Origin of the sequence: Amycolatopsis sp. M39, assembly GCF_001651785.1 — a bacterium.
Lineage (GTDB): Bacteria > Actinomycetota > Actinomycetes > Mycobacteriales > Pseudonocardiaceae > Amycolatopsis > Amycolatopsis rubida.
The window spans coordinates 387,675-445,345 of the sequence record NZ_LWSF01000001.1 but is presented as its reverse complement, the minus strand read 5'-3'; the positions used below and the strand labels follow the sequence as shown (position 1 = coordinate 445,345).

Sequence of the window (57,671 nt, the reverse complement as noted above, 5' to 3'; positions counted from 1 at the left end):
TCGAGACGCCGTCGCCGGGCGACGGCTACTCATACGACAAAGGGGCACTCCAGGAACTCGCCACGTGGTACGAGGGTCTCGGCAAGAAATACCGCATCGATCAGCAGCACGCACTCATCATCACGCGAACACCGCAATTCGCCAGCGATTTTTCCAGCGCCGGCAACGCGACCGCGTTCCAACGTTCCGGGGAATCCCTCCAGGGATCTCTGCGGCAGTGCGAGCAGTACTGCCGGGAACAGGCCGCCAAATACCGTGCCGCGCTCGAAAAATACGCGGCCGCTGAAGACGCGCACTCGGCCGATATCGACAAAGCCGGGAGAAGCCTGTGAGACCCGCCCTCGCGCTCATCGCGTGCGTCCTGTGCACCCTGGCCGGCTGTTCGAGCACTACCACTGGCCAAGCCTCTCCGGCCGGGCGCACCAGCCAGCCGGTGCCGGACGATACCCCGGCCGATCAGGTTCCCGGCCCTGGCGTGCCGAAGGTGGCAAACCCCCTCGACGTCTCCCNGACCGAACCACGAAAAGGCGACCCCGATGCACCTGCCCCCGCCCGGCACCGAGCGCGCTGCGGCCGCATCCCGCTTCCCCTCGACGGCCGCCGTCCTCGTGCTCGCCTGCGTCGTCGTCGCCGGCTGCTCCGGCGCCGACCAGGCCGCGTCCCGGCCGGACCACGCGGCGCGCAGCACACCGGCCGAGGACGTCCCCGGCCCTGGCGTGCCGAAGGTGGCAAACCCCCTCGACGTCTCCCGGTTCAGGCAGAATCCGTGCGACGCCTTGGCTTCAGGGCAGGTATCCGACCTCCTCGGCGGCAATGTCCGGGCCGAGCCGGACCCGCACGGCCCTGGCGGGCCGGCTTGCGGATGGTTCTCCCAGGCACAGGTCGTGATCGTATTCCCTACCGTGGACAAGCTGGGCCTCACGTCGATCTACCGCGCCAAGGGCGGCGTCTACCCTTTCTTCCTGCCCCTCGACCCGGTCGCCGGATACCCCGTCGTCGCCTACGGCACGGACGATCCCCGGGCACGTTTCGGCGAATGCACTGTCGCGCTGGGAACCAGCGACCGGGAAACCGTTGACGTCTCGATCACTCAATCACCAGCGCACAAGGGAGAGAGGGATCCGTGCGAAGCGGCACGGAGCGTGGCGGAGACAGTACTCGGGAACCTGCGGGGAGGGCGATGATGACCGGTGAGTCATTGAGTGCCGCGGAGATCTACCACGAGTTCTCTGGCGGACAGGGACTCGAATCACTGGGCAAAACCCACCAAGCCGCGGCGGAACTCACTCAGCGGCTGCTGGATCGCACCAACGAAGTCGCCAGCCTCGCGGAGAGAGTGCGGGCCTGTTGGCAAGGCGTTTCCGCCGAGGCAGCCGCGAGTTCGGCGAGTAGACTGTTGGCCGTCTCCGCTGAAATCAGCACGAATCTGGCATTCACCCAAAGCGCCGCGGAAAGTCAGATAGCGGCCTTGCAGACCATCAAGAACGCGGTGAAGCCGGTCGGCAACCGACCGGAAATCACCGCACAGGACGTTTACGACGCACTCAGCGGGAAACCAGGGTACTTCGGCAAACTCGACCAATGGCAGGCCGATGTCCAGCACAACGTGGACGCCTACACCAGCTATCAGTCGGCCACGAGCATGAACACCGATCGGATTCCGGCGCGCTACACCGAGCAGAGCTACCTCGGCGCGTCTGTCCGCCTCGCCGGCGGACCGCGACCGCACCCGGCCACGAATACCAGGGAGCCGGGCGGCAAAGCGGCCGCCAGCCACGGCCCGGGCGTACGCGAGCCGAGGCCCGGCACAGAAAGCTCCGTCCCGGCACCGAGCGTCCCGGTGCCGGGACCGCGTGAGCCGATCAGCTACGAACCAGCCCCGCGGACTCAAGGCCGCGAACACAGCGCGACTGGCGGTGGTTCTTCATCCACGCCTCCCGACGCAACCGCGCCGCAACCGGATTCGACTCGGGCCAGTTCATCCGAATCCGGCTTGCCGCCCGGTTATCAATTCGGGCCGTCGGGCCAGCCGATCAATCCCACCGGTTCCCCTGGTTCCAGCGATCCCAGAACAGGCATCGATTACCACGGCACCGGATTCCCCGGCAAGGTCGGCAGCGAGCCAGGCGCACGCGGCAATATCGGCGCGGGAAACCGGGGCGGCGCCGTCCTCCCCGGCGAACCGCTGCCCGCTCGCGGGACCCCAGGCACCACAGGGAAACCCGGCGGCATGCTCGGCAGCGGAACGCCTGGCAAAAGCAAGGAAAAGGACAAGGAGAAAACCGCCCCGCCCTATCTCCGGGAGACCGATCCGGAAGTGTTCGGCGGGAGCGACGGCGAACCGACGCCGCCAGTGATCGGGGACCGGCCGGCCCGCTAGGCCGTCGGGGAGGAATCAGCGGTGCGCGCGACCGAGCTGTCCCTCAACACCCTCCTCGGCGCGCTCCGGGAAGCCGGGTTCGCCGAGCCGCATCCGGTGTTCTCGGGACGGCTCCGGTTCACGCCCGGCGACCAGCGGCTCGACGAAGCAGTCCGGGAGGAACTGGCCTGGCTGGGCCTGCTCGACCACGGACGGTTCGTCGACGAGTTCGAGGACATCCTCTATGCGCTGGGCCGCGCCGACACCGAGTACGTCGCCCACGTCGAGAATCAGGACATCCGCTACAGCGTGCTGGTCGCCGTCCGGGGGAGGACCGGCGTCAAGGCGTTGTGTTCCGGCGACCGGGTGCGGCTGAAGGTGCTCGACGGGACCCGTACCCCGGCCGGTGCGCTGGTCGCGAGCTTGCCGCGGTACCGGCCGGCCCAGCTGAGCGCGTTCTCCCTGTCCCAGGAGGACTTCCAGGCGGACCACTCCGACGACCGCGGCCCGGCCGCCCGCGCGGTCGACGCCCTGTTGCAGCAGAGCTGGTTCGGCGTCGGCGAGGTGACCGTCCTCGNCGAACCGGCTCGGCCGGGACGCACGGAAGCCGGACCGCTGAGCTACCTCGACCTCACCGACGGCCGCGTAGCGTTCGAGGTTTCCGGAGGCGAGGGGAACCGGTACATCACCGTGCTGCCCGGCGAGGACCGCCTGCTCACGGACAAGATCGCGGCCCTCCGCGACGGGCTGGACGGCTAGCTCCGGCCCGTCGCCGGAGGTCAGTCGCTCTTCTTGGCCGCCGCCGCGTCCGGTTCCTTCTCCGCGGCCGGCGCCGGTTCCGGCTCGGCCTCGGCGGCGGGCTCAGCCTCAGCCGCTTCCTTGTCGAAGCTCTGCGGCACCTTCTTCAGGTGCTTGCTCATCGACCGGACCAGGAAGACGACCGCGATCAGGAACAGGATCAGCACCAGCAGGCCGACCGGCGAGGACTTGCCGAAGTCCTCGCCCTGGCCGCCGTTGTCGCCGCTGTCCGGCTGCTGGGCCAGCACCAGCGCCGACGCGGTGAGCGGGACGACCGCGACGGCCGGCACACCGAAACTCATGGGCTCACCTTCTCCTTGATGCCTGCGAACAGATCGTCCTCCGGCAGCGTGCTGTCCACCAGGGAGCGGTTCAGCTCGTACTCCTCAGTGGGCCACACCTCGCGCTGGATCTCCAGCGGAACGGCGAACCAGCGGCTGGTCGGGTCGATCTGCGTGGCGTGCGCCTTCAGCGCCTCGTCGCGCACCTCGAAGTATTCCCCGCACTCGATCCGGGTCGTCACCCGCTCCATGATGTCGGCGCGGTTCGGGTCCCAGGACTTGAGCCACTCCTCGTACGGAGACTCCAGCCCGGCCTCCTTGAGCGCGGCGTCGAACGCCACCATCCTGGCCTTGGAGAACCCGTGCGTGTAGTACAGCTTGAGCGGCTGCCACGGCTCGCCCGCCCGCGGGAACCGCTCCGGGTCGCCCGCCGCGTCGAAGGCCGCCATCGACACCTCGTGCGTGCGGATGTGGTCCGGGTGCGGGTACCCGCCGTTCTCGTCGTAGGTCGTGATGACGTGCGGACGGAACTCGCGGATCACGCGCACCAGCGCCTCGGTGGACTCCTCCAGCGGGATCACCGCGAACGAGCCCTCCGGCACCGGCGGAAGCGGGTCGCCCTCGGGCAGCCCGGAGTCGATGAATCCCAGCCAGCGGTGGCTCACGCCGAGGATCTTCGCCGCGCGCGCCATCTCCTCGCGGCGGACCTCGGTCATGTTCGCCAGCACGTCCGGCCGGTCCATGGCCGGGTTGAGAATGCTGCCCGCCTCACCTCCGGTGCAGGTCACGACCATGACCTCGTGCCCGTCGGCGACGTATTTGGCCATCGTGGCGGCGCCCTTGCTCGACTCGTCGTCGGGATGGGCGTGCACCGCCATCAGGCGCAGTCGCTGCTTGCGGTCTTCTGTTGTCAGCTCGTCGGCTCCCACCATGGTCCGAACGGCCCTTTCCTGTCCTGTTATTCCGTGACATCTGGTTGCGCCGCGGTAAACCGCCCCGGCTCCGCGCCGCGGGAACGGGTCGCGGATACTCGACCAGGGTGGTGCCCCGGACCGGCCGCACTGCCTATTGTCCCCAGGGGTACGACAAGTGTGACCGGAGGCCCGGATTTGCAGAGCGGGGAGACCGTGACCGCCGAGGGTGGCGCCGTGCCGGCGCGGCCCGCGGACCGGTACGGCACCGCGGGCAAGGGCAAACCGTCGAAGCGCTGGCGGAGGTGGCTTTTCGTGGCCGTCGCGCTGGTCGTGAGCGGTGCGGTCGGCTTCGTCTACTACCTCAACCTCGGCCAGACCCCGATCGAGGCGGAGCGCATCGGCTTCGAGCAACGGCCGGGCGACGCGATGCAGGTCACGCTCAACGTCACTCGGGACGATGACAGCAAGCCCGGCGTGTGCGTCGTCCGGGTGCGCGACAAGTCCGGCGCGGAAAGCGGCCGCCGGGAGGTGCTGGTTCCCGCCGGGGCCGGCCACAGCAGGGTGAACACAGTGGTGAAGAGCATCGGGACCCCGGTGACCGCCGACGTGTTCGGCTGCTCGTATTCCATACCACGCTATCTGTCAAGCCCGTAGCGGCCAACGGAGTGAAATGCGCGGCGAGCGTCCGCGCGGCGTGAAATGGACCGGCGTCGACCTGTCCTGCCGTGATACGCTCGTACACCAGCACGGCCCCCGACGGGCCGTGTTTTTCCTTTATCTCAACCGCGTGCGTACGCGGTGGCCGGCTTGTACACCCAAGCCTGGCAGGCCCTACGAGGAGATGGTGACCGTGAGCGACACCAAGGTGACCTGGCTGACTCAGGATGCCTACGACAGGCTCAAGCACGAGCTCGACGAAATGATCGAGAATCGTCCGGTCATCGCCGCCCGCATCAACGACAGCCGTGAAGAGGGCGACCTCAAGGAGAACGGCGGCTACCACGCGGCCCGCGAAGAGCAGGGCCAGGCCGAAGCCCGGATCCGGCATCTGCAGGAGCTGCTGCGCAACGCGAAGGTCGGCGAGGCTCCGGACGACGACGGCACGGCAGGCCCCGGCAAGGTGCTCACCGTCAAGTACGACGGGGACGACGAGGAGGAGAAGTTCCTGCTCGCCACCCGTGAAGAGGGCGCGGAGGGCGCGCTCGACGTGTACTCCCCCGAGTCGCCGCTCGGCAAGGCGCTGCTCGGTGCCAAGGAAGGCGAGTCCCGCGAGTACGAGCTGCCCAACGGCAAGACCATGAAGGTCACCCTGGTCAAGGCGGTGCCCTACAGCGAGTCCTGACTCGTTTCCGCCGAACGCGCGCCCGCCCGGTTTTCCGTGGCCCGGCGCGCGTTCGGCGGTCTAGCGTGTCTTTCAGCAAAACCACTGGAGGACACCGATGAGCACCCAGCCGCTCTGCCTGACCTGCGGCATGCAGTACGCCGCCCCGCGCGCGGACTGCCCGATCTGCGAGGACGAGCGCCAATACGTGCCGCCGGGCGGGCAGAAGTGGACCGACCTGGCCACGCTCCGCTCAGCGGGCAACCTCAAGCCACGGGTCGAGGAGCAGGGTCCGGGCCTCGTCGGCGTCGGCTCGGACCCGAGGTTCGCGATCGGCCAGCGCGCGCTGCTGGTCCGCGCGGCGAGCGGCAACTTCCTCTGGGACTGCTCCGCCTACCTTGACGACGTGCTGATCGGCAAGATCACCGAACTCGGCGGCATCACCGGCATCGCGATCAGCCATCCGCACTACTACACGACGATGGCCGAGTGGGCGCACGCCTTCGACGTCCCGGTCTACCTGCACGAGAACGACCAGCAGTGGATCGGCCGTCCGGACCCGTCGATCCAGCTCTGGACCGGCACGACGCTCGACGTCTCGCCGGATCTCCAGCTGATCAACCTCGGCGTGCACTTCGCCGGTGGCACTGTCCTGCACTGGCCGGACGGCGAGGAAGGTCGCGGCGCACTGCTGACCGGCGACATCGTGCAGGTGGTCCCGGACCGCACGCACGTCGGTTTCATGTACAGCTACCCGAACCTCATCCCGGAGCGGCCGAGCGTCGTACGGCACGCCGCGGAACTGTTGGAGCCGTACGCGTTTGACGCCATCTACGGCGCTTGGTGGGACGCCATCGTGCGTACAGACGGCCATAACGTCGTACAGCGCTCCGCGAAGCGCTATCTCACGTACGTGTCCTAGCCGTTCGTTCGAGCAACGGCCGCACTCGCGGCGGCACTGGTGTCGACAACGCGATCGAAGTCGACGTACGCAAGACATCCGGCACGCCAACCACTTCGTCGATGACGCGTTGCAGATCATCGTTGTCGCGCGCGACAAGGCGTACGAAGAGGTCGCCTTGCCCGGTGGTGGCGTGCACTTCGCACACTTCGTCGATCGCAGCCAGTGCCTCCGCGACACCGGCGCGTTTGCCCTGCGCGATTTCCAGCACGGCGAAGGCGGTGAGGCTGTACCCCATCGCGGCCAGATCGAGTTCGGGCGGGAAGCCGCCGAGGATGCCGCGTTCGGTGAGCCGGTCGAGCCGGGCCTGCACGGTGCCGCGCGCGACGCCGAGCCGGCGCGCACATTCGAGCACGCCGAGGCGGGGCGAGTCGGTGAGCAACAGCAGCAGTCGCGCGTCGAGCGAGTCAAGCACCGGTTTTCTCCCTGCGCAGGTTGTCCAAGATGACCGAGCTTCTCCAGGATAAGCTGAACATATTGTCCATCCGAAACGGAAACCGTTGCGCAGCTTGCCGGGCGCAACTCATGCTCAGTGCATGACCTCCACGATGGATCCGCACGGCGCACTCGACGACGTCAGCTACGACCAGCTCCGCCAGCTCGTCGGACTGGTGGACCACGACGCCTCGACCGACCCGTTCCCGGTCAAGGCCCTCGACGCGGTGGTGTTCATCGCGGGCAACGCGACCCAGACCGCGTGGTTCTACCAGGTCGCGTTCGGCATGCAGCTGGTCGCGTACTCCGGCCCCGAAACCGGACAGCTCGACCACAAGGCCTTCGTGCTCAAGTCCGGTTCCGGGCGCTTCGTGATCACCGGCGGCGTGAAGCCGGACTCCCCGCTGCTCGACCACCACCGCCGCCACGGCGACGGCGTGATCGACCTCGCGCTGGAGACCACCGACGTCGACAAGTGCATCGAGCACGCCCGCAAGGAGGGCGCGACGATCCTCGAGGAGCCGCACGACGTCTCCGACGAGCACGGCACGATCCGCCGCGCGGCCATCGCGACCTACGGCGAGACCCGGCACACGCTCATCGACCGGTCCCGCTACAACGGCGTCTACCTGCCCGGCTACGAGCCGCGCGAGGGCACCGTCAAGCGGCCCGAGGGCGCGCCGAAGCGGCTGTTCCAGGCGGTCGACCACTGCGTCGGCAACGTCGAACTCGGCAAGATGGACTACTGGGTCGACTGGTACCACCGCGTCATGGGCTTCGTGAACATGGCGGAGTTCGTCGGCGACGACATCGCCACCGACTACTCGGCGCTGATGAGCAAGGTGGTGTCGAACGGCAACCACCGGGTCAAGTTCCCGCTCAACGAGCCCGCGATCGCGAAGAAGAAGTCGCAGATCGACGAGTACCTCGAGTTCTACGAGGGCGCGGGCTGCCAGCACATCGCGCTGGCCACCAACGACATCATCGCCACCATCACCGCGATGCGCGAGGCGGGCGTCGAGTTCCTCGACACCCCGGACTCGTACTACGACGACCCCGAGCTGCGCGCCCGGATCGGCAAGGTGCGCGTGCCGATCGAAACGCTGAAGGAGCACCGGATCCTGGTCGACCGCGACGAGGACGGCTACCTGCTGCAGGTCTTCACCAAGCCGATCGGCGACCGGCCCACCGTGTTCTACGAGCTCATCGAGCGGCACGGTTCGCTCGGCTTCGGCAAGGGCAACTTCAAGGCCCTGTTCGAGGCCATCGAGCGGGAGCAGGAGCGCCGCGGCAACCTCTGACCCGATCCCTCCCCTTTCCCCGGCCCGTCCGCGAACCTCGCGGGCGGGCCGGTTTATTTTACGGCGTGCAACCAGAAGTTCGCGTACAGTAGTCGACATCGAGTAGGAAACCGCGCCGCGCGGACAATTCGGAACCGCGCGGAACCGACGGGGTCGCGCGTCCGTCATTCTGGAGAAGCCACCGCGGAGAAAGGGGCCCGATGCCGGACAGTGTCGACGCCAGCGAGCAGATGATCGAGGGCTGGACCAAGCAGCTCCAGCAGACCGCTGCCCGCTACCAGGCGATGGCCGAGCGCATGCAGGGCCAAACGGTCACCGAGCGGTCGAAGGACGGTTCGGTCGAGGTCACCGTGGACGCCAAGGGACTGCTGAAGAACCTGGTGCTCGCGGACTCCGCGGCAGGCAAGAAGATGGCCGACGTCTCCGCCGAGGTGATGCGGCTCGTGCAGCGCGCACAGGCCCGGATTCCCGAGCTGTTGCAGCAGGCCGCGGCCGAGACCGTCGGCGGCGACGAGACCACGGAAACGCTGGTGGCCGACGCGCAGCGGACGTTTCCCGCGCCTCCTGCCGAGGAACCGGCCGAGTCCGCGTCCGACCGGGTGCGCCGGTTCCTGCCGGAGGACGCCGAAGAAACCGGAGCCCCCACAGCGCCGCCGGCGCGTCCGGCAGGCCCGCCCGCCCCGCCACCGCCTCAGCAGCAACGCCGCCGCCGGAGCTCGTCGGACGATGACGACGACTTCGGCGGATCGATCCTGCACTGATTCCAAGCCGTTCCAGGGGGAAGAAAAACCATGGCACCCAGGGGTTATGAGATCGGCGGCGATCTCGAGGCGCACGCCCGTCAGCTCGACGGGATCGCCGATGGGCTCAAGCAGGCTGTCGACGCCGCGAACCAGGTCAGCATGCCGACCGACGCGTACGGCATTCTCTGCCAGCCGTTCCGGATGATGCTCGACCCGGTCGAGAACTACGGGATCAACGCGCTGGAGAACACCGTCACCGCGATGGACGCGCAGGCGCAGAAGGTGCGCGACGCGGCGAAGGCGTACGACAGCTACGAAGGCGAAGCCGCCGATTCGATGAAGGCGAGCGACTGATGCCCGAAGGAAATCCGCTGGTCGCGGAGTCCAAAAAGGACGGCGACGGGCCGGGGCCGTTCACCGAGGGCAACGGCGATTACGGGTACGCCACCGGCATCAACATCGCCGAGTCGGCGACCGACGCGTTCAAGGGGATCGCGGACGGCGACTGGGTTTCCGGCGGCCTCGGCGTCGCGAGCCTCGCCGGCGAGATCGCGGGCGCGGCGATCGACCCGTTCGGCTACCTGATGTCGTCGGTGGCGTCGTTCCTGATGGAGCACGTGCAGCCGCTGAAGGACATGCTGGACTCGGTCGCGGGCAACCCGCCGGTGATCCAGTCCTATGCCGACACCTGGGGCAATGTCGCGAAAGCGTTGCAGGAACGGCAGAAAGACCTGGAAACCGCGGTCAAGACCGGCACCGCGGAGTGGAAGGGCGACGGCGCCGACGCCTACCGGAAGTCCGCGGCGGAGGCGGCCGAGGCGATCGGCGGCGCGGCGACGGTCGCGAGCGCGATCGGCACCGTCACGATGATCATGGGCCAGGTCGTCGCGTTCGTGCGCGGTCTGGTGCGGCAGCTCATCGCGGACCTGGTGGGCAAGCTGATCTCCTGGGTCATGGAGGAGGTGTTCTCGCTCGGATTCGGGACGCCGCTGGTGGTCGCGCAGGCCGTCACGGCGATCTCCAAGTGGGGCGAGAAGATCAGCGAGCTGCTGACGAAGCTGTGCGAGACGATGCGCCGGGTCTCGCCGCTGCTCGGCAAGCTCGCCGAGGTTTTCACGAAGATCATCAAGGTGCTGGGCAAGCTGGCCGGCAAGGTCACCGGCCTCGACGTGATCAGCACGAAGAACATCAAGGCGGGCGGCTTCTTCCACCACGGCGGCTCCGGCGGCGGCGCGGGCGGAGCCGGCGGCGGTCACCACGGCGGATCCGGCGACGGAGACGCGGATCCCGGCTCGCCGTCCGGTTCGCGTCGCTCCAACGGGTCGGACAGTGCTGACGGAGACGGGCCGAACGGCAGTCACAACAGTTCGGACGGTTCCGACACACCCGGCGACCACTCGGGCGATTCCAGCAGCCACAACGGATCCGACAGTCCGAGCAGCGACAGCCCGTCGTCCGGCGGCTCGCATTCCTCGTCGCCGGACGGCACCGGACCGTCCACAATCGACACTTCGACGTCGTCGTCTCGGCGCGGTTCCGAAAGCCCCGGCGGGAGCCACACCGACTCCAGCCCGTCGACGTTCGCCGGTGATCCGAGCCCGACGTCCCGTGGCGGAAGCAGTTCCTCGGACAGTTCTTACTCCCCGCAAAGCTCTTCGCACAGCGATGGCCCGTCCTCGGTCAGCGCGCCGCCCAGTTCTCCGCACTCCAGCGGGGCCCCGCACTCGTCGTCGGGCGGCGGGACGCATTCCGGTGGCAACGAGCCGAGCCCGCATCATTCGAGCAGCAACGATTCGACGTCCGCGAGCGGGTACGCCCCGCCTCGTGCGGACGCTCCCTCGCCGCAATCCGCTCCCCCGCAGCACATCCGCTCGAACGACGGCGGTTCGGCACCGAACCAGGGTCCGGCGGGCGGCGGAATGCCTCATCAGGGTGGCGGCAGTCCGAGCGGCACCCCGGCTGGCGGCGGCGGCCCGGCACCTCGGCCCAGCGGCAGCGGCTGGACCGGGACGCCGGGATCGCGGGCTCCCGACGTGGCACCAAACCGGGTTCCGGACAGCGGTCCTTCCGGTCGGCGACCAAGCGGCGGCCCGAGCCCGGCGGACAGTGGCGGGCCGAGTCGCGCTCCAGATCGTCCCGGGCCTGGGCCGCAGCGGCCCAGCGACGGCGGTCCCTCGGCCCCACCGCAGCGCACTGGCGACGGCGGTTCCTCGGCCCCGCCGCCGCGCACTGGCGACGGTGGGCCCGGTTCGCAGCGGCCCTCGGACGGCGGCTCGACCCCGCCGCGCACTGGCGACAGCGGGCCCGGTTCGCAGCGGCCCTCAGACGGCGGCTCGACCCCGCCGCGCACTGGCGACGGCGGGCCCGGTCGGCCTTCGGACGGCGGTTCGACGCAGCCGCGCACTGGCGATTCCACCGGTGGCGGCGGGTCTTCGCCGCAGCGTCCGGCGGATTCATCGAGCAGCGGTCCGCAGCGTCCCGGCGACGGCGGCGACGTCGGACAGCCCAAACGGCCTGGTACGGAACCGGGTCTCGGCCGTTCGGAGCCCGCGCCGGCGTCCGGTGGCGGATCGCCTGCCTCGGCGAACCGCGGGTCCGGCGACGGTTCCGCACCCCCGGCCGCGGCAGCTGTCGCGAGCGGTCCCGGTGGCGCCCAGCGCGGTCCGGAGGCAGGCGGCGTGCGGCGTCCCGACGGCTCCCCCGAACCCGTCGCACGCGGCGGCGCTCGTACTGACGCGCCGCCCGCCAAACCCGGCGAAGCCAGCAGTCCACAACGGACCGGGAAAGAATCCCCGGCGCAGAACGGCAAACCGAACGCCGACGAGCCGGGGAAGCCGAAGGACGGCGGCAAGCCCGAGCACACCGCCCCGGACCAGAAGCCCGGGCAGCACGACGACGCGAACGGCAAGCCGGGCAACGACAAGCCCGGCCACAAACCGGATCGCGACTTGCCCGAGCGCAAGCCGGACCACGCCGGCCCGGAGCCCAAACCGGAACACCAGGACCCGAAGCATCACGATCCGGACGGGCCGAACCACCACGACAACCCCGACCACGACGGCACTCCGCCGCACCACGACCAGCCGCTGTCGCCGGACCAGGTCAACCACCGGCACGCCGAGGACACCCCGGCGGGCAGCTCGTACCACCGCGGCGACCCGGAGCTCGGCGACCTGCCGCACCGCGTCCAGCCGGACCCGGACGGGCGCTACACGGTGGACGTGCACGTCACGGCGGACGGTCACGCCCGCATCGGCGACCGGCTCTACACGCCGGAAGAGTTCGCGGACATCCTGCGGCGCAACGGAAACTACGACGGCAGGCCGATCCGGCTGATCGGCTGCGACGCGGGGTCGAACGATTTCGCGCACCGGCTGTCACGCGACCTCGACACCGAGGTGATGGCCCCGAGCAAGCCGGCGTGGACCGATTCCCACGGCCGCGTCTTCTCCTCCGACTACGAAATCGGCCCGGACGGACGGATGCGGCCGCGGATCCCGCCGGACGGCGAATGGTCGGTGCACCGCCCGGACGGCACGTCACACCACGTCGGCGACGACGGTTTCGCCCCGGACGGCAAGCACCACGACCCGGACGACATCGACGCCGACAGCGCAGTCGATCGCGGACAGCCGCCGTTCAACCAGGAACAGCGGGACCAGGACGTACGTGATCTCCGGCAGGAGAACCGCGACCGCCGTGCTGAGGGTCTCGACCACGTGCGAGACCTGAACGGCAACCGCAACCCGCTCACCGACGACGTGCGCCGCCCGCACGAACGAGCCCTCACCACGGCGAGGTACCGCGACGCGAACGGCGACGCTGTCGATCTCTACAGCTTCAGCGGGAAGTCCCACGACTGGGCGCCGGCGAAGGACGGTCCCGAGTGGCCCAAGTCCGAGCGGCTGTTCGGCACCAAGGACGCCGGTCCGTACCGGCCCGAACTCGGCATGCCGGATCCCGACGGCAAGTTCGGCCGCACCCACGACTCGGAACCGAAGCTGCTCGAAGAAATGGTGCGGCACAATTTCGCCGCCCGTTCCGGACTCGACCGCAGCGAGATCGACGACATCGTCAAGAAGCAAATCGAGAAATCCCGGCGCGAGGAAGCGGCATACCTCAAGAGCAACCACGAAAACATGTACCGCGAAGGACTTCGCGGCGACACGGCGCGGGCCCGGGACCGAATGGACGGTGCCCTCGAAGAAATCAACCGGCGCGGTGCGGAACGCGCGCACCAGAACGGGCAGACCTATACGCCGGTCACGCGCGAAGACATGAGCGGCGACCTGCGGATGGTCGTGGACCTGCCCTCGACCAAGCGGGACATGATTCCGAACGAGTACCAGATCTGCGACTCCTGTACCGATGTTATCCTTCAGTACAAGCAGCTTTTCCCGAATGTCCGGGTCGAGGTCGTCAACCTCGCCGGTGAAAGGTTGATGTGATGACGGCGTCTCCGGGCGACGGCGCGGAACTGGTTCGCGCGATCTTCGCCGGTGCGGTCGAAGCCGGTTTGCGCGCGGAATCGGTGCGCGGAGCATCCGATGCCGAGATCGACGCGATGGCGGAAGACCAGCGCGCCCGGGCGGTGCCCGCCGCGGCCAGGGAAGTGCTGCGCCTCATCGGCACGACGCACGGACTGTGGCTGCCGGGCAGTTCGCTCGGCGTGGACGCGGTGCGCGGCGAGGCCAAGAACCACGCCGCCGCCACCGCGAACGCGCAGAACGCCGAACTGTCCGATGTGGACGGCGCACTGGTACTGGCCGCGCACGGCGGGTACACCTACCACGTGGTCGACGGAGCCGACGCCGATCAGGACGACCCGCAGGTCTGGCTGCTCACCGAAGACGAGCCCGCGCGCGTCGCCTGGCCTTCGGTCAGCGCGTGGTTCAAGGCCATCACGCCGGACGTCGAGCGTTACCGGGAGCGGCTGGAGATCATGCGCGAGACCGGGTCCGATTTCCTGCCGCCGTGGGCGCAGGACCTCGTCGTCGGCGGATGACCGTGCCGCTCGCAGACCAGCAGGACGGGATTGCCGTTGCCCGGCATTCCGTCAGCATCGACGTCGCGTGGAAGCAGATCGAGAAGTTGTCGCCGCAGGCGGCCTTCTACTTCGACTACCTCACGCAGGACACCAGCGCGCTGGCGAACGTCCTGCGCCGGGAGCTGATGCTCGCGCAGTACCGCAGCGTCGTCGACCCGGACGCCGAGGACCCGGACACCTGGGGCGACCTCGGTCTCGCCGCGCAGGCCGCGGCGGCCGCCTTCACCGCGGCGTGCGCGCCGGAGGGGCAGGAGGTCGACGCGGTGGTCGGCCGCCCGCGGCGTTTCGCGGCCACCGGCCCCACGCCGCGGACCGACCCGGCGGCCTGGCTCACCGCCGTCTGGCTCGCCGTGATCCAGCGCGACGATGTGCTGATCCAGCAGCTGGCCGCGGTGCCGCTCGACGTGCTGCGCGCGTCGGGCATCGAGCACGACGCCTACCTGTACCCGTGGGTCGAGACGCTGCGAACGTTCCTCGCGCACCGCGAGGTCACCCCGGAAATGTTCCTGCCCGCGATGGACGGCACCGATCCCGGCACCGCGCAGTTCACTCCTCCGGCGGCGATGCTGCAGCTCGTGTACCCGCCGATCCGGATGTTCTTCTACGTGCTGCGCCGGGACTCGGAGAAGTTCGCCGAGGCGTTCGTCTCCGCGGTGGAGCGGCACCGCGAGTACTGGACCGCCGAGGATCGCGCCACCGACCCGGACGGGTTCCTCGCGCTGGCCCCGCTGGCGGTGGCGGTGCTCGCCCGTTCGGTCGGGATGACGTTCGATGTGCAGTCCGGTTACACGCCGGCCAACCTGCTCGCGGGCATTCTCCCGCCGCGGCAGGCGTTGATCGGCATGAAGCGTTCGCCCGGTGAGGAGCCGTTGAACTCATGACCCGGCCACCGGTGCCGCTCACCGCAGCCCAGCAGCACGAGCTCGTCCAGCAGATCGGCCAGGCGGGCGCGGCCGCGCTGCCCGCGGGCTGGCAGCAGCTGCAGGTCGTCTGCCGCGCCGCGGGACGACACGTCGAAGTCGACGTCGCCGTGCTCGCCCCGGACAACCGGACCTACCCGGTCCAGCCGCATCCGGAGCTGCCGCGCCTGTTCGGCGTGCTGCGCACCGGGATGTACCAGCCGGGCCGCGGCACCTGGCTGACCGCGACCTTGGTGTTCTCCCCGCAACGGCCGCCGTTCGCGGACTATCAGCCGGACGTCGAACCGCGGTGGCGGCAGCCGCCGCCACCGATCGGTTTCCAGGACGAGCTGCGGTTCTTCCCGCGCGAGGACCGGTTCGTGCCGCCGTGGCTGCGGCAGCGGGCCGGTGCGGCGACGCCGGGAGCCGCTCCGGGGCAGCCGGTCCCGCCGCCCGTCCCCAGCGCGAGCCCGGCAGTGCCTCCGCCGTTGCCAGGCACCGAGAATCCACCTGCTGCTCCTCCAGAGCAGGCCGCTGAGCACTCGGTTCCCGCGCTCCCGGTGGACGAGACCAGCTCGCCTCCGCCCGCCACTGCGCCGCCGATGCCCGGCCTGGAGCAGGCCGCGTCGGTATCGGCTGGCGACGAGGCGCAGTCCGGGCCAAGCGAGATCGCGGCGACCGCTCCCGAGACCTCCGAACCGGAAGGCGGAGCACCGGCCGAGCAAGAAAAGGTTCCCGCGGAAGCCCCACCGACCGGGCCGGAAGCCGTTGCGTCCGAAGAGGATTCAGCGAGCCCGGCAGTCGAGCTGCGTACTCCGCGGGTCTACGACGGGTTCGACGAGGCGGGGAATCCGGTCGTCGAGCGGGAAGCGTTGTCGGCCGAGGAGCGCGAGCGAGTCCTCGGCTATCTCGACAGCGCGCCGGTCATCCTGGCGTCCCGCAGCAAGGACACCGACGTCTTCGACCCGTCGCGCACGGACGCTGTTCCGCTGAACTTCCGCACCGACGGCAGCTGGGTGTGGCCCGGCGCGGTCGCCTATTACCTGCGCGAGCACGGGATTTCGCCGGACCCGGAGCTGGTCGGGCACATCCGGGCGGCCGGATTCGCCGTGCCGGAGGTGGACGAAGCGACCCAGGAACGGATGCTCGCGGCGTTGACCAGCATGCCCGCCGAGGAAAGCCGTCCCAGCCAAGCGGAACCGCCGAAGGATCCAGAGCAGCTGGTAAGCGAGATCTCGACGGCCCTCATCGCCGCGGCTCCGCAGGGATGGCAGCAGATCGTCTTCNTCTTCGACTTCATGACGCTGGGCAGGCACGCGAACCTGGCCTGCGGCGCGCGGATGGCGGACGGGAGCACGCACCAGGTTCCCGTCGCGCGAGAACTGTCGAGGCCGTTGGCGGAACTGCGGCGCGCCAAGTACGTCCAAGGACGGGGCACCTGGTACGCGCTCTCGCTGGTCATCGAACCGCCGTCGACCTACCAGGCCCGCTTCAACGAGGACGACGAACCGGCCTTCCACACGCCGCCCCGGCCCGAGGATTACGCGCTGGACCAGGAACTTTACCCACGCGAAGAGGACTATCTCCCGCTGTGGTTCAGCGCCCGGCTGCCGGAAAGTCCACAGTAGACTCTTCAGCTGACGATGGTGAACCCGGCGTCGGCGAGCGCGGCCTCGACGTCCTTGCAGTGTTCCGGGCCGCGGGTTTCCAGGGCGAGGGCGACGTCGACCTCGCCGAGGGCGAGGCTGCCGGAGATGCGGGAGTGCTCCACGTCGAGGACGTTCGCACCCAGGTCCTTCACGCACGACAGCACCGAAACCAGCGAGCCCGGCCGGTCCGGCACACGCAGGTGCAGCTTCAGGTAGCGCCCGCCCGCGGTCATGCCGTGCTGGATAATCTGCTGCAGCAGCACGGGATCCACGTTGCCGCCGGACAGGATCGCCACCACCGGCGGCTCGAAAGCGCCGGGGTGCTGCAAAAGCGCGGCCAGGGAAGCGGCACCGGCCGGTTCCACGACCAGCTTCCGCCGCTCCAGGCACAGCAGTACCGCGCGGGACAAGGATTCCTCGGTGACCGTGACGACGTCGTCGACCAAGGACTCGACGTGCGCGTAGCTGACCTTGCCCGGCTCGCCGACCGCGATCCCGTCCGCCATCGTGTGCACCTCGCGAAGCCGGACCGGCGCGCCCGCCGTCAGCGAGGACGGATACGCGGCGGCGTCTTCGGCCTGTACGCCGACCACCCGGATCTCCGGGTGCAGCGCCTTCACCGCCGCCGCGACCCCGCCGACCAGCCCGCCGCCGCCCGTCGGGACGAGGATCGTTTTCGCGCCCGGCACCTGCTCGAGAATCTCCAGCCCGACAGTGCCCTGGCCGGCAATGACGTCGGCGTGGTCGAACGGATGGATGAAGACCGCGCCGGTGCGTTCCGAGAACGCGATGGCCTCGGCAAGAGTTTCGTCGACAACCGCGCCGTGGAGGTGGACCTCGGCACCGTAACCGCGGGTCGCGGCGAGCTTCGGCAGCGGAGCGCGCAGCGGCATGAAGACAGTCGAGGAAATGCCGAGCAGCGACGAGGCCAGCGCGACCCCCTGCGCGTGGTTGCCGGCACTGGCCGCGACGACGCCGCGCGCGCGTTCCTCGGCGGTCAGGCCGTGAATGCGGGTGTAGGCGCCGCGGATCTTGAAGGAACCGGTGCGCTGGAGGTTCTCGCACTTGAGATACACCGGGCCGCCGTGCAGCCGGCGCAGGTCGCGGGCATGCTCCATCGGCGTGACGCGGGTGATGCCCTCGAGAAGCTTGCGCGCTTCCTGGATGCGCTCGACGCTGACCAGTTCCATGGCGCCGATGATGCCACCGACGGACGGCCGGGGTGCGCCGCCCGCCGGACCGGTACCCTGGTTACGGCAGCCACACATGATCAGGGAGTGCGACCATGGCACGCGCGCAGCACGGGACCACCGCCCGGGTGAAGTCCCGCACCGGTCTGCTGCCGCTCGCCGCCGGCATCCTGTCCGCAGTGGCCCTGACCGGAGCCGCCTTCGCGACCGTCGAAGCGGCCGGATGCGAGGGCCCCGCCCAGTACATCCGGCACGACAACCACATCGAACTGGTCGGCGGCTGCGTCAACGGCACCGAACTCCCCGCTACGACCGGCACCCGGCACGCCACTGCGCTGCCGGAGGACAGCAAGCCCTGACCAACTGGCCGGGTTTCGGCCGCACTGGTCTTGAGCCTGGGCGGCGATGGTTTCGCCGGACTCGTCAGGCACGGCACTCGCCGGGTGGCAAAGGTTTCGGCGGGCTCGCCAGGCGGGGCGAGTATGCGGCTCGCCGGGTTGTTGCGACCGGCTCGCCAAGCGAAGCCGGTAAGCGGCTCGTCGGGTTGCGACGGGCTCGCCAGGCGCGACTGGTAAACGGCTCGCCAGGTGGCAAAGATTTCGCCGGGCTCGCCAAGCGAGGCCGGTAAGCGGTTCGCCGGGTTGCGACGGACTCGCCAAGCGAGGCCGGTAAGCGGTTCGCCGGGTTGCGACGGACTCGTCAGGCGCGGCACGGAAGCGGCTCGCGGGATGGCACTGGGTTCGCGAGCTGGGAAATGGTTCGCCGGGGCGGCGGTTTATGCGTGATTCGACCGCTGACGTGGCTTGACCAAGCCAAGCGAGACAGCCCAGGGCCCACACAAGCAGGCGACTTCGGCGAAGACGGCCACGCCTAGCTCTGGAACTGGCCCTCGCCCCCGGCAGTTTCGGCGATGACAGAGGGCAGACTTGCGCGGCCAGGCAAGCCCTGGCCGCCTGGCCCGGCCGAACTTCGGCTGAGTTGAGCAGCTGAGGCTTGGGGCGGCAAGGGCTTCGCCAGGCGAGGCGCGGAAGCGGTTCGCCGGACGGCGACGACCTCACCAGGCTCGTCAAGCGAGACGGATAAGCACTTCGCCGGACAACGACGACCTCACCACACCCGCCAAGCGAGACGGATAAGCACTTCGCCCAACAACGACAACCTCACCACACTCGCCAGCCGATACCGGGAAGTGGTTCGCCGGGTGGCAAATTATGCGGGATCCGATGCACCAGCGACTGGGAGCAAGCGAAAACGCGGTCGCTTCAGAACCCGTCGCACGACAGCGCTGCCGGGCAAGCCTGGTTGCGACGACCCGTCATTCAGCGCGGAGGCCGGGCGGCAGCCACGCGGCGACCGGCCTAGACACAACCATGGGACAGGCTGTGGTCAGGCAAGACCAATCCGCTGGCCGTGGACGGGGGGCACCGGAAACCAGCGGCCCGTCCAGCCAGAGTCAGCCGAGCGCCTGCGTAAGGTCCGCCACCAGATCGCGACCGTCCTCGATGCCCACCGACAGCCGGATCAGGTCTTCCGGGACTTCCAGCGTCGAACCTGCCGTCGAGGCGTGCGTCATCTTGCCCGGGTGCTCGATCAGGCTCTCGATGCCGCCGAGCGACTCCGCCAGCACGAACAGCTTCGTGCGGGACGCGACCTCCAACGCTGCCGCCTCGCCGCCCGCGACGCGGAATGACACCATTCCGCCGAAGCGGCGCATCTGTTTCGCCGCTACCTCGTGGCCGGGATGTTCTGGCAGGCCGGGGTAGTAGACCTTGGTGACCTTCGGGTGCTTCGCCAGGGTGCGGGCGACCAGGTCGGCGTTGTCGCTGTGCCGTTCCATCCGCAGGGCCAGCGTCTTGAGGCCGCGCAGGGTCAGCCACGCGTCGAACGGGCCGGGGACGGCACCCGCAGCATTGCGCAGGTAGAAGAGCTGCTCGCGCAGTTCGTCCTCGTTGGTGACGACCGCGCCGCCGACGACGTCCGAGTGGCCGCCGAGGTACTTGGTGGTCGAGTGCACCACGATGTCCGCACCGAGGGCCAGCGGAGTCTGCAGGAACGGCGTGGCGAAGGTGTTGTCCACGACCAGCCTCGCGCCCGCGTCGTGGGCGGCGCCGGCCAGCGCGGCGATGTCGGCGACGCCCAGCAGCGGGTTGGTCGGCGACTCGCACCAGATCAGCTTGGTTTCCGGACGCATCGCGGCCCGTACGTCGTCGATGCGGCTCAGGTCGGCGACCGTGTGCTCGACACCCCACAGGCTGAGCACCTTGTCGATCAGCCGGAACGTGCCGCCGTACGCGTCGTTGCCGAGGACCAGGTGGTCGCCGGGGCGCAGGACCGTGCGCAGCACCGCGTCGGACGCGGCCATGCCGGACGCGAACGCCAGCGTGTGCCGGGCGCCCTCAAGCGAAGCGAGGGCTTCCTCCAGCGCGGTCCGCGTGGGGTTCGCGGTGCGCGAGTATTCGTAGCCGCCCTCGCGGGTGCCGCCTACGCCGTCCTGCGCGTACGTGGACGTTTGGTAAATCGGCACGATAACGGCACCCGTGCGGGGATCGGGCTGCTGCCCGGCGTGGATCGCGCGTGTTTCAAAACCCAGGACGGAGTAGTCGTCGGCCATGGTTCCCAGGGTACGGGGCACCCCTGACAATCCCATCAGCTGGGAGGCAACTCACCATGCGGGAGAGGCTGCCGGTACAAACCCGCACCGGCAGCCCGCGGTCACCAGCCCTGCGGAGCCGGGTAACCGCCCTGGGCCGGTGCGTCCGGGCGGTAGTTCACCCAGTCGGCGGTCGGCTTCACGATCGCCAGCACCAGGGTCGCGATCGGCGGGATCAACCCGATCAGGGCACCGCCGATGCCCGCGCCCAGCAGCCGCGCGCTGCCCGAGTATCCCGCGGTCATGACGCCGGCGAGGATGCCGCTCAGAACGGTGTACACGATCACCAGCCCGCAGCCGATGATCGTGCACAGCCGGGCGGCCGGCTTGTGCAGGAACAGGCCGATGCCGCCGAAGAACAGCAGGCCGACCAGCACCGCGTTCACCACGATCGACGCGTAGAGCTGCCAGACCGTGACGTGGATGGCCGAGATCGCCACCACCGCGACGATGACCGAGATGATCGCGAAAATCCCGCCGATGATCGCGAGGATCCCGGCGATGATCGCGGTCGCGCCGTTCGGCTTCTGCTGGTACATGCCCGGTCCTCCCGGGTACGCCGGGTACGGCTGACCCGCGGCGGGCGGGGCGAACGGCTGCTGCGGGGCGCCCGGGTACGGCTGGGCCGGGGTCGGCTGGCTCGCCGGGTACTGCTGCCCGGGGAACGGGCCGCTCTGCGGCTGCTGGGGCTGGCCCTGCGGGTTCTGGGGGTAGGTCACGGGGAGTCCTCGGTGCATCTGGTCCCGCCGGGCGGCGGGCGGAGTGCTTGTATCGTGCCAGGTCCGTCCCGGTTTCGGGGCGGATTTACCACTGTCGCGAGGGTGACGAAGCAGGCACCACGGGTGCGCGGTACCGCAGGTAGCCGAAGGTCCGCGGCAGCCCGGCCAGCACGAGCACCAGCAGCACGGCGGCGGCGAGCGTGACGCGGTCCAGCGCGGCGAAATTCTCGAACCGCAGCAGCGTCCGGAAGTACTGGACGTACGCCGGGGAACCGCTCAGCGCTGGTTCCAGCAGCAGCGCGACGAGGGCGAGCAACGCGCCCGCGATCAGCAGGACCGCACCGGCTGTCGCGCGGAAAAAGGTCGCGATCGCGCCGATCAGCAGGGCCAGCGAAGCGGCAAGGTACGCGGCGAGATCGGCGAGTGTCAGCGGCGAGAGGTCACCGAGGCTGAATCCGGAAGGAATGTCGAGGAACAGCCTTGCCGGAAGGTAGCCGGACGTCGCGGCGGCGACGAGCCCGAACAGCCCGGCCGCGATCGCGGTGCTCCCGTTCGGCCGGTGCGGAGCCGGCTCCGCCAAGGAGGATGCCCGTTCCCGCTGCCGTGCCGGAAGTCCGTGCAGGCCGCTCACGGCAGGCCCCCCTCGGGCTGGAAAGGCGATTCGGACGGCGCTCACCCTAGCCCGGAAACGCACGGTTGGGGACCGGCGCGAGCGCATGTGCGGCGCAATTCCCCCAGCTGCCGGAACCGCCGGGAAAAGCCCACCAGCTCCCCGCGAACCCCGCGAAAAACGGACCGGGAACGACGAAGGGCGCCGCCGTCGGGAGACGGAGGCGCCCTTCGCGGAGATTCAGCGAGTCACCACTGCTGCGGCGGCTGCTGGCCCGGCTGGCCGTAGCCCGGAGGGGGCTGCTGCCCGCCCGGCGGCGGGTACTGGCCCGGCTGGCCGAAGCCGCCCGGCTGCTGCGGCGGCTGGCCGTAGCCCGGCTGCGGGCCTGGCTGGCCGTAACCGGGAGGCGGCTGCTGCCCGAAGCCCGGCTGCGGGTTCGCGCCGCTGCCCGGGTTCGGACCGCCCGGCTGCGGGAAGCCCCCGCTGTTCGGGTTCGGGCCGCCGGGAGGCGGGAAACCACCGGGCTGCGGCTGACCGAAGCCCGGCTGTCCGCCGCCGAAACCGCCCGGCTGCTGCGGGCCGCCAGGGCCACCGGGGCCACCAGGGCCACCGGGACCGCCGAAACCACCGGGGCCGCCCGAGGACGAACCGAGGCCGACGTACTGCGAGGTCGCCGGGATGATCGCGACCACGCCGATGATCAGGATGATGATGCCGAGGATCAGCGTCAGCATGCCGCCGCCGCTCGTCGCGCTGGAGGAGGCGCCGCCGTACTTGTCGGCGAAGGAGCTGCTGACCGAGGTCCCGGACTTCGCCAGGATCGAGAACAGCAGCAACAGCACGCCGCCGACCAGCACGCCGATCGGGGCGAGCTTGCGCATCACGGCCGCGCGCGAGGCGAGAGCCAGCGCGACGCCGCCCGCCAGCGCGACCACCGCGCCGACCAGGATCATGATCACGTAGAACCACAGCGTGCCCGGCGAGGCGAGACCGGCCTCGTCGAACAGCTTCTGGTACCGGCTCGAGCTGTCGTACAGCTTCGAGTAGTCGCTGGTGTCGCTCATGTAGCTGAACGAGACGATCAGCGCGATCAGGCCGAGCACCGCGGTGACGCCGCCGGCGATGTAGCCGTACAGCGCGTTCCCGCCGCCTGCCGACGGCGCGGCGGACGCACCGAACGGGGCGGGCTGGCCGAAGCCCTGCGGCGGCTGACCCGGATGGCCGAACGCGCCCTGCGGCGGGGTGCCGAAGCCGCCCTGGTCGTACCCGCCCGGCTGGCCGAAGCCCTGCGGCGGCTGACCCGGCTGACCCGGCTGCCCGGGCTGACCCGGCTGGCCGAAGCCCTGCGGGGCGCCGAACCCGGCGACCGCGGCCGGGTTGTCCGCCGCGCTCGGCGGCGGGGCGTACGGGATGTTCTGCGGCTGCTGGCTCGGCGGGACCAGCTGCGTCGACTCGGCGTTGCCCTCGGCGCTCACGGGGTTGACCACCTGGGTGGCGTTCGAGTCAGCCGGCTGTCCCGGCTGCACGACCTGCGTCGGTTCCGGGGTGTCGCCGAAGGTGCCGCCGCCCTGAGCGGGCTGCTGCGGCTGGCCCGGCTGGACCACCTGGGTCGGCTCCGACGCGCCGAAGGGACTGTCCTGCTGCGGTGTAGGACCACTCGACGGGCCCTGCGGCGGCTGCTGGCCGCCGTCCCAGGGCTGGTTCGGTGGCTGCGGAGCACTCATGTGGGTCTTGAACCCCCTTGACGAGGACGCGAAAAAGTTCTATTCGGCCGTAACGCTATCGGATGCCCGGCCGGGACGCGCGCAGACGCCCCGGCCGGTCGCCGTGAGCTTGCGGCTATCGGCCCGCGAGGAACGCGAGCAGATCGTGCCTGGTGACGACGCCCGCCGGCTTGCCGTCGATCAGCACCAGCGCGCCGTCGGCCCCTTCGAGCGCCTTCATCGCCGCGCTCACCTGCTCGCCTGCCCCGATCGTGGGCAGCGGCGGCGACATGTGCGTTTCCAGCCGGTCGGCCATGTGTGCCTTGCCGGTGAACAGCGCGTCGAGCAGGTCGCGCTCGTTGACCGCGCCGACCACCTCGGCGGCCATCACCGGCGGTTCGGCGCTGACCACGGGCATCTGGCTCACGCCGAATTCCGCCAGGATGGCCACCGCTTCGGCGACCGTCTCGTTCGGGTGCGAGTGCACGAGGCTGGGCAGCGCGCCGGATTTGCGGGTGAGCACGTCGCCGACGGTCGCGCCGGAGGAATCCGGCGGGAGGAAGCCGTAGGACGACATCCAGGCGTCGTTGAACACCTTGGTGAGGTAGCCGCGGCCGCCGTCGGGCAGCAGCACGACCACGACGTCGTCCTCGGTCAGCCCCTCGGCCAGCTTCAGCGCGGCGGCCACGGCCATCCCGCACGACCCGCCGACGAGCAGGCCTTCCTCGGTCGCGAGCCTGCGCGTGGTCTCGAAGGAGTGCGCGTCGCTGATCGGGATGATCTGGTCCGCGACGTTCCGGTCGTAGGTTTCCGGCCAGAAGTCCTCGCCGACGCCCTCGACCAGGTACGGCCGTCCGGTGCCGCCGGAGTACACCGAGCCCTCGGGATCAGCCCCGACGACCTGGACACGGCCGTCGCTGACCTCCTTCAGGTACTTGCCGGTGCCGGAGATCGTGCCGCCGGTGCCGACGCCCGCGACGAAGTGGGTGATCTTGCCGTCGGTCTGCCGCCAGAGCTCCGGGCCGGTGGAGTGGTAGTGGCTGGCCGGGTTCTCCGGGTTGGCGTACTGGTTGGGCTTCCAGGCGCCCTCGATCTCGTGCACGAGCCGGTCGGACACGTTGTAGTACGAGTCGGGGTGCTCGGGCGCGACCGCGGTGGGGCACACGACGACGCGGGCGCCGTACGCGCGCAGCACGTTGCGCTTGTCCTCGCTCACCTTGTCCGGGCAGACGAACACGCACTGGTAACCCTTGCGCTGGGCGACCATGGCCAGCCCGACCCCGGTGTTGCCCGAGGTGGGCTCCACGATCGTGCCGCCAGGACGCAGCTCGCCGGAGGCCTCGGCGGCCTCGATCATCCGCAGCGCGATCCGGTCTTTCACGCTGCCGCCCGGGTTGACGTACTCGACCTTGGCGAGCACGAGCGGCTTGAGCCCCCGCGTAAGCGAATTCAGCTTGACCAGCGGGGTGTTGCCCACGAGGTCCACGATGTGTTCTGCGTACTCCACGCGACCAGCCTAAACAGCCGGGTGCCAGACGGGCCAGCGCGGGACCGGCAGGCGGTCTCCGGGTGCGCGTCGGGGCCACGGGCGGCGCCAGGCGAGGTCGAGCCTCCCCGGCGCGGACCTCAGGCAGCCACCAAGCCGCGCGTCGACACCGGGGTCGGCCCGAGGGCCGCCGCACGCCGATCCGTGATCCCGTCCCGGAGATCCGTCCCGGCCCGCAGTGCCGCGCAGTAACGCTTGATGGCCACCATGACCGGTTCACCTCCTGATGGGGATCCTTCTTCTTGTTGACTCTTCACGGATCTTAGTGGTTCCGCGGTTATTTCGAAACACCCGAAGGAACCAGCCGGAGCCAGCCGTCGTCGCCGCGTTCTTCGGTCCAGCCGGGCGGCCAGGAGCGTTTGTAGCCGGGCTTCGCGAGCACACCGGCCAGCCCGGCTTCCGAGTGCACCCCGAATTCCACGTGTTTCTCGAACTTCGCGCCGCGGAAGACGTCGCGCTCGCCGCCGAAAACGGTGCCGCGGAAGTCCGCGCGTTCGAGGAACACCGCTTCGTGGAAATCGGCTTTAGTGCGGAATTCGGTGCCGCGGAACGTCGCGAATTCCTGGAATTCAGTCTGATAGCACACGATGGAACGGATTCGGCAGTGCGTGAGGGTGAGCGCGATGATCTTGGCTCCGGAAAAGTCGAGGTCGATGTCCGGCCAGTACGACCCGTTCGGCTCCTCGCCGCCGCCCGGACGCAGGTGCAGCATCAGTATCCGCTGCGCGGCCTTGCGGACCTGCGCCTCTTCGTCCGTGCCGTCCAGCGGCATCCGCAGATACGCGCAGAGCACGTTGACGATGGTCTGCCGCTGGTCCGCGTGGCTTTGCGCGAGCCGTTCGAGCGCGTACAGCCCGGCCAGCCGGACCGGGGCCTTGTCGCTGCCGAGCTGGTCGGCGGCCTTGCCGTACATGTCGGTGATCCGGCGCTGGGTCGCGTCGTGGTCCTTCTGTTCCAGATCCAGCTCGGCGGACCGCTGCCGTCGCGCGGCGAGCAGGAGCGCGGCCGCGCCGCCGGTCCCGACGACGATGCTGGAGGCCGTGCGCAGCGCGTCGAGCCGCGACGAATCGGCCGGGGTGCCGCCGCCGAGCAGCCACAGCAGCAGCGCCGCCGCGACGGCCGCGAGCAGCACGATGCCGGTCCCCCACCAGGCGATCGTGCGGGTGGACAACACCCGGTTGCGCTCTGTCACGGCAGAAATCCTCCCACGGACGCAAGGTGGTGCATGTCGCCTTCGGCTTTCGAACGGACGCCGGACGCGGCAAGATGGTGAGCAACCGCTTAGTGCCGCCGACCCGAGGATGTGTCTGTCATGCCCGAAGCCGTCATCGTCTCCACCGCCCGCTCCCCGATCGGCCGCGCCGGGAAGGGCTCGCTCGTCGGGATGCGCCCCGACGACCTGGCCGTGCAGATGGTGCACGCGGCGCTGGACAAGGTGCCCCAGCTGGACCCGGCCGACATCGACGACCTGATGCTCGGCTGCGGCCTGCCCGGCGGCGAGTCCGGCTTCAACATGGGCCGCGCGGTGGCCGTCGAACTCGGCTACGACCACCTGCCCGGCTGCACGATCACCCGGTACTGCTCCTCCAGTTTGCAGACCACCCGGATGGCGCTGCACGCGATCAGGGCGGGCGAGGGCGACGTCTTCGTCTCAGCGGGCGTCGAGGCCGTGTCGCGGTTCGCGAAGGGCAGCTCCGACTCCTGGCCGGACACCCACAACCCGCTGTTCGCCGACGCCGAGGCGCGCACCAAGGCCACCGCCGAGTCCGGCGCGGACAGCTGGCAGGACCCGCGCGAGAACGGGCAGCTTCCGGACGTCTACATCGCGATGGGCCAGACCGCGGAGAACCTCGCGCGGCTCAAGGGCGTCACCCGCGAGGAGATGGACGAGTTCGGCGTGCGGTCGCAGAACCTCGCCGAGAAGGCCATCGCGGACGGTTTCTGGGCCAAGGACATCACGCCGGTCACGCTGCCGGACGGCACCGTCGTGTCGAAGGACGACGGGCCGCGCGCGGGTGTCACGATCGAGGGCGTGTCCGGGCTGAAGCCGGTCTTCCGCCCCGACGGCCGGATCACCGCGGGCAACTGCTGCCCGCTCAACGACGGCGCGGCGGCTGTCGTGATCATGTCCGACACGAAGGCGCGCGAACTGGGCCTGACGCCGCTGGCGCGCGTCGTGTCCACCGGTGTCACCGGGCTGTCGCCGGAGATCATGGGCTACGGCCCGGTCGAGGCGTCGAAGCAGGCGCTGTCCCGCGCCGGTCTGTCCATTTCGGACATCGACCTGGTCGAGATCAACGAGGCGTTCGCCGCGCAGGTCATCCCGTCCTACCGCGACCTTGGCATCGACCTCGACCGGCTGAACGTCAACGGCGGCGCGATCGCGGTCGGCCACCCGTTCGGCATGACCGGCGCGCGAATCACCTCGACGCTGATCAACTCCCTGCAGCACCACGACAAGCAGTTCGGCCTGGAGACGATGTGCGTCGGCGGCGGGCAGGGCATGGCGATGGTGCTGGAGCGGCTTTCCTGAGCGCTCGGGAGTGGCGATCGCGGTTCTGAACCGCGACTGCCACTCACGACGCCGTTCGACGAAAAGGCGCGATGAACGTCCGGGAGCGGAGAGAGCCACTCGGTGCTGGGGTGCTTTCCCCGCCGCGCAAAGAAAAGGGCTGCCCGCTGATGATCGCGGGCAGCCCTTTTCCGTGGAGCGTCAGTGCATCAGCACCGGCGGAGCGACCTCGTCGGACTCCGCGGCCGCGGGCACCACGCGCTTCTTCGGCAGGAAGAACGCGGGCACCAGGCACAGCGCCAGCAGGATCGTGCCCCACAGGAACGTCGTCGCGAACGACTCGCCCGCGAGGCGGGCCGCGGCGTCGTGGGTGGCCGGGTTCATCGTCGCCGCGGTGGCGACCAGCTGGCCCTGGCTCGTCGGGACGCCGAACTTCCCGGCGAGCAGCGCCGCGAGGATGATCGACATCACCGCGGACCCGATCGCGCCCGCGGTCTGCTGCAGGATGTTCGTCGCGGTCGAGGCCTTCGCCATGTCCTTGGACCGCAACGTCTGCAGCGCGGCCGAGGTGATCGGCATCATCGTGCAACCCATGCCGACGCCCATCACGAACAGCGCGGCCAGCAGCTGCCAGTACGGCGTGGTCGCGCTGACCTGTGTGAACACCACCATGCCCAGCACGATCAGGACCAGGCCGGGCAGCACGATCCGGCGCGGCGCGATCTTGTCCGCCAGCCGCCCGGTGATCGGCATCGCCAGCATCGCGCCCAGCCCCTGCGGGGCGAGCAAAAGTCCCGCGTTCAACGCGGTTTCGCCGCGCACCAGCACGAAATACGTGGGCAGCAACAGCATCGCACCGAAGAACCCGACGCAGAACACGGCCATGGTGATCATCGCGACCGAGAACGAGCGGTTGCCGAACAGCTTCAGGTCGATCAGCGGGTGCTCCATGGTCCGCGCCCGCAGCACGAACGCGACGAGCAGCACGATCCCGGCCAGCGCGGGCAGCCACACCTCGAGGTCGGCGACGGTGCCGGTGGACGGAATCCGCGAAACGCCGAAGATCAGCGCGGCCAGGCCCGGCGACACCATCAGCATGCCGAGGAAGTCGAACCGGTTGCCGGGTTCCGGCTCGTCCTTCGGCAGCAGCCGCAGCGCGAGCAGGAAGGCGATCAGCCCGATCGGGACGTTGATGTAGAAGATCCAGCGCCAGCTCACCGCGTCGACCAGCCAGCCGCCCAGGATCGGGCCGCAGATCGGGCCGAGCAGCATCGGCACGCCCAGCACGGCCATCACCCGGCCGATCCGCTGCGGACCGGCCGCACGGGTCAGGATCGTCATGCCCGCGGGCATCAGCATGCCGCCGCCGAGGCCCTGCACGACACGGAACGCGATCAGCGATTCGACGTTCCAGGCGAGCCCGGCGAGCATCGAGCCGATCAGGAAGGTGCCGATCGCGAGCAGGTACAGCCGTTTCGTGCCGAACCGGTCGGACGCCCATCCGGTGACCGGGATGACCGTCGCCAGCGCCAGCATGTAGCCGGTCGCGACCCACTGGATGGTGTCGAAGGACGTGGCGAACTGGATGGTGAGCTTCTGGAGCGCGACGTTGACCACGGTGGTGTCGAGGATCGCCATGATGGCGCCGAGCACCACCACGGAGGCGACCTTCAGCACTCCCCGGTCGAGTTTGTCACCGGCATCCGGCGCGGCCGGAGTCGCGGGTGCGGACATGCGGAACCCCATCTGTTAGTGGTGATGCGCAAGCCCGCGACGCGACAATACGACCGCGGTTCCCCCTTGCGCGCGCTCCAGACTAGCCGAGCGGCAAGCGGCGACGCAGCCATTTTCGCTTCCGGCCGAACACGTGGGGACTTTTCGCGCGGTCGCCATGACCTGCGAAAAGCCCCCCGGCTCGGGTCAGCAGATACTGTCTGTGCGCACCGGGTTGCCCAAACCGAACAACGGCCGCAGTTTCAGCCCGATCCACGTGCCGAAAAGCGCGAACGCGCCCCACAGCCAGCCGTGCAGGCTGCCGACGGAAATTCCGCCGAGGTACGCGCCGATGTTGCAGCCGTTCGCCAGCCGCGCGCCGATGCCCATCAGGATTCCGCCGAGAATCGCGGCGACGGCGGTACGCCACGGGATCGAGCTGTGGATCTTCCACGCGCCCGCGGCCGCCGCGGCGACGAACGCGCCGATCATGATGCCGATGTCGGTGAGGCTCGTCTTGTCCTGCCAGATCGGCTTGGACAGCGACGTCGCGTTCGCCTTCAGCTGCCAGAACTCCCACTGCTCCGGGTGCAGCCCGAACACCTGGAGAATTTTCGCGCCCCACAGGCTGAACGCGCTCGTGACGCCCCAGATGCCGCCGGAAACCAGGTACACCGCGCCGGCCAGCACGCCGAGCACGACGGCTCCGACGAGGATCGGCCAGGAGCCGCGGAAGATCCGGGCGAACCCGCGCGCGGTCGGCACCGTGTCGACCGGCGGCGGCACGCGCCGCTTCTGCACCACCCGGGTCGCGAGGACGATCGCGGCGAGCACCGCGATCGTGATCGCCCACGAACCGAACCAGCCGACGTGGTCGGCCAGCAGGAATCCGGAAACCTGCGGCCAGCCGGTGAAAAGCGGGTAGCCCCAGGTGTAGAGGACCGAACCGGTGATGAACCCGCCGAGGGTCAGCACGATTGTCGACTGCCCGGCCCCGACCGCGAACAACGTCCCGGACGCGCACGCGCCGCCGAGCTGCATGCCGATCGCGAACAGCGTGGCTCCGACGAACAACGCGAGCCCGATCGGCCCGACGTTCGCCACCGGCACCGGTTTGCTGCCGAAGAGGCCCGCACCGGTGCCGCAGATGAGGGCGATGAGCGTCGCGGCGGTGCCGAGCAGGAGGGTGTGCGCGCGAAGTCCCTGGCCGTTGCCGACGGCGATCAGCTGCCGCCAGGCGGACGTGAACCCGAAGCGGGAGTGGAAAAGCGCGAGGCCGAGCGCCAGCCCCAGCACGAGCAGGACCCCGAACTTCGCGCCGTGCGCGGCCCAGACGTAGGCGGTCAGGCCGACCGCGAGCACTGCGGCGACGGCCAGCGGGACGACCTTGACCGGCTCCTCCGGTTGAGGCGCCGGAGCCGCGCAGGAGGTGGGGAAATCGAGCAGTTTTCGCTCGTCGACAGGGGAATCGGTGGTCGCCACCACGTCTCCTGGGGGTGTCGGGGATGAACGGGGCCCGCCCGGCGGCGGGCGGCAATCCACGTTAGGTCCCCGTGCGCCCCGGACGCAGCCTGTCTCACGGAGTGCGACGAACGGCCGAAACCGGGCGTCCGGACGGCCCCTTTGTACCGCCCCGGTCAGCTCTTGACGCAGATCGCTTCCGCGGGGTCGGAGTACCAGCGGGCGGCGGTCGAGCCGCTGCCCTCGCACGCTGAGCGGTCCTTCGCGCCGGGCACCAGCTTGACGATTTCCGCGTTCTTCCGCGGGTCCGTGCACGCGACCTTGCGGTAGGTCGTCGTCGCGGTCTGGAGCCCGGCCAGGCAATCCCCTTGCCGCACGTTGGGAACGAGGCAGAGCACGCGGTGGTTCTTGCCGCCGGTGGTGTAGCGGTAGTAGTCGCCGCGCGGGCAGGTGCCGCTCCGGTTGGCGCGGACGACCGCGACCTTGACGTTCGCCGCGGGGTCGGCGCAGTCGACGGTTTTCGTCGTCGTGGTCGAGCCGGACTTCTCGATGTGCATGCAGTCGCTGGCGTGGGTGTTGCTGGTCGAGTTGCCGAACTTGAAAAAGCCGATGACGACCCCCGCCGCCACGACCACCACCGCGACGGCGATCAGCACCACGGTCCGGGTCGGGAACGCGCGCTTCGGACCCGGCCGCGGCGGCATCCCGCTCGGACCGTAGTGCTGCTGGAACGGCGACGGACCGTTCTGGCCGTAGCCCGGCTGCGGTCCGTGCCCGTGCGGGGGAACGCTCACGTGATGCCTCGCAAACCCGAAAGAAAGATTCCGACCGGGCACATCCAACACGACGCCCGCGGGGGCTCGCAGAGCTTCGAGGCAGAAACCAGAAAAGGCGCTCCGCGTAACGCGGAGCGCCCCTTCCCGGGAAACCTGCGCGAGAAGCTAGTCGCGCAGGTAAGACAGCAGACGCAGGATCTCGAGGTACAGCCACACCAGCGTGGTCATCAGGCCGAAGGCGGCGTACCACGCCCACTTCGACGGCATGCCGGCGCGGATCATCTTGTCGGCCTGGTCGAAGTCGAGCAGGAAGCTGAACGCGGCGATGCCGATGACCACCAGGCTGAAGACGATGGCCAGCGGGCTGCCGTCGCGCAGCGGGTTGAAGCCGAAGAACACCGCGGTGACCAGGTTGACCAGCATGAGGATGGCCACGCCCGCGACCGCGCCGACGATCCACTTGGTGAGTTTCGGCGTGACCTTCACCGCGCCGGTCTTGTAGACGACCAGCATCGCGACGAACACGCCCGCGGTGCCGATGAGCGCCTGCAGGGCGATACCCGGCAGGAACACCTCGAACAGGCCGCTGAGCGCACCGAGGAACAGGCCCTCGGCACCGGAGTAGACGAGCGTGAGCGGACCGCTCGGCTTCTGCTTGAAGATGATGACCAGCGACACGACGAGGCCCACCACGAGCCCGCCGATCAGCGCGCCGAGGAGCGGACCGCTCGGCGAAAGCCTGCCGAGGGAATCGCGCACGAGCTGGGTCTGCGCCCAGACCGCGGTGAGCACGCCGATGACGAGCGCGACGCCGAGCGACATGCCGGTCTTGATGACGACGTCGTCGACCGTCATCGGACGGTCGGCGGAGGCGGTGCCCATCTGGCCAGGGCCGTAACCCGGGACGCCGCCTTGGCCCTGCGGCTGGCCGTAGGGCTGGTCGAAGCCGACGTTCGGCCCGTACTGCCCGGTCGCGGCCGCGCCGCGCGGGAGATTGCGGAACGCCGGGTTGCTGCTGGAACGCACCTGTCCTCCTGGACTTTATGGCACCTTGCATCGGGTTCAACGACCGCGGCGGCTCGCTGGTTCCCGTTCGGGTAAAGCCGATTTTACTCATCACCCGCGCGGGTGGGACGCCCCCCGTTACGGCCACCGTAGGCGATGAAGGTCACGACCGTTCACCGCAGGTCACCCGATGGTCTCTAGACAACCCCCATGGTGACCCGCGAACCTTCACATCGCGTGTCCGGGAAGTGACCGAACGCGTGTCGGGGAGTTATTCGATCAGGTGAACTGCGAAGACGTCGTTCCGGCGTCGGCGGGCACGTCGAAGGAGCCAACACACCATGGGGTGGATCTCACGCCCGCGCGCTCGCTGGCGCGCGGCTACTGGGCTGGTCGCGACCGCGCTGCTCGGCGCACTCTCCGTAACCGCGCTGGGGACTGCTCCGGCCTCGGCCGACGCCATCACTGGCCACGGCCGAAACATCGAGCACAAAGAGGCAGACGGCGTCACGTACAAGGATTGGCTCGGCTCCTACAAGGTGGGCGGCAAGGACGTGTTCTGCGTCAGCTTCCACCTGAAGGCACCGGACAGCGACGAGGAGTACCAACCAGGTCAAGATCTGCTGACGAAGTGGGGCAAGCCGCTGGAGCCCGACATCGCAGGCAACATCTCGTACCTGCTGTTGCGTTACGGCACCACCTCCAATGACGACGAGGCCGCCGCGCTGGCCCACCTGCTGCACTCGTGGACGGCTCCGACGCAAACGCCCGGCGACACGGACTTCGGCACACCCCCGAACAAGGCGGCCTATCCCGAGGACAAGTACTTCAAGCTCCTCACCCCGGAAGCCGCCAAGGATGTGGCCACGATGAAGGCCGAGGCCAAGGCGAACCGCGGCCCGTGGACCGCGTCAGTCACCGCGCCGAAGGGCGATCAGCACATCGGCCAGCCCGCGACCTGGACGGTCACGGTGAAGAACTCCGAGGGCAAAGGCATTCCGGACGTTCCGGTGAAGCTGACCGCCACCGACGGGACTATCGGCCAAGCGGACAAGCAGTCGGACACGGAGAAGGCTTCGGACTCTTCCTCCGGGAACTCCGCGCCGCAGGCCGCGCAGAAAGACACGACGCTGAAGACCGAGGCCAACGGCACGGTCACGGTGAAGGTCACGCCGACCGGCTACCAGCCGAAGCTTGTCGCGTCGTTGTCCGCGCCCGCCGACAAGCCGAAGGTGCAGAACCCGGTCAAGACCACGGACGGAATCCAGAGCGTCGTCGGCACCGGCGGGGAAAAGCAACTGACCGCGCAGGGCATGGTCGCGGTAACGAAGCCGGGCAAGGTGCAGGTCACCAAGACCGACGCCAAGACCGGCAAGGGCATCGGCGGCGCGACGCTGCGGGTCACCGGCAAGGACCGCAAGACCGCGGCCACCAGCCAGGACGGCAAGCCGCTCACCGGGCCGGACGGCCAGCCCGCCGTGGTCACCACCAGCGGCGACAACGGCACCGCGACCGTCGAGAATCTGCTGGCCCCGCAGGAGGTCTGCGTGGTCGAGGTGAACGCGCCGCCGGGCTACACCAACGCGTTCGACCCGAACAACCCGCCCGCCGCGTGCGGATCGCTGGCGCCGGGCGGCACACTTGCGCTGACTGTGGCCAACACGCCGAACGAAGTGCCGCACGCGATCCCCGCCGGCGACCTGCCGGTGACAATGGCCAAGGGCACGGTCGAAACGAGCTTCTCCACCGGCGGCATCGCGGGTCTCGCGGCGCTGGTGCTCGTCGGTTCGGCGCTGGTCGGGTTCGCCGCTCGGCGGTCGGCCCGGCGGTAAGCGAAAGCAGTAAGGGCAATGAGCGGAAAAGGACGGCTGGTCGGTGGGTTCGTGCTCGGCGCGGCAAGCGTGCTGGCGGTGGAACTCGCGACGGTCGTGATCAGTTCGCCGCCGACGACGGTGGTGGCCGGGAGCGCGTCCCCGGTCACCGCCGCGGTTCCGGCCGCACCCCCGCAGCAACTGGCTCCCGCGCCACCGCCGTCGAGCAGTGCGGTGCCGCCTAGCAGTTCGGCGGCCGCACCGCCGGCCGCGCCCGCGGAGCACCGGCAAGCCCCGGAACCGGGGCCGCAGGCGCCGGGCACGATCCGGCTGCCCGGCGGCGGGACCGCGGCGATGGTGCGCCAGGACCTCGGGCCGGGCAGCACGCTGCCGGTGCCGTCGGACATCGGCCAGGCGGCGTGGTGGGGCGCGGACCTGGAAGCGGTCAGCGGCGCGAGCGTGTTCGCGGGCCACGTGAACTGGCGCGGCGCGACCGGGCCGTTCTCCGAACTGTGGAGCGAGCGCATCGGCGGCGTGGTGACGATCGTGGACCGCGCGGGCAAAACGAGCCGGTACCGGATTTCGCAGCTGGTCACCGTGCACAAGAACGATCTGCCGAGCCGCGCCGACGATCTCTTCGGCCAGGCCGGTCCGCACCGGGTGGTCCTGGTGACCTGCGGCGGGCGCTGGATCGGCGGGAGCGACGGGTACGAGGAGAACCGCGTCGTGATCGCGGACCCGGAGTGAGGGGTCCCCTCGTGACCCGCTAAAACCGCGCGAGGGGTCCATTCGCGCAGTTTTTGGCCGATCCGTCGCTCGCGGAAATCCGCTGCCACCTGCGGAACCTCCCGCGGACACTAAGTTACTTGCGAGTAACCTCACCCTGCCGCGTTGTGGTCAGGGCGGCGTCCATGCAGCAGAATGCCCATGGGTCCAGGCGGCGGCACGGCGGAGGGTGATGGAGATGGCGACGTTCTTGGTGACAGGCGCGACCGGGTTGATCGGGCGCCAGGTCACCCGGCAGCTGCTCACCCGGCCGGAGGTGGAACGGGTCGCGCTGGTGGTGCGCGCGTCGTCGCGGGAGAAGCTGGCCGCGCTCGTCGACGGATGGCCGCATCCAGACCGCGTGACGCTGGTGACCGGCGACCTCGGCGAACCGCTGATGGGAGTGTCCGAAACGGACCGGGAGGCGCTGCGCGGCGTCGACCACGTCATCCACCTCGCCGCGCTCTACGACATCACCGCCGACGACGAAACCAGCATCCGGGCCAATGTGGACGGTACGCAGAACGTCATCGACCTCGCCGCGGACCTGAACGCCGGGTGCCTGCACCACGTCTCGTCGGTCGCCGTCGCGGGCGACCACGAAGGACTGTTCACCGAGGACATGTTCGACGTGGGCCAGCGGCTGATCACGCCGTACCACCGCACCAAGTTCGAGGCCGAGAAGCTCGTCCGGGACCAGCACGAGGTGCCCTGGCGGGTGTACCGGCCGGCGGTCGTGGTCGGCGATTCGCAGACCGGCGAGATGGACAAGATCGACGGCCCGTACTACCTCTTCCCCGCGATCAGCAGGCTCGCCGGGTTGCCCGACATCCCGTCCGCCGGGCCGGATCTGGGCGACACCAACGTGGTTCCGGTCGACTACGTCGCGAAGGCCCTGCTGGAACTGGTCACCACGCCGGGTCTCGACGGCCGCGCCTTCCACCTCGTCAACCCCGAACCGCAGCCGGTGGTGGCGGTCTACAACGCGTTCGCCCGCGCCGCCGGAGCGCCGACGATCACCGTGCAGCTCGGCGACAAGGTGTCGAAGGGAATCGTCGGGCTGGTCAAGCTCAGCGAGCACATTCCGGGGTTCACGATCGCCCGCGACGCGGTGCTGGAGCGGCTCGGCATTCCGCCGGTGCTGCTGGAAACGATGGCTTTCCCGTCGGTGTTCGCGTCGACGGAAACGCGGAAGGCGCTGGCCAGCAGCGGCGTCGAGGTGCCGCAGCTCGAGGAATACGCCGCGACGCTGTGGCGCTATTGGCGCGAACACCTCGACCCGTTCCGCGCGCGCAAGCACGGTCCGCGCGGCGAACTGGACGGCCGCCGGGTGATCATCACCGGCGCGTCGTCGGGCATCGGCCGGGCGACCGCGCTGAAGGTCGCCGCGGCGGGCGGGGTGCCGCTGCTGGTCGCGCGCAGGCAGCACGAACTGGAAGAAGTGCGGGACGAGATCATCACGGCGGGCGGCACCGCGTCGGTGTACCCGGCGGACCTCACCGACGAGGATTCGGTGCGCAAGGCCGTGGACGCGATGCTGTCCGAACACGGCCGGATCGACATGCTCGTGAACAACGCCGGCCGCTCGATCCGGCGCTCGATCAAGCTGTCCTACGACCGGATGCACGACTACGAGCGCGCGATGGCGATCAACTACTTCGGCGCGGTGCGGCTCATCCTGGCGGTCCTCCCGCACATGTCGGAGCGGAAATTCGGGCACATCGTGAACGTTTCCTCGATCGGCGTGCAGGGAATCGCGCCGCGGTTTTCCGCCTACGCCGCGTCGAAGGCCGCGCTGGACTACTTCTCCCGGATCGCGGCGACCGAAACGCACGGCGACGGGATCACCTTCACCACCATCCACATGCCGCTCGTGCGCACGCCGATGATCCGGCCGACGAAGATCTACGACGCGTTCCCCACGAAATCGCCGGAGCAGGCGGCGGACATGGTGCTGAAAGCGCTGATCCAGCGTCCGAAGCACATCGGCACCCCGGCGGGCCAGGCGATCGGGCTGACCTACACGCTCGCGCCGGGGCTCACCGACGCGATCGCGTACCAGGGTTTCCGGATTTTCCCGGACTCCGCGGCGGCGGGCGGCAGCGGGAAACTGAAGATCGGGCGGGGCGAGAAACACCTGTCCCGCGCGGCGATGGCGCTGGCCCGGCTGTCGCGCGGGTTCCACTGGTAGTGACGGCTTCGCGCGGCGGGTGAGGCCGTTCAGGCGAGATCGCCGCGAAGAATCGACCCGGGGCGGTGATTCACCACTCCTGGCGGCACGCACGCCAGGTGCGCGGGTACGGTCGTGGGCATGGTTCCCGAGCGAGACAACGGCCTCCTCCCGCTGCGGCGCGAGTACACCGAAGCCTGGCGCGGCTTCGACCGCACCGAGGTGCGGCAGTACCTCGACCACCTCGAAGGCCAGCTGCACCGGCTGATCACCGACCGCGACGCGGCGGCCGCCCAGGTCGCCACGCTGTCGCGCGAACTCGAGACGACGCGCGGCGAGGTGTCGAAGCTGCAGTCGCGGGTCGAGGAACTGATGAAGCCGCCGGAGCGGCTCGAGGACCTGGACGAGCGGATGCAGCGCACCGTGACGCTCGCGAACGCGCGGGCCGAGGAGATCACCAAGCGCGCGCAGGTGGCGGCCGAGAAGCACTGGGCGTCGTCCACCGAGGCGTCCACGAAGCTGCGCGAGCGGTACCACCGCTTGGTCGAGGAGCTGGACAAGCAGGCCGAAGCGCTGCACTCGGAGCACGAGGCCGCGCTGCAGGAGACCCGCGCCGAAGTGCAGCGGCTGACGGTCGAGGCGGCGCAGCGCCGGGAACTCCTCGACAACGAAGCCGAGCGCAAGCGCCGCAAGATCGAGCGCGACTTCGACGCGAAGATCACCGCCGAGCGCACCGCGCACGAAAAGATGATCGCTGACCAGCGCACGGCCAGCAAGAACCAGGCCGAGCGCCGCATCTCGGAAGCCACCGCGGAGGCGACCCGCCGCGTCGAGGAGGCGACGGCGGAGGCCAAGCGCCGTCTCGACGAGGCGACCACGCAGGCGGCCCAGCGCACCACCGCGGCGACACGGAAGGTGGAGCGGCTCGCCGAGATCCGCGAACAGGCCCGCAAGAACCTGGCGATGGCGGACGAGGTCCTCGGCCGCAGCGAAAACTTGCTGACGGCGCTGCCGTCGGAATCGGTGCTGCCCGCCGCGTCGAAGCTGGTCGGCGGCGACGACCCGGCCCAGCCGGACCCCTCGCCGGGGCCCGTTGAGCCGAAGGCCGCACCGTCGCCGAAGCCGAAGAGCGGGAACGGTTCGGGTGCCAAGGCCACGACCGGGAACGGCTCGTCCGGGAGCGGTGGGGCGACGGAAAGCTCGGCTGGAAACGGCGCGAAGAACGGGAACGGTTCGACGAGCAACGGCGCGAAGTCCCAGCCGCAGGCGGCGGGCAAGCCCAGCAGCTGAGCCGCAACCGGCAGTAAGCCCGCCAGCCCGGACGACGGGGTGGCGGGCAGTCAGCTGCGGCTATCCGAGCAGACCTTCCACACGCAGCTTGGAAGGAACAACGGACCACCGCGCGAAGCTGGCCCGCCCTCAGGGGTTCGCGGCGCGCGCTAGTAGTCGCGCTGCCCGCCAACGTGCGCCCAGGCCAAGTCCATGAGAGCCACCTTCAGGGACTCTGATTCCCTCAGAGGGTGTTTCGAAACCCGGTGGCGTGGTCGGGCGTTAGCTGTGATATCGGGGCGGCGTGGCGTTTATCGGGCGGTTGTGTGCAAGCTGCCGTGTAACACATGNGATTCAGCGACTGACCACGCGGGTTTCGAAACACTCTCTCAGGGTTCCCCTCACGGACCGCAGGATCCCCCTAGACCGTCCGCGGCCAGGGGTTCGCCGATTCCAGTTCCGCCGCCAGCCCGAGCAGCACCGGCTCCCCGCCGGGGCGAGCGACCAACTGCACGCACATCGCCAGGTCATGGACGGGATGCCGGGCCACCGGAACGGACAGCGCCGGGTATCCGGCGAGGTTCCACGGACCGGTGAAAGACGCCACTCTCGATGACGGGACCGCGTTCGCCAGCCAGGATTCGCGGTGCCAGCGGCGGGCTTTCAGCGGGAGCGTCGCCAACGTCGGGGTCACCAGCACGTCGTGGGACTCGAAGAACTGCGCCGCGATCGCCTCCCATTCGTCTCGGGCGCGGTCGTTGACCAGGCGTGCGGTCAGACGGCCTACCCGGACGTGGGTTCGCGTGCGGGGCTGGAGGCGGGACAGGTCGAAGGAGCCCACGGCCTGCTCGGCCGGACCGGCGAGCCAGCGAGCGACCAGGCCGCCCAGGGCGCGGAGCGGGTAGGCGGGGGTCGCGGAAGTGACCGAGTGGCCAGCCGACAGGAGTTCGGCTGCCCGCTCGACGGCGGCGCGAAGCGGGCGAGACAGCGGGGCGCGGGTGAACGGGACCTGGGTGGAGGTCGCGATGCGCAAGGGGCCCGGAGTCGCCGTCGTTGCCCATTCCGGGCGGTCGGCCAGGACGGACATCAGGAGGGCGGCGTCGGCGACCGTCGTGGTCAGCGGGCCGTGGGTGGAGAGGCCGAACCAGCCTGGGTTCTCTTCCCAGACCACGTCCCGGCCCGGTTTCAGGCCGACGATTCCGCACATTCCGGCGGGGAGGCGGATGGATCCCAGGCCGTCGGTGCCGTGGGCGATCGGGACCAGGCCCGCGGCTACCGCGGCGGCGCTGCCGCCGGAGGAACCGCCTGCGGTGAAGGCCGGGTTGCGGGGATTGCGGGCGATCCCGGCGGGGTCGTCGCTGGTCGGGAAGATGCACAGCTCCGGCACGCGGGTCAGGCCGACGATGACCGCGCCGGCCGCGCGCAGGCGGGTGGCGATCAGACCGTCGGCGGCCGCCGCCTCGCGCGGGCCCGCTTCCGAGCCCCAGCCCAGGTACTCGCCAGCGACCTCGGTGACGTCCTTGACCGCGACGGGGACGCCGGCCAGGGGCAGCGAAGCCAGGTCCGGGCGGGCCGCGACTTCGGCGGCTTCGGCTCGGGCCTCGGCGAAGCGCACTCGGCGGAAAGCGCCGACGACGCCGTCCGCTGCCGCGATCCGGGCGAGAGCTTCCTCGGTCACCTGGACCGGGTCCAGCTCTCCTGCCCGCACTCCGCGGGCGATCTCTACCGCCGTCTGCACCATGATCAGCAGATTAGATCGCGCCGGCGCGCAGGGCATAGGCCACGGCGTGCGCACGATTGTTCAGACCGCATCGGGTCATCAGGCCGTACAGCACGTTCTTGACCGTCCGCTCCGAATAACAGAGCTTCGTCGCGATCTCCTCGGTGCCGTAGCCCTCGGCGACCAGCCGCAGCACGTCGCATTCGCGCGACGCCAGGCCGGACAGCGTGAGGCCGTTCGGCTCCAGCACGTCGCGGCGCATCCGCTGCACCTGCGCGAGCAGCGCCCCCTGCAGCCGCGGCGGGAGCGTCGCGGTGCCGTCACCCGCGGCCAGCACTGCCGCGACCAGTTCGCCGCCGCCGGTTTCGCGACGCGGCAGGATCGCGACGACCCCGCATTCGACCGCCGTCATCAGGTCGCTCTCGCGGAAATGGTCGACCACGATCACCAGATGCGGTCCGGTCAGCTGCTCGGACTGCCTGCCGAGGTCCCGCACCTGCGACAGCACCCGGTCGGTCACGTGCTCCTCCATCACGAGGACCACGTCCGCCTGGCTCGCCGCGTCCTGGCCGACCATGACCAGCTCCGGGCGCGAACCCAGCAGGCTCGCGGCTCCGGCCCGGGTGATCGGGTCCGAGGCGAGCACTGCGACCTTGACGAGCTTCACGACTACCCCCTCCACATTGCCTGGGCCCACTGTGCCGGGCGAGACTTCACGTTTTCTGGCGTGCTGGTGAAGGCCGGTGAAGAAAACCGGGGTTTTCCCTGTTCAGCGGCCTCTTTTCGGGTCTTCGGAAGAGATCTCGCGGAACGCTTGCGCCGCCCGGTCGAGGCATTCGGGCATCCGGTCGAGCGCGGTGGCCCACTCCCGTTTGGCCTCCCGGTAGCGAGCGCGCGCCGCGGCGGGCCAGCCGGCCACCTCGGGTTCCACCGCGGACTCCAGTTCGGCGAGCACCGCGCCGAGGTCGCCGGTGGTGCGGCGGATCCGGGACAGCACCTCGGCGGCCTGGTCGAAGCTGGGGTCGCCGCTCATCGGTGATCGGCGCACCGCACGCGCTCATCTGAGCACTTTGCGGTGGTGGACGCGGCCGTACCGCGCGCGCCGTCCACGAGATCTGCCAGACTTGCCAGAATGCGATCGAACTGCTGCTCCCAATCGTTCATCGCCTGGCCGAACCGCACCGCCGCCTCGCCGCGCCACGACGCCTGCAGCGCCGCCATTTCGCTGTTCACCGTGCCGAAACAGGCGTTCGCCGCGTCGATCGCCGCCGCGAACCTCGCCCTCGCCGGGGCCGGAACCGGGTCCACGCCTCCTCCTCACCGTCGCCGCGCCGAAGCCGCGAATCGAGCGCGCGGGTTCCTCATCGAGGCTGCCGCAGGGATTCCCGTTCGGAAACCGGGGAGCGCGGCCGATGCCCCTTTGTCGGGACAGGTGTGCCTGCCGGACCGCCCGGCCGGTTTGCCCGGCGTTCACCGCCGGGCCTCCCCCGCGACTCTGTCAGGCGGACAATTCGCTGGACAAGACCGGCAAAAGCAACCCGGAGCGGTCCCGCGACGTCACCTTTTCGGCGTAAGCTCACCAGTGGCATCCGGCGTGTGACGATCCGTCAGCGCGTGAAGGGAGACCGATGTCGGCATCCGGCGGCGTCCCGGCGCCGGAAATCCAGCTGCTCGGACCGGTGCGAGCCTGGCTCGGCGACCGGCAGCTCGACCTCGGTTCTGCTCATCGGCGCACAATCTTCGCGGTACTCGCTTTTTCCGCGAACCGCACCGTCTCCCGCGAAGTGCTCATCGACGCGGTGTGGGGCGACGCCCCCCCGGCCAGTGCGCAAGGGAGCATCTACACCTATATCTCCGGCCTGCGCCGCGTGCTCGAACCTGGCCGCCGCAAAGGCGCCGAATCGCAGCTGATCGCGTCCACCGGATCCGGCTACTCGCTCTGCGTCGATCCGGAGCGGATCGACGTCCACCGCTTCAGCGCGCTGCGCGACCTCGGCAACCGGCTGCTCGCCGAGGGACGCCGGGCCGAGGCGCGGAGCGTGCTCGACGAGGCTCTCGCGGAGTGGGACGGCACGCCGCTGCAATGTCTCACCGGGCATTACGCCACCGCGCAGCGGGTGCGGCTGGAGGAACTCCGGCTGGCGACCGTCGAACGCCGGGCCGAGCTGGCGATGGACTCGGGCGAGTCCGCCGGGCTCGGCGCGCAGCTCGGCGAGCTCGCCGCGGAACACCCGTTCCGCGAGCCGCTGCACGGACTGCTCATGCGAGCACTCGACCAGGCGGGCCGGCATCACGAGGCGCTCACCGTCTACACCGAGCTGCGCGAACGGCTGATCGAAGCATCCGGCACCGAGCCGGGCCCAGCGCTGCGGGAGCTGTACGAAAAGCTGCTGGCCGCCGACGAAGCGGTCGCGCCCGCGCCAGTCACGAAGGTTCCGCGCTTCCCGTTGCCAGTGCTGCCGCCGCGTCCGGCGACGTTTGCCGGGCGGGAAGACGAGCTGCAGCTGCTCAGCGAGGCCGTCGCCGGTCTCGGCGGCGGCCTCGGCCGTTCGGTGTGGGTCAAGGGCGAACCGGGAATCGGCCGGACCGCGCTGCTGGCCGAAACCGTCGCGCTGGCACACGAAGCCGGGTACCCCGCGCTGTTCGCCGCCGCGGACTCGCTCGACCAGGGCTTTGCTCTGCGTCCGCTGCTGGACGCGCTCGGCGTGCACCCGCGGGCCTCGGACCTGCGCCGCGCGGAACTGGCCGTGGCGCTCGCCGAGAACCCGGAGCTGGATCCCGTCCAGGGCATTCTCGGACTGGTCCGGCAGCTGTGCGCGGACGGCCCGCTCGCGCTCGTGGTCGACGATCTGCAGTGGGCGGACGAAACCACGTTGCAGGTGTGGCAGCATCTCGCGCGCGAGACCCGGCGGCTGCCGCTGCTGCTCGTCGGAGCGAGCCGTCCGCTCCCCCGCTCGGCCGCGCTCGAAGCGCTCGCCGCGGACCTGTCGTCCGGCGCGACCTCGCTGCTGCGGCTGGAACCCTTGCCAGACAGCGAGATCCGGAAGCTCTCGGCCGACCTGACCGGTGCGCCGCCGAACCGGATGTTCTCGCTGCTGCTCAGTCACGCCGCTGGAAACCCGCGCTATGCCACGGAAATCATCGAGACGCTGCTCGCCAATTCGATGATCCTGCTCGACGGCGCGCACGCGATCGTCGACGGTTCCTCGTGCCGTTCGATCCCGTCGCCGCTCGGCTCGCGAATCACGCTGTACCTGATCTTCCTCTCCAGCTCGGCGCGCGACCTGCTGCGCTGGGCGGCCTTGCTGGGCAAGGAGTTCTCGCTCGCCGACATCGCGATCGCCACCGAACGCGCGCCGACCGCGCTCGTCCCCGCGGTCGAGGAGGCACTCACCGCGGGAGTGCTGGTCGAGTCCGGTGATCTGCTCGCGTTCCGGCATCCGTTGCTGCGCCGCGTGTTGTACGAGAAGACGCCAGCCGCGATGCGCGTAGCGCTGCACCGGCAGCTGGCCGAAGCGCTCGATGGAGCGGGTGCGGGCGCGGAACGCGTCGCCGAACAACTGGCCGCCGCACCCGCGCAGGTGGATCCGTGGGTGGCGAACTGGCTGGTCGAGCACATCGGCACGGTCGCCGCGCAGTCGCCGCGGACCGCGGTGGATCTGCTCAAACAGGTGGTCAAGCAGGCCGTGCTGCCCGCCGAGGCCCGCGAACCGCTCACCGCCACGCTCGCCCGGCTGCTGTTCTGGCTCGGCCGGGAGCCGGAGGCGGAGGCGCGGTCGGTCGTCGCGCGCACCCAGGACAGCAGGCAGGCCGCGGAAATGCGCTGGATCCTCGCCTACATCTATTACCGCCGCGGCGAATTCGCCGAAGCCTCCGCGGAAGTCCGCCGCACGCTGGCCGATCCGAAGGTGCCGGAGATGTGGCGCGGGCGGCACGAAACCTTGCGCGTCACCATCGAGCGGTTCGCCGTCGACCATCAGGCGGCCGCGCCGGATCTGTCCGAACTGGGCGTGCTGGACGGGCTCGACAACGACGCCGACCTGAGCACCGCGCGCCGGCTGGCCGCGACCCGGGCGGTGCCCGGCGAGATGCACCTGGCAGGCGCGGTGCACTATTACTGGCGCGGCCGCTGGGGCGAGGCGCTGGCCGAACTCGACACGGTGATCCGGGGCGGCGCCGAAACCGCGTCGTATGTGTTGCGCAGCCCGGGATCGGCGTTGCTGGTGCACGGCGTCGGCGCGCTGATCGCGAGTCACCGGGACGAACCGGACGAGGCGCGCGCGCATCTCGACACGGCCGCCCGGCACCAGTTCCCGCACGGTCTCGAACCGAACGGCGGCGACTACCTGCTCGCCGCGCGCGCCCAGCTCGCCGAGCTGGAAGGCGACCCGGAAGCCGCTCTCGCCGCGCTTCTCCCGCTGCTGGACCAGAACTACCCGCCCGCGGCGCGCCAGCAGTGGCTGCCCGACCTCGCCCGGCTCGCCATGCAGCTCGGCGACCAGCCGCACGCGTTCCGGGCGTTGCGGCTGATGGGCGACACCAGCGGATACGACACTCCGCCGTCGCACACCGCGGCGACCGCGCACTGCCGGGGCCTGGTCACCGCGGATCCGGACGCGATCCTCGGCGCCGCCACGCACTACGAATCCGCCGGTCGGATGCTCAAGCACGCTCGGGCCAGCGAGGACGCCGCGATCCTGCTCGCCGAGTACCGCCGCCTCGACGAGGCGCGCACGGCTTTCCTCGCGGCACTCACCAGCTACACCTCGGTCGGCGCGGCCTGGGACGTGCGAAGGGCCGAGACACGGATGCAGCCGTACGGCATCCGGCGGGCCAGTCCGGTCCGCGCGCGTGCGGCAGGAGAGTGAACCGGGGTGGACTCGCGTCCATGATCGAGGCGGTAAACTCGGTCAACACGGCGAATGGAACGGCATGCCAGGGGATTTGCGGGTGACGGCGCTCGGCCCGCTGCGCGCCTGGCGCGGGACGACCGAGATCTCGCTCGGACCCGCGCGGCAGCGGGCGGTCTTCGCCATGCTGGCGGTCGCCGCCGGACGGCCGGTGTCGCGCGCGGAGCTGATCGCGGGCGTATGGGGCGAGTCGCCGCCGGCCAGTGTCGAAGGCAGCGTGCACACCTATATTTCCGGACTGCGCCGCGCGCTGGAGCCGGAACGCACCCGGTGGTCCGCCTCGACCGTGCTCGGATCCGGTCCGGCGGGTTACACGCTCGACCTCGCGCCGGAAGCGCTGGACGCGGCGAAGTTCGAGCAGCACCGGGAGAACGGCAAGCGCGAGGCCGAGGCCGGGGCGCACAACCGGGCGGTGGCCGAATTCAGTGCCGCGCTCAAGCTCTGGCACGGCGAAGCGCTGTCCGGGGTGCCCGGAAATTTCGCCGAGCGGCATCGCGCGTACCTGGCCGAGCTGCGGCTGGACACCCTGGACCGAGCCGCCCGCAGCAGGCTGGAAATGGGCGGCCACCAGGAGATCATCGCCGAGCTGACCGCGCTCACCGCCGAATATCCGCTGCGCGAATCGCTGCGGGCCTCGCTGATGCTCGCGCTCTACCGCAGCGGACGGCACTCCGACGCGCTCGATGTGTTCCGCGAAGCGCGCCGCACGCTCCGCGCCGAGCTGGGGGTGGAGCCCGGACCCGGGCTGCGTGAACTGCACCAGCGCGTGCTCGCCGAGGACCCGGCGCTGGATCTGCCGCGCCCCGAGGTGCCGGAACCGGTCGTACGGGCGCCGGGAGACCTGTTGCTCGGCCGGGAAGCCGAGGTCGGCAAGCTGCGCAAGCTGCTCGACGGCGTCCGCGCGGGCCGCGGCCGGGCGGTGTGGATCGAGGGCGAGGCCGGGATCGGGAAGTCGGAGCTGCTGGCGCACGCGTTCGGCGACGCCGGTGGCCTCCAGGTCGCCTGGGTCACCGCGGACGAGCTGAGCATGCGGTTCCCGTTGCAGGTGATGCACGAATGCCTGGCGATCGATCCGCATTCGCCGGATCCGCGCCGGGCACGCGTCGCGCTGAGCAGCGAAGAGCCGGTGCGGCGCGTCGGCGATCCGGTGCTGGACTCGGTGGACCGGCTGCTGGCGCTCGTCGACGAACTGTGTGCCGAATCGCCGTTGTTGCTCGTGGTCGACGACTTGCAGTGGGCGGACGAGTCGAGCGTGCTGGTGTGGCACCGGTTGTCCGCGGCCGCCCGGCAGCTGCCGCTGCTGCTGGTCGCCGCGACGCGACCGGCACCGGAGCGGCCGGAAATGACCCAGCTGCGCCGCGGCGTCGAGACGCGGGACGGGATCGTGCTCGACCTCGGCCCGCTCGGCGAGGACCACGTCCTGTCCCTGTTACGTCGGCAGATCGGCGCGGATCCCGGGCCGCGGCTGCGGGATCTGACCGCGCGGGCAGGCGGCAATCCGCTGTACCTCAAGGAAATGCTGGACGCGCTGGTGCACTCGGGCGCGGTCGAGCACCGCGACGGGCTCGCCGACGTCCCGGATCCGCTGCGGTTCGAGCCGCCGGAATCGATCGTCGCGGCGGTCAACCGGCGGCTGGAACTGCTGCCCGCGCAGACCCGGCATGTGCTGGGCTGGGGTGCGATCCTCGGCATGGAGTTCGCGGTCGGCGACATCGCGGCGGTGCTCGGGCAGCGTCCCTCAGACCTGCTCGGCCCGCTCGAAGCGGCCGTGGCGGACAATATCCTGCTCGACACCGGAACCCAGCTCGCGTTCCGGCTTCCCTTGCTGCGCCAGACGTTGTACCACCATCTGCCGCCGGAAACGCGGGCCGCGCAGCATCGGCAGGCGGCCGAAGCGCTGGCCAGGATCGGCGCGCCGGTGAAGCGGGTCGCCGAGCAGCTCGTCGCCGTTCCGTCCACTGTGGATCCATGGGTGCTGGACTGGCTCGTGGCACAGCAGAGCGCGGTGTCGAACCGGGCCCCGCTGATCGCGGTCGAGCTGCTGGAGCGCGCGCTCGCCGTGGTCGAGGACGACGATCCTCGCCGCGAACCGTTGCTGGTCGCGCTGGTGCGAGTGTTGTTCCGGCTCGAACGGAACCCGGAAGACCTTGCGCTGCAAGCACTGGCGCTGTCCCGCGATCCGGACAACGCGGCGGAGATGCGCCACGTAGTGTCCGCGATGCGGTTCCGCCGCGGCGACGTGCAGCTCGCGGTGGAGACGCTCGGGAACCCGGCGACGGACCCGGGCGTCCCGGAGCTGTGGCGGGTCCGCGGCCGCCATTTGCTCGCGAACTTCCGGCGCGGCGGACTCGACGACCTCGATGTCGCGGAGAAGACCGCGCATCGCGCGCGGGCCGAGGCGGACGGCGACCGCTACCTCACCGCGCACGCGCTGCAGACGTTGTGGCTGGTCGATTCCGTGCGGCGGCATCACGCCAGCGCGCTGAAGCACGTGGACGAGGCGATCGCGGCCGTCGGCGACGAGCACGAACTGGCCGATCTGCACCTGGATCTGCTGGACAACCGCGTCTTCACGCTGCAGAACCTCGACCGGCTGGACGACGCGAACCGCACGCTGCAGGAGGCCGCCGAGGTGACGCGGCGGCACAGCATGCCGAGCGGGTTGCAGGTTTCCGTGGCGGTGCACCGGTTTTGGGAAGGCCGGTGGGACGAAGCGCTGGTCGAACTGGACACGGTGACCGAAGACGGTCCGGCGATCACCTTCTTCGGCCTGCGGGAACCGGGTGCGGCGGCGCTGCTGCTGCACGGGGTCGCGGCACTCATCGCGGCGCGACGAGGCGAGCGCGCGCAGGCGGCCGCGCTGCTCGACGCGGCGGAGGAACACGCGCCCGCGACCAGTGCCGAGCGGGAGAGTTTCGACTTCTTGCTTGCCGCGCACGCGCTGGTCGCCTATCAGCAGGGTGATCTGCAGAAGGCGATCACGGTGTTCGAGCCGATCCTGAATCCGACTTACGCGCAGATGATGCTGCGGCATCAGTGGCTGCCGCAGTTCGCGCAGATCGCATTGGCGGCGGGCGACCGGGCGGCGGCGGAGCGGGCGCTGGCGGTGTGTGTCGAAGAGGCGGAGAAGGAACTCGAACCGGCGCGGGCGTTCGCGGCCGCTGAATGGTGCCGGGGGTTGCTGGGCGAGGATCCGGATCCGGTCCTGCGGACGGTCGGGCATTTCCGTGCGGTGGGGAGGAAACCGGAGCTGGCCAGCGCGCTTGAGGACGCGGCGGTGCTGCTGGCTCGCGTCGGCCGGCTGGATGCCGCGCAGGCCGCGTTCGATGAGGCGGCTTCGCTGTACACGGAGCTCTCGGCGGCGTGGAATCTGGAGCACGCGGAGACGCGGTTGCAGGCGGTCGGCGTGCAGCGTGGGGCTTCGCTGGCGTCGGCGCGGCCGGAGCACGGCTGGGAGTCGCTGTCGACGCTGGAGGTCCGAATCGCCCGGCTCGTCGCTGCTGGCCGGTCCAACCCGGAGATCGCCACGGAGCTGCGCCTGCCTCGGCGGACGGTTCAGGCGCACGTCGTGCGGTTGCTCGGGAAGCTGGACGCGCCGTCGCGCAGCGAGCTGGCGATCACCGTGGCGCGCCGGACGGGTTGACGAAAGTCGGGGGTTGCTGGCGACTGTCAGCAGGCGCGGGCACCCCGGCTGGAACGGCAGGGTTCGGGCATGCGCTTCCGAACAGTCCTCGCCGCCGCCCTCCTCGTGACCGCTTTGGGCACCGCACCCGCTGCGGCTGAAACCGCGATCACCTTCGACCTGCCCACGCCGTCCGGGCCGCACGCGATCGGAGAACGCGACGTCCACCTCGTCGACCAGGCGCGGAACCGGGAGCTGATGATCAGCGTCTGGTACCCCACCCGGCCTGGCGCTGGGCCCAAGGCGCGCTATCTGCCCGCGGCGGCCGTACCGTACTTCGACCAGGGCGCGGCACCGGCGTTGGGGCTGCCGACCGGCAAGGTCGACTGGGCGGCGGTCGAGACGCATGCCCTGGCGAACGCGCCGGTGCGGGGGCGATGGCCGGTGGTCGTGTACTCGCCGGGCTGGGCGTCGCTGCGGGCGCTGGGCAGCGCGACCGCCGAGGATCTCGCCAGCCGCGGATACGTCGCAGTGACCATCGACCACACCGGCGAGGCGCCGTTCGTCGTTTTCCCCGGCGGACGCGTGGTGTTCTCCCAGCAGAGCAAGGACCTGGTCGCCGGAATGCGGACGCGGGTCGCGGATGTCCGGTTCACCCTTGACCAGCTGCCCGGTATTCCTGGGCTCGGCAAGGCGATGGATATGAGCCGAGTCGGTGCGATCGGGCATTCGTTCGGCGGGGACACGGCCGCCGAAGTGTCCACGGTGGACTCCCGAGTGGACGCCGCGGCCGACCTGGATGGTTGGCTCGCCTACGACGTCGACGGCGAGCAGCTCACGCGTGCTGGCGCGGATGGGGTGTCGCGGCCAGTGCTGCTGATGGGGTCGTCCGGCAGCACCAGCGACGGTCAGGCGCGCAGCCATCGGACGTCGCCAGCATGGAAGTCGTTGTGGGAGCACACGTCGGCGCCGAAGCAGGACATCACTTTGGCCACCGCGATGCACTACAGCTACACCGACGTCCAGTGGTTTCTGCCGGAGCTGGCGCAGCGGGTACCGGTTGATCCCAAGGTGCGGCGAACGCGGATCGGGACGATTGACCCGCGGGCGAGCATCAGCGTGCAGCGGGCGGCGATTGCGGGGTTCTTCGGGCGGTATGTGTCGTGAGTGTTGATCACGGTGCTCACCGTGATCAACACTCACGACGTCCTGAGCCCAGTCGAGATGCTGCGCACCAGATTCCGCCCCAGCAGCAGGAACAGCACGATCACCGGCAGCACGCCCAGTGTCGCGCCGGTGAGCATCAGGGCGTAGTCGGTGAAGTAGCCGCTCGCCAGCTGGGACAGGACCACCTGCACGGTCGGCGTTTGCGCCGGGTCAAGGACCACCAGGGGCCAGAAGTAGTCGTTCCAGGCACCGAGGAAGGTCACCATCGCCAGGACGGTCGCTTGTGGACGGATCGCCGGGACTGCCACGTGCCAGAACGTGCGCAGGACCGACGCTCCGTCCACAGTGGCCGCGTCAACCAGATCCTGGTCGATCGAACCCTCGCACGCCTGGCGCATCCAGAACACCCCGAACGCGCTCACCAGCGCGGGCACGATCACCGCCTCAAGCCGGCCGTACCAGCCGAAATCGCTCACCACCAGGTAAAGCGGAACGACTCCCAGCTGTGCGGGCACCATCGCCGAGCCGACCACGATGAGGAACAACGTGTTGCGGCCGCGAAACCGGAGCCGGGCGAAGGAAAAGCCAGCGAAGCTGGACAGGACCACATTGGACACCATGACGGTGGTCGCGACGATCAGCGAATTGCCGATCGCCAGCCAGAAATCCACAGTGGCGAAGACGCGCTGGACGTTGTCGAAGAGATGGCCGCCGGGCAGCAGCAGCGGAGAGGTCTCGCCGATCGCCGCGTTGTCCCGAGTGGACACCACGAACGACCAGTACAGCGGGAACAGCGACGAGGCGACCAGCCCCACCAGCACCGCGTACACCCAGCCCCCGGCCCGGCCCCGGCGGATCACGGCGCACCCACGAACCGGCGCACGAGCCGGTAGTTGAAGATCGCGAACACCAGGCAGATCAGGAACATCACCCAGGACAACGCCGCCGCGTATCCGGCGTCGAATTTGCCGAAGCCCTTTTCGTACAGGTACATCGTGAGGGTCTGGAACTGCCGGTCGTTGCCGCCCGCGCCGCCGTTGCCGGTGGCATCGAACAGTTGCGGCTCGGCGAACAACTGGAGGCCGTTGACCGTCCCCGCGACCGCGGTGAACGCGATCGTCGGCCGGATGCCGGGCACGGTGATCGACCAGAACGACCGCCAGCGCGAGGCGCCGTCGAGCGCGGCGGCCTCGTACAGGTCCTGGGGCACCGCTTGCATCGCGGCCAGGTAGATCAGCGCGTTGTAGCCGGTCCAGCGCCACATCACCATGCTCGCGACCGCGAGATGCGACGACCATTGGTGCGACTGCCAGGAAACCGGCGGCACCCCGAACCAGCCGAGCACCTCGTTGACCACGCCGTAGCCCGAGCTGTACAACTGCGCGAACACCAGCCCAACGGCGACCACGGACACCAGGTTCGGCAGCAAAAGCCCGGCCCGCCACCAGGTCGCCGCGCGCAGTGGCCGATTCAGCAGCGCGGCAATTCCGAGGGCGAGGAAGAACTGTGGAATCGCGGCGAGCAGGAAGATGCTGACGGTGTTGAAAAACGCATTGTAGAACCGCGGATCACTGAACAGCTCCGCGTAATTCGCGAGGCCGAGGCCGCCTTCTTGACCGGACAGCAAATCCCACCGGTGCAGCGAAACCCACGACGTGTACAGCAGCGGGAACGCGCCGAACACCCCGAAAAGGACAAAGAACGGCAGGATGAAGACGTAGGGGGTGAGCTTCCGGTCCACGACAGCTACTTGATCGCGTCCCGGCCCATCCGGACCGCGTCGGCCCACGCCTGCTCGACGTTCTCGGTCCCGTCCTCGATCCGGCCGAGCGCGCGGCCGAACTCGGGACGCACGTCCGCGTCGTGCAGGCCGCGGTAGTTCGGCCGCAGCCGGTCCGCCGACGCCGCGTAGATCTGGCCGACCGGGGCGTTCGAGAAATAGGGATCGGTGTGCGCGACGACCTGCGGATCCTGGTACACGCTGGGCTCGCTCGGCAGGATTCCGTCGGAAAGGAAAAGCCGTTTCTGCTGCGCGGGCGCGGTCAGCCACTGCGCGAGATCGTAAGCTTCCTTCGGGTGCGCGCTTTGCTTCGGCACGGCGAGGAAGGAACCGCCCTGGTTGCCGCTGTTGCCCGGCACCGTGGTGACGTCCCATTTGCCGCTGCCCGCGTCGCCGCCGGCTTCCTTGATCTGCGCGAGCATCCACGCCGGGCACGCGATGGTGGCGAAGGCGCCCTGTTTGATCGCGACGTTCCAGGCCTGGGTGTAGGTGGTCGCGCCTGCCGTTTCGTGGGCTTGGGCGAGACCGCCGGACAACTGGAAGGCATTGCGCACGCTGGGATTGCGGTCGGCGATATAGGAATCGTCCTTGGCGGAGAAGTAGTTCTCCGGCGACTGGTTGAGCATCGCGGTGTAGACGGTGCCCGCCGAATCGGCGAACTTCACCTTCGGCAGCTTTTCGGTGAACCGGCCGGCGACGTTCGCGTAACCCTGCCAGTCCGGCATCAGCTCGGCGACGGCCTTGCGGTCGGTGGGCAATCCGGCCTGCTGGAACAGATCCCGGCGGTAGCACATCGCGAGGCTGCCCATGTCGGTGCCGAGCCCGAAGACGTAATCGCCCGCGGTGCCCTGCGCCCACTTCCACGGCGCCCATTGCTGCTTGAGCTTGTCCGCGCCGTAATCGGCGAGGTTGACGAATTTGTCCTTGGCCCGGATGTACTTCGGGATGTACTGCTCCTCGACCGCGACGACGTCGGCCGCGCCGCGACCGGCCGCCAGCTGGGTGGCGAGGCTCTTGAAATGCGTGTCGAAATCAGTGACCCGGCCGCGGATCTCGATGTTCGGATGGTCTTTCTCGTACTGCTCGAACAACGGCGCGTAGCCGAACTCGCCGAACGTGGCCACGCTCAGCGTGATCTTCCCCGAGGACGCGGCGGAACCGCACGCGGCCGCCAGTAACAGGAATGCGGCGGCGAGCGCGGCAACGGCCGGGCGCCGGGTCAGCTTTCGCACGTGGTGAGCATCCTTTAAATCACTCCGGCGCGCAGCGCGTAGGCGACGGCGTGCGGACGGTTCCGCAACTTGAGCCGGTTCGTCATTCCGTAGATCACGTTCTTCACGGTCCGCTCCGAGTAGCAGAGCTTGTTCGCGATTTCCGCGGTGTCCCAGCCCTCGGCCATCAGCCGCAGCACGTCGACCTCGCGCGGCGACAGGTTGGTGCGGTCGCCGTTGCGGCGCAGGGTCTCCGCCTGCTGCAGCAGATCCCGCATCGAGGTCTCGCGTCCGGAAGCGGCGGCCACGATGCTGCGCACCAGCTGGTCGCCGCCGATCGCGTCGCGCGGCAGCACCGCGGCGACGTGCCAGGCGGCCAGCTCGGCCAGATCGTCGGCGTCCACGTATCCGGCGACGAACACGATCGCCGCGGGGGTCTCCGAGGCCGCGGCCCGCAGCGCCGCCTTCACCTCGCGGGTGACGCGGTTCGCGGCGAACACCAGCACCGCGGCTTCACCGCGCTGCTGGCCCGGCATCACCCGCACCTCGCGGCGCGTGCGCAAATGGTCGATGAGGCCCGCGAGGGTGATCGGGTCCGAAGCCCATGCCGCCACCTTGACCTGATTCATCGCTGCCTCCCCGGTGCAGAGCACTCGCCTGTCGTGTGCCAGCAAGTGTGCCTACCGCGGCTTCACGAAATCTCTAGTCGGGACGCGCTCATTCTTCACAGCGTGAAGTTGGGCCCGCCGGTGGGGTTCGGTTACCGTCACGGAGACCCGTCCGGACCAGCAGAGGAAATGATGAAGGCGCACGCACGACCCCACTGGAGCATCGCAGGCGCCGTCAGCGGATTAGCGCTCATATGTGCGCTTTCCGCGTGTTCCGGGGATCGTTCGGTTTCCGGAACAGCAACGCCCGCCCCGCTCGCACCGCCGAGCGAGGGAAGTTCGCCGCAAGCCGCTCCACCTGCGTCAACCTCGCCGGCGCGGACTGTGCCGGGACAGGGGACCTGCGCCTCGGCGGTGTCGGCGATGGATCCGCGGGCGCGCGTGGCGCAACTGGTGGTGCCGGGCGTCAACGCGGGCGATCCGGCGGCCGTCGCGGACCTCGTGCGGACGCAGCAGGTCGGCGGGATCTTCGTGGGAGACAAAAAGACCACGCTGTTGCAAAATGGCGCGCTCGACGGCGTCCAGCGGGCGGCGAAGATCCCGGTTTCGGTCGCCGTCGACGAGGAGGGCGGCCGCGTGCAGCGCATCGACGACCTCGACGGCTCGCTCCCGAGCGCCCGGCAACTGGCGGCCTCGAAGACACCGGACGAGGTGCGCGCGATCGGCGAGCAGCGGGGCAAGCAACTGCGGGCACGTGGGGTGACAGTCGACTACGCACCGGACGCGGACGTGAGCGACGAACCCGACGACGCGGTGATCGGCGACCGTTCCTACAGCCCGGACCCGGAGAAGGTGCGGCAGTACGCGATGGCCTTCGCCGAGGGCCTGCGCGCGGGCGGAGTGCAGCCGGTGCTGAAGCATTTCCCTGGCCACGGCCATGGTTCGGGCGATTCGCACCGGGGAACCGTCGTCACGCCGCCGCTGGATCAGCTGCGCCGGGTTGATCTGGTGCCTTATCGGGACATCTCGGAGTACGGGCAGGTCGCGGTGATGGTCGGGCATCTTGAGGTGCCGGGGCTGACCGGGGACGAGCCGGCGTCGCTGGCCCCTCAGGCGTATCAGTTGCTGCGCAACGAGTTCCACTTCACCGGCCCGGTGATCACCGATGATCTGGGCGGGATGAAGGCGATCACGGACCGGTTCGCGCTGCCGGATGCGGTGCTGAAGGCATTGCAGGCGGGGGCGGATCAGGCGTTGTTCTCGTCCGGGCACAACGACGTGGGGGCGGTCGTGGACCGGCTCCAGCGGGCGGTGGAGAGCGGGGAGCTTTCCGGGGCGCAGGTGACGGCCTCGCTGGAGCGGGTGTTGGCGGCGAAGGGGTTTTGTCGTCCTTGACCCGGCGAGGGGCTGGGTAGCGCGTGGCGCGTCTCGCGCTGAGGAGGGAAGGCGGGGGCGGCGGACGCTCGGCGAGCCCGCGCTTTCCGTGGTTGGCGTGCGCGCCTACGAGCAGCACCCGGACTGTAAACACTTCGCGGCGGGGCGGCCCTTGGCGTGGCTCGATGACGACTTCGGGCTGTTCCCGAGCGCCCGGCAGCGGTTCCTCGAACGCCGAGGAAGCCTCGCGACCGCCCTGATCCCGGTCCATCCCGCCGCGGGCATCGGTCCGGACATCTCACTGCGGCGGAAACCGCCCTGCGGCAAGGCACATCCTGGCTCACTCCTGGATCTGAGCCAGCGCCGCGGCAGCACTCACCGTCTGCGGATGGTCTTCCCCCAGCGCCCTTCGGCACCTCGGCAGCAGATCGTCCAACACCTCAAGCGCCGAAGCCCGGTCGCCGAGGCGGAGGTGGATCTGGACCAGATTGCCGGTAGTCCGCAAGGTGCCCAGCGCATCCGGACCCAGCGCACGGCGGGTTCGGGCCAGAACGTCTTCCGTCTGGTCGCGAGCGCGTTCGTATTCGTTCAACCCCATATACGCCACGCAGAGGTTGCTCGCGACGATCAACGTCAGCGGATCGTCTTCGCCGAGGACGCGACTCGCCCGGGGCAGGAGGTCGGACAGCAGGTCGCGTGCCTCCGCGTGCTCGGTGGTGCCGATCAGGCAACCGGCCAGGCGGTTGGCGGCGGCGAGGGTGTCCGGGTGGTCCGCGCCCAGCGCCGTGGTCCATTCGGCGTGGATGAGCCTGCCCAGTGCGACGCCGGGATGAGCTTGGCCGGAGACGAAGAGGTAGCGCAGCACTCGAATGAGCAACGAGCGGTACTCCGGTGGCTCGTGGCCGCGGAAGTCCGGCTCAGCGGCGGACATCCGGATGGCATTGGCGGCCCTGCGGTATTCGGGCCACGATTCCTTCAGGTCGGGATCCAGGTCCACGAAGGCCGGGGCATCCCTGAGAGGTGGCAGCACGGGGTAGGGCGGCGGCTGTTCGCGGTCCCAGAGCGAAGCGGGCGCACCCGACGCGGCAAGCAGGTTCGACGGGCAGCCGCGTTCGTGGAAGAGGTCGCAGCCGGAGCTGAGCACCGTGTGCGAGCGGCCGGAGTAGAGAACGGGCACCGGGTACGCGTGGAACGGCTCGCCGTGGTTGTCGATGACCGTGGTGCCATGGCGACCCGCGCAGGTCCAGTCCACTTCCAGCCGCCAGGCGACCTCGCGGGTGGTGGTGATCGGTTCGATCTCGAACTGCTCGACGTCGGTCGCGCTGACGGTGAACGGGAAGTCCGGGCCCCGCGCGACCAGCCGCGGCGACGGGGCGTCGAAGTCGGTCGTGAAGGGGCGCGGTTCCAGGATCCCGCCGACCCGGATCAGCAGGCAGGCCGGGCGCGGCGGGGTCCGCGAGACGACCACGACCCGCGCGGATTGCAGGACGACGGCGCGGTTCGTCCTGGCTTCCACCGTGACGATGTGGACCGTCCCGCCGGGCACGGCGACCTGCGGCGGATCGGTGTCGAGCACCAGGTCGGCCAGGGTTCCGCCGGGTCGCAGGCGGACCGAGGCGATGAGCGGGTCGGCCAGATCCGCCGGACTGTCGCCCGATCGGCCGACGTTGATGTCGCCGTGCACCGCCCCGGCCATCACGACCTTGTCGAACTGGCCGCCGGTGATGCGGTTGACAGAGGACTCTTCCGCGTCCGTCACACGATCGAGCGTAGCCGTTAACTCAATGAACGAAAGGTTCGTCCGGGGCCGATCCGGGGTGACTATGGTCGCGCTCGCCCGTCGATCGAGGAGGATCGGATGTCCGGACGTTTCCGTGCAGGCGTTGCCGTACTGGCGGCGGCGATCGGCCTCGGGGTGGTCGCCGCGCCAGCATCGGCCGAACCGGTATCGACGACGACCGGGTGTGGGCGGGCGGTGGCCAGCCCTGGCGCCACGACCGTCGAGCATCTGACCTCCGGCGGGATCGATCGCGAGTACCGGATCTACGTGCCCGCGCGGTACAACCCGCACCGGCAGTACCCGGTCGTGCTCTCCTATCACGGGCACGGCCGCACCGCGGAGTACCAAGAAGAACTGTCCGGCTTCTCCGGCTCGGACGTGATCGCGGTGTATCCGCAGGGCGTCACCGGAACCGACGGCAAATCCGCCTGGACCGGCGCGCCCTACTCGGCCCCGGTCGACGACGTGCGGTTCACCGGCGATCTGCTCACCTCGCTGCAGCACCGGATGTGCGTGGACCCGGCCCGGATCTACGCGGCGGGCAAATCGAACGGCGGCGGATTCGTCGGCGTGCTGGCGTGCCGGATGGCCGACCGGATCGCCGCGTTCGCCCCGGTTTCCGGTGCGTTCTACCCCCAGGGCGGTGCCTGCCATCCGAGCCGGAAGGTCGCGCTGCTCGACTTCCACGGCACGGCCGACACCACCATTCCCTACACCGGCAATCCGGCCAAGGGACTGCCGTCCATTCCGGACTGGTTGAACGGCTGGGCCGCGCGTGACCGGTGTTTCCCTTATCCGGTCTCGGTTTCTCCGGTGCGCGGCGTGGTGACGCAGTGGTGGCCGGGATGTTCGCTGGCGCATTTCCGGGTGGAAGGGGCCGGACACGTCTGG

48 protein-coding genes (2 of these 48 cut by a window edge) are annotated in these 57,671 nt (G+C 69.9%); 24 read left to right on the top strand and 24 right to left on the bottom strand.

Features of this window, described 5'->3' with window-relative positions; translation table 11 throughout:
- The 4 genes from A4R44_RS02175 to A4R44_RS02160 all read left to right on the top strand — a co-directional run.
- Positions 1-332, top strand: the 3' portion of a protein-coding gene (locus A4R44_RS02175) for a PE domain-containing protein (protein WP_067575871.1). Its footprint begins 58 nt before the window's first position; only the last 332 of its 390 coding nucleotides appear in the window; the start codon falls outside the window, past its left edge; its stop codon occupies positions 330-332.
- A gap of 204 nt (positions 333-536) precedes the next feature.
- Positions 537-1,184, top strand: a complete 648-nt coding sequence (locus A4R44_RS02170; protein WP_095213153.1) for a DUF3558 domain-containing protein — start codon at positions 537-539, stop codon at positions 1,182-1,184.
- Complete coding sequence (locus A4R44_RS02165) at positions 1,184-2,380, top strand: hypothetical protein (protein ID WP_067575869.1); 1,197 nt, start codon at positions 1,184-1,186, stop codon at positions 2,378-2,380. Before A4R44_RS02170 ends, A4R44_RS02165 begins: the two co-directional genes overlap by 1 nt.
- A 21-nt stretch (positions 2,381-2,401) precedes the next feature.
- On the top strand, positions 2,402-3,118 hold the full coding sequence (locus A4R44_RS02160; RefSeq protein WP_067575867.1) for an ESX secretion-associated protein EspG: 717 nt from the start codon (positions 2,402-2,404) through the stop codon (positions 3,116-3,118).
- A 20-nt stretch (positions 3,119-3,138) separates the two neighbouring features.
- On the opposite strand, the gene A4R44_RS02155 is transcribed toward A4R44_RS02160, so the two are convergent.
- Together A4R44_RS02155 and mca are read right to left on the bottom strand one after the other, a co-directional pair.
- Positions 3,139-3,459, bottom strand: coding sequence for a hypothetical protein (locus A4R44_RS02155; RefSeq protein WP_067575865.1), 321 nt, complete (start codon positions 3,457-3,459; stop codon positions 3,139-3,141).
- Entirely contained in the window at positions 3,456-4,370 is a 915-nt protein-coding gene (mca, locus tag A4R44_RS02150) for a mycothiol conjugate amidase Mca (RefSeq protein WP_067575863.1), read from the bottom strand. Before mca ends, A4R44_RS02155 begins: the two co-directional genes overlap by 4 nt.
- A 216-nt stretch (positions 4,371-4,586) precedes the next feature.
- Between mca and A4R44_RS02145 the strand changes: the two genes are divergently transcribed.
- The 3 genes from A4R44_RS02145 (at position 4,587) to A4R44_RS02135 (ending at position 6,595) form a co-directional block, all read left to right on the top strand.
- Positions 4,587-5,006, top strand: coding sequence for a DUF4307 domain-containing protein (locus tag A4R44_RS02145; protein WP_232791464.1), 420 nt, complete (start codon positions 4,587-4,589; stop codon positions 5,004-5,006).
- A 187-nt stretch (positions 5,007-5,193) separates the two neighbouring features.
- Complete coding sequence (gene greA, locus A4R44_RS02140) at positions 5,194-5,694, top strand: transcription elongation factor GreA (protein WP_037816721.1); 501 nt, start codon at positions 5,194-5,196, stop codon at positions 5,692-5,694.
- 97 nt (positions 5,695-5,791) lie between these two features.
- Complete coding sequence (locus A4R44_RS02135) at positions 5,792-6,595, top strand: MBL fold metallo-hydrolase (protein ID WP_067575861.1); 804 nt, start codon at positions 5,792-5,794, stop codon at positions 6,593-6,595.
- On the opposite strand, the gene A4R44_RS02130 is transcribed toward A4R44_RS02135, so the two are convergent.
- Complete coding sequence (locus tag A4R44_RS02130; RefSeq protein ID WP_009083170.1) at positions 6,579-7,049, bottom strand: Lrp/AsnC family transcriptional regulator; 471 nt, start codon at positions 7,047-7,049, stop codon at positions 6,579-6,581. The genes A4R44_RS02135 and A4R44_RS02130 overlap by 17 nt on opposite strands.
- Positions 7,050-7,170: 121 nt before the next feature.
- Here A4R44_RS02130 and hppD point away from each other — a divergent pair, with 121 nt between their 5' ends.
- The 6 genes from hppD to A4R44_RS02100 all read left to right on the top strand — a co-directional run bounded on the left by hppD (position 7,171) and on the right by A4R44_RS02100 (position 15,041).
- The gene (gene hppD / locus A4R44_RS02125; RefSeq protein WP_037816724.1) at positions 7,171-8,370 is read left to right on the top strand and encodes a 4-hydroxyphenylpyruvate dioxygenase; all 1,200 of its coding nucleotides are present in this window, start codon (positions 7,171-7,173) and stop codon (positions 8,368-8,370) included.
- Positions 8,371-8,570: 200 nt separating this feature from the next.
- Positions 8,571-9,131 (top strand): YbaB/EbfC family nucleoid-associated protein, encoded by a 561-nt coding sequence (locus A4R44_RS02120; RefSeq protein ID WP_067575859.1) that lies wholly within the window; start codon positions 8,571-8,573, stop codon positions 9,129-9,131.
- A gap of 30 nt (positions 9,132-9,161) precedes the next feature.
- Entirely contained in the window at positions 9,162-9,467 is a 306-nt protein-coding gene (locus tag A4R44_RS02115; protein WP_067575856.1) for a type VII secretion target, read from the top strand.
- Positions 9,467-13,561: a hypothetical protein gene (locus A4R44_RS02110; RefSeq protein ID WP_067575854.1), complete on the top strand. Its 4,095-nt coding sequence runs from the start codon at positions 9,467-9,469 to the stop codon at positions 13,559-13,561. Before A4R44_RS02115 ends, A4R44_RS02110 begins: the two co-directional genes overlap by 1 nt.
- Complete coding sequence (locus tag A4R44_RS02105) at positions 13,561-14,118, top strand: hypothetical protein (RefSeq protein ID WP_067575852.1); 558 nt, start codon at positions 13,561-13,563, stop codon at positions 14,116-14,118. The genes A4R44_RS02110 and A4R44_RS02105 overlap by 1 nt, the downstream gene beginning before the upstream one ends.
- Positions 14,115-15,041 (top strand): immunity 49 family protein, encoded by a 927-nt coding sequence (locus A4R44_RS02100; RefSeq protein WP_067575850.1) that lies wholly within the window; start codon positions 14,115-14,117, stop codon positions 15,039-15,041. The genes A4R44_RS02105 and A4R44_RS02100 overlap by 4 nt, the downstream gene beginning before the upstream one ends.
- Before the next feature lie 1,651 nt (positions 15,042-16,692).
- Here the strand turns inward: A4R44_RS02100 and ilvA are convergent.
- Positions 16,693-17,898, bottom strand: a complete 1,206-nt coding sequence (ilvA, locus tag A4R44_RS02090) for a threonine ammonia-lyase (RefSeq protein ID WP_067575846.1) — start codon at positions 17,896-17,898, stop codon at positions 16,693-16,695.
- 95 nt (positions 17,899-17,993) lie between these two features.
- Between ilvA and A4R44_RS02085 the strand changes: the two genes are divergently transcribed.
- Positions 17,994-18,257 carry a hypothetical protein gene (locus A4R44_RS02085; RefSeq protein ID WP_067575844.1) on the top strand — a complete coding sequence of 88 codons (264 nt, stop codon included), beginning with the start codon at positions 17,994-17,996 and terminating at the stop codon, positions 18,255-18,257.
- 1,094 nt (positions 18,258-19,351) lie between these two features.
- On the opposite strand, the gene A4R44_RS02080 is transcribed toward A4R44_RS02085, so the two are convergent.
- The 7 genes from A4R44_RS02080 to A4R44_RS02055 form a co-directional block, all read right to left on the bottom strand.
- Positions 19,352-20,509, bottom strand: a complete 1,158-nt coding sequence (locus tag A4R44_RS02080; protein ID WP_067575842.1) for a cystathionine gamma-synthase — start codon at positions 20,507-20,509, stop codon at positions 19,352-19,354.
- A gap of 101 nt (positions 20,510-20,610) precedes the next feature.
- Positions 20,611-21,267, bottom strand: a complete 657-nt coding sequence (locus tag A4R44_RS02075) for a hypothetical protein (protein WP_093573319.1) — start codon at positions 21,265-21,267, stop codon at positions 20,611-20,613.
- Between the two features lie 85 nt (positions 21,268-21,352).
- The gene (locus tag A4R44_RS02070; RefSeq protein ID WP_232791463.1) at positions 21,353-21,898 is read right to left on the bottom strand and encodes a hypothetical protein; all 546 of its coding nucleotides are present in this window, start codon (positions 21,896-21,898) and stop codon (positions 21,353-21,355) included.
- 227 nt (positions 21,899-22,125) lie between these two features.
- Positions 22,126-23,601 (bottom strand): hypothetical protein, encoded by a 1,476-nt coding sequence (locus A4R44_RS02065; RefSeq protein WP_095213151.1) that lies wholly within the window; start codon positions 23,599-23,601, stop codon positions 22,126-22,128.
- A gap of 115 nt (positions 23,602-23,716) precedes the next feature.
- Positions 23,717-25,087 carry a cystathionine beta-synthase gene (locus tag A4R44_RS02060; RefSeq protein ID WP_067575839.1) on the bottom strand — a complete coding sequence of 457 codons (1,371 nt, stop codon included), beginning with the start codon at positions 25,085-25,087 and terminating at the stop codon, positions 23,717-23,719.
- A gap of 119 nt (positions 25,088-25,206) precedes the next feature.
- Positions 25,207-25,335, bottom strand: coding sequence for a hypothetical protein (locus A4R44_RS51655; protein ID WP_255366053.1), 129 nt, complete (start codon positions 25,333-25,335; stop codon positions 25,207-25,209).
- Between the two features lie 68 nt (positions 25,336-25,403).
- Positions 25,404-26,318 (bottom strand): pentapeptide repeat-containing protein, encoded by a 915-nt coding sequence (locus A4R44_RS02055; RefSeq protein ID WP_093573322.1) that lies wholly within the window; start codon positions 26,316-26,318, stop codon positions 25,404-25,406.
- 120 nt (positions 26,319-26,438) lie between these two features.
- On the opposite strand from A4R44_RS02055, the gene A4R44_RS02050 reads away from it, so the two are divergent.
- Positions 26,439-27,659 carry an acetyl-CoA C-acetyltransferase gene (locus tag A4R44_RS02050; RefSeq protein WP_067575837.1) on the top strand — a complete coding sequence of 407 codons (1,221 nt, stop codon included), beginning with the start codon at positions 26,439-26,441 and terminating at the stop codon, positions 27,657-27,659.
- A gap of 180 nt (positions 27,660-27,839) precedes the next feature.
- Here A4R44_RS02050 and A4R44_RS02045 read toward each other — a convergent pair whose 3' ends face one another.
- The 4 genes from A4R44_RS02045 to A4R44_RS02030 form a co-directional block, all read right to left on the bottom strand.
- Entirely contained in the window at positions 27,840-29,372 is a 1,533-nt protein-coding gene (locus A4R44_RS02045) for a DHA2 family efflux MFS transporter permease subunit (protein ID WP_067575835.1), read from the bottom strand.
- 186 nt (positions 29,373-29,558) lie between these two features.
- Complete coding sequence (locus A4R44_RS02040; protein WP_369805798.1) at positions 29,559-30,836, bottom strand: YeeE/YedE family protein; 1,278 nt, start codon at positions 30,834-30,836, stop codon at positions 29,559-29,561.
- 152 nt (positions 30,837-30,988) lie between these two features.
- Entirely contained in the window at positions 30,989-31,606 is a 618-nt protein-coding gene (locus A4R44_RS02035) for a hypothetical protein (RefSeq protein WP_198545136.1), read from the bottom strand.
- Positions 31,607-31,753: 147 nt separating this feature from the next.
- Entirely contained in the window at positions 31,754-32,614 is an 861-nt protein-coding gene (locus A4R44_RS02030; protein WP_067575829.1) for a Bax inhibitor-1/YccA family protein, read from the bottom strand.
- Positions 32,615-32,934: 320 nt separating this feature from the next.
- On the opposite strand from A4R44_RS02030, the gene A4R44_RS02025 reads away from it, so the two are divergent.
- The 4 genes from A4R44_RS02025 (at position 32,935) to A4R44_RS02010 (ending at position 38,629) form a co-directional block, all read left to right on the top strand.
- Positions 32,935-34,425: a collagen binding domain-containing protein gene (locus A4R44_RS02025; protein WP_067575827.1), complete on the top strand. Its 1,491-nt coding sequence runs from the start codon at positions 32,935-32,937 to the stop codon at positions 34,423-34,425.
- 18 nt (positions 34,426-34,443) lie between these two features.
- A complete protein-coding gene (locus tag A4R44_RS02020) occupies positions 34,444-35,151 on the top strand; it encodes a class F sortase (RefSeq protein WP_067575825.1) in 708 nt (235 codons plus the stop codon).
- Between the two features lie 217 nt (positions 35,152-35,368).
- Positions 35,369-37,360 carry an SDR family oxidoreductase gene (locus tag A4R44_RS02015; RefSeq protein WP_067576532.1) on the top strand — a complete coding sequence of 664 codons (1,992 nt, stop codon included), beginning with the start codon at positions 35,369-35,371 and terminating at the stop codon, positions 37,358-37,360.
- A 120-nt stretch (positions 37,361-37,480) separates the two neighbouring features.
- On the top strand, positions 37,481-38,629 hold the full coding sequence (locus A4R44_RS02010) for a cell division protein DivIVA (protein ID WP_067575823.1): 1,149 nt from the start codon (positions 37,481-37,483) through the stop codon (positions 38,627-38,629).
- A gap of 400 nt (positions 38,630-39,029) precedes the next feature.
- Here A4R44_RS02010 and A4R44_RS02005 read toward each other — a convergent pair whose 3' ends face one another.
- The 4 genes from A4R44_RS02005 to A4R44_RS01990 form a co-directional block, all read right to left on the bottom strand.
- Positions 39,030-40,349 (bottom strand): amidase family protein, encoded by a 1,320-nt coding sequence (locus A4R44_RS02005; protein WP_067576530.1) that lies wholly within the window; start codon positions 40,347-40,349, stop codon positions 39,030-39,032.
- 10 nt (positions 40,350-40,359) lie between these two features.
- Positions 40,360-40,995: a response regulator transcription factor gene (locus A4R44_RS02000; protein WP_067575820.1), complete on the bottom strand. Its 636-nt coding sequence runs from the start codon at positions 40,993-40,995 to the stop codon at positions 40,360-40,362.
- A gap of 102 nt (positions 40,996-41,097) precedes the next feature.
- Positions 41,098-41,361, bottom strand: a complete 264-nt coding sequence (locus A4R44_RS01995; RefSeq protein ID WP_067575819.1) for a hypothetical protein — start codon at positions 41,359-41,361, stop codon at positions 41,098-41,100.
- Complete coding sequence (locus A4R44_RS01990; protein WP_067575817.1) at positions 41,358-41,636, bottom strand: WXG100 family type VII secretion target; 279 nt, start codon at positions 41,634-41,636, stop codon at positions 41,358-41,360. Before A4R44_RS01990 ends, A4R44_RS01995 begins: the two co-directional genes overlap by 4 nt.
- Before the next feature lie 320 nt (positions 41,637-41,956).
- On the opposite strand from A4R44_RS01990, the gene A4R44_RS01985 reads away from it, so the two are divergent.
- The 3 genes from A4R44_RS01985 (at position 41,957) to A4R44_RS01975 (ending at position 50,027) form a co-directional block, all read left to right on the top strand.
- Positions 41,957-45,196, top strand: a complete 3,240-nt coding sequence (locus A4R44_RS01985) for a BTAD domain-containing putative transcriptional regulator (protein ID WP_067575815.1) — start codon at positions 41,957-41,959, stop codon at positions 45,194-45,196.
- 64 nt (positions 45,197-45,260) lie between these two features.
- Positions 45,261-48,881 carry a BTAD domain-containing putative transcriptional regulator gene (locus A4R44_RS01980; RefSeq protein WP_067575814.1) on the top strand — a complete coding sequence of 1,207 codons (3,621 nt, stop codon included), beginning with the start codon at positions 45,261-45,263 and terminating at the stop codon, positions 48,879-48,881.
- 69 nt (positions 48,882-48,950) lie between these two features.
- Positions 48,951-50,027, top strand: coding sequence for a dienelactone hydrolase family protein (locus A4R44_RS01975; protein WP_067575813.1), 1,077 nt, complete (start codon positions 48,951-48,953; stop codon positions 50,025-50,027).
- Between the two features lie 32 nt (positions 50,028-50,059).
- Here A4R44_RS01975 and A4R44_RS01970 read toward each other — a convergent pair whose 3' ends face one another.
- From A4R44_RS01970 to A4R44_RS01955, 4 genes are read right to left on the bottom strand one after another with little or no spacing between them, the layout of a single operon-like run.
- Positions 50,060-50,884: a carbohydrate ABC transporter permease gene (locus A4R44_RS01970; protein ID WP_067576529.1), complete on the bottom strand. Its 825-nt coding sequence runs from the start codon at positions 50,882-50,884 to the stop codon at positions 50,060-50,062.
- Positions 50,884-51,768, bottom strand: a complete 885-nt coding sequence (locus A4R44_RS01965; protein WP_167545284.1) for a carbohydrate ABC transporter permease — start codon at positions 51,766-51,768, stop codon at positions 50,884-50,886. The genes A4R44_RS01970 and A4R44_RS01965 overlap by 1 nt, the downstream gene beginning before the upstream one ends.
- A gap of 5 nt (positions 51,769-51,773) precedes the next feature.
- Positions 51,774-53,039, bottom strand: coding sequence for an ABC transporter substrate-binding protein (locus tag A4R44_RS01960; RefSeq protein WP_067575811.1), 1,266 nt, complete (start codon positions 53,037-53,039; stop codon positions 51,774-51,776).
- 14 nt (positions 53,040-53,053) lie between these two features.
- On the bottom strand, positions 53,054-53,647 hold the full coding sequence (locus A4R44_RS01955) for a LuxR C-terminal-related transcriptional regulator (RefSeq protein WP_009083220.1): 594 nt from the start codon (positions 53,645-53,647) through the stop codon (positions 53,054-53,056).
- 402 nt (positions 53,648-54,049) lie between these two features.
- On the opposite strand from A4R44_RS01955, the gene A4R44_RS01950 reads away from it, so the two are divergent.
- Entirely contained in the window at positions 54,050-55,021 is a 972-nt protein-coding gene (locus A4R44_RS01950) for a glycoside hydrolase family 3 N-terminal domain-containing protein (RefSeq protein WP_067575810.1), read from the top strand.
- Between the two features lie 319 nt (positions 55,022-55,340).
- Here A4R44_RS01950 and A4R44_RS48755 read toward each other — a convergent pair whose 3' ends face one another.
- Positions 55,341-56,759: a tetratricopeptide repeat protein gene (locus tag A4R44_RS48755; protein ID WP_198545135.1), complete on the bottom strand. Its 1,419-nt coding sequence runs from the start codon at positions 56,757-56,759 to the stop codon at positions 55,341-55,343.
- Positions 56,760-56,858: 99 nt separating this feature from the next.
- Between A4R44_RS48755 and A4R44_RS01940 the strand changes: the two genes are divergently transcribed.
- Positions 56,859-57,671 carry the 5' portion of a PHB depolymerase family esterase gene (locus A4R44_RS01940; protein WP_067575809.1) on the top strand. 108 nt of this gene lie beyond the right edge of the window, so 813 of the gene's 921 nt are visible here — the first part of the coding sequence; it begins with the start codon at positions 56,859-56,861; the stop codon falls past the right edge of the window.

Bases quoted from the DNA above. Each gene is read 5' to 3' on its own strand.
- A4R44_RS02170 (WP_095213153.1), top strand. From the start codon at position 537: ATGCACCTGCCCCCGCCCGGCACCGAGCGCGCTGCGGCCGCATCCCGC.
- A4R44_RS02165 (WP_067575869.1), top strand. From the start codon at position 1,184: ATGACCGGTGAGTCATTGAGTGCCGCGGAGATCTACCACGAGTTCTCT.
- A4R44_RS02155 (WP_067575865.1), bottom strand. From the start codon at position 3,459: ATGAGTTTCGGTGTGCCGGCCGTCGCGGTCGTCCCGCTCACCGCGTCG.
- mca (WP_067575863.1), bottom strand. From the start codon at position 4,370: ATGGTGGGAGCCGACGAGCTGACAACAGAAGACCGCAAGCAGCGACTG.
- greA (WP_037816721.1), top strand. From the start codon at position 5,194: ATGGTGACCGTGAGCGACACCAAGGTGACCTGGCTGACTCAGGATGCC.
- A4R44_RS02135 (WP_067575861.1), top strand. From the start codon at position 5,792: ATGAGCACCCAGCCGCTCTGCCTGACCTGCGGCATGCAGTACGCCGCC.
- hppD (WP_037816724.1), top strand. From the start codon at position 7,171: ATGACCTCCACGATGGATCCGCACGGCGCACTCGACGACGTCAGCTAC.
- A4R44_RS02120 (WP_067575859.1), top strand. From the start codon at position 8,571: ATGCCGGACAGTGTCGACGCCAGCGAGCAGATGATCGAGGGCTGGACC.
- A4R44_RS02115 (WP_067575856.1), top strand. From the start codon at position 9,162: ATGGCACCCAGGGGTTATGAGATCGGCGGCGATCTCGAGGCGCACGCC.
- A4R44_RS02110 (WP_067575854.1), top strand. From the start codon at position 9,467: ATGCCCGAAGGAAATCCGCTGGTCGCGGAGTCCAAAAAGGACGGCGAC.
- A4R44_RS02105 (WP_067575852.1), top strand. From the start codon at position 13,561: ATGACGGCGTCTCCGGGCGACGGCGCGGAACTGGTTCGCGCGATCTTC.
- A4R44_RS02100 (WP_067575850.1), top strand. From the start codon at position 14,115: ATGACCGTGCCGCTCGCAGACCAGCAGGACGGGATTGCCGTTGCCCGG.
- ilvA (WP_067575846.1), bottom strand. From the start codon at position 17,898: ATGGAACTGGTCAGCGTCGAGCGCATCCAGGAAGCGCGCAAGCTTCTC.
- A4R44_RS02085 (WP_067575844.1), top strand. From the start codon at position 17,994: ATGGCACGCGCGCAGCACGGGACCACCGCCCGGGTGAAGTCCCGCACC.
- A4R44_RS02080 (WP_067575842.1), bottom strand. From the start codon at position 20,509: ATGGCCGACGACTACTCCGTCCTGGGTTTTGAAACACGCGCGATCCAC.
- A4R44_RS02065 (WP_095213151.1), bottom strand. From the start codon at position 23,601: ATGAGTGCTCCGCAGCCACCGAACCAGCCCTGGGACGGCGGCCAGCAG.
- A4R44_RS51655 (WP_255366053.1), bottom strand. From the start codon at position 25,335: ATGGTGGCCATCAAGCGTTACTGCGCGGCACTGCGGGCCGGGACGGAT.
- A4R44_RS02050 (WP_067575837.1), top strand. From the start codon at position 26,439: ATGCCCGAAGCCGTCATCGTCTCCACCGCCCGCTCCCCGATCGGCCGC.
- A4R44_RS02045 (WP_067575835.1), bottom strand. From the start codon at position 29,372: ATGTCCGCACCCGCGACTCCGGCCGCGCCGGATGCCGGTGACAAACTC.
- A4R44_RS02025 (WP_067575827.1), top strand. From the start codon at position 32,935: ATGGGGTGGATCTCACGCCCGCGCGCTCGCTGGCGCGCGGCTACTGGG.
- A4R44_RS02020 (WP_067575825.1), top strand. From the start codon at position 34,444: ATGAGCGGAAAAGGACGGCTGGTCGGTGGGTTCGTGCTCGGCGCGGCA.
- A4R44_RS02015 (WP_067576532.1), top strand. From the start codon at position 35,369: ATGGCGACGTTCTTGGTGACAGGCGCGACCGGGTTGATCGGGCGCCAG.
- A4R44_RS02010 (WP_067575823.1), top strand. From the start codon at position 37,481: ATGGTTCCCGAGCGAGACAACGGCCTCCTCCCGCTGCGGCGCGAGTAC.
- A4R44_RS02005 (WP_067576530.1), bottom strand. From the start codon at position 40,349: ATGGTGCAGACGGCGGTAGAGATCGCCCGCGGAGTGCGGGCAGGAGAG.
- A4R44_RS01995 (WP_067575819.1), bottom strand. From the start codon at position 41,361: ATGAGCGGCGACCCCAGCTTCGACCAGGCCGCCGAGGTGCTGTCCCGG.
- A4R44_RS01985 (WP_067575815.1), top strand. From the start codon at position 41,957: ATGTCGGCATCCGGCGGCGTCCCGGCGCCGGAAATCCAGCTGCTCGGA.
- A4R44_RS01980 (WP_067575814.1), top strand. From the start codon at position 45,261: ATGCCAGGGGATTTGCGGGTGACGGCGCTCGGCCCGCTGCGCGCCTGG.
- A4R44_RS01975 (WP_067575813.1), top strand. From the start codon at position 48,951: ATGCGCTTCCGAACAGTCCTCGCCGCCGCCCTCCTCGTGACCGCTTTG.
- A4R44_RS01955 (WP_009083220.1), bottom strand. From the start codon at position 53,647: ATGAATCAGGTCAAGGTGGCGGCATGGGCTTCGGACCCGATCACCCTC.
- A4R44_RS01950 (WP_067575810.1), top strand. From the start codon at position 54,050: ATGGATCCGCGGGCGCGCGTGGCGCAACTGGTGGTGCCGGGCGTCAAC.